The organism is Streptomyces sp. PA03-6a, assembly GCF_033792765.1.
Classification (GTDB): domain Bacteria; phylum Actinomycetota; class Actinomycetes; order Streptomycetales; family Streptomycetaceae; genus Actinacidiphila.
On record NZ_JARAVK010000024.1, the window covers coordinates 1 to 57,456 of the forward strand.

The 57,456-nt window shown below is 72.3% G+C and carries 51 protein-coding genes and 1 tRNA gene; 12 read left to right on the forward strand and 40 right to left on the reverse strand.

The genetic code is table 11. The annotated features are described in order from the left end of the window. Nucleotides 1-117: 117 nt before the first annotated feature. Entirely contained in the window at nt 118-690 is a 573-nt protein-coding gene (pyrR, locus tag PV350_RS08700) for a bifunctional pyr operon transcriptional regulator/uracil phosphoribosyltransferase PyrR (protein WP_499510772.1), read from the reverse strand. Nucleotides 691-988: 298 nt separating this feature from the next. Here pyrR and bldD point away from each other — a divergent pair, with 298 nt between their 5' ends. Further along, on the forward strand, nt 989-1,489 hold the full coding sequence (gene bldD / locus PV350_RS08705) for a transcriptional regulator BldD (RefSeq protein WP_018564185.1): 501 nt from the start codon (nt 989-991) through the stop codon (nt 1,487-1,489). 187 nt (nt 1,490-1,676) lie between these two features. Here the strand turns inward: bldD and nusB are convergent, their stop codons facing one another. From nusB to PV350_RS08770, 13 genes are all read right to left on the reverse strand, one after another. Continuing rightward, on the reverse strand, nt 1,677-2,105 hold the full coding sequence (nusB, locus tag PV350_RS08710; protein WP_499510773.1) for a transcription antitermination factor NusB: 429 nt from the start codon (nt 2,103-2,105) through the stop codon (nt 1,677-1,679). A 2-nt stretch (nt 2,106-2,107) separates the two neighbouring features. Beyond that, entirely contained in the window at nt 2,108-2,674 is a 567-nt protein-coding gene (gene efp, locus PV350_RS08715; protein WP_499510774.1) for an elongation factor P, read from the reverse strand. A 54-nt stretch (nt 2,675-2,728) separates the two neighbouring features. Continuing rightward, nucleotides 2,729-3,838: a M24 family metallopeptidase gene (locus tag PV350_RS08720; protein WP_499510775.1), complete on the reverse strand. Its 1,110-nt coding sequence runs from the start codon at nt 3,836-3,838 to the stop codon at nt 2,729-2,731. Between the two features lie 68 nt (nt 3,839-3,906). Further along, nucleotides 3,907-4,656, reverse strand: coding sequence for an AAA family ATPase (locus tag PV350_RS08725; protein ID WP_499510776.1), 750 nt, complete (start codon nt 4,654-4,656; stop codon nt 3,907-3,909). A 135-nt stretch (nt 4,657-4,791) separates the two neighbouring features. Further along, nucleotides 4,792-5,895 carry a 3-dehydroquinate synthase gene (aroB, locus tag PV350_RS08730; protein WP_499510777.1) on the reverse strand — a complete coding sequence of 368 codons (1,104 nt, stop codon included), beginning with the start codon at nt 5,893-5,895 and terminating at the stop codon, nt 4,792-4,794. Continuing rightward, nucleotides 5,892-6,407, reverse strand: a complete 516-nt coding sequence (locus tag PV350_RS08735) for a shikimate kinase (protein ID WP_499510778.1) — start codon at nt 6,405-6,407, stop codon at nt 5,892-5,894. Before PV350_RS08735 ends, aroB begins: the two co-directional genes overlap by 4 nt. Next, the gene (gene aroC / locus PV350_RS08740) at nt 6,404-7,588 is read right to left on the reverse strand and encodes a chorismate synthase (protein ID WP_499510779.1); all 1,185 of its coding nucleotides are present in this window, start codon (nt 7,586-7,588) and stop codon (nt 6,404-6,406) included. The genes PV350_RS08735 and aroC overlap by 4 nt, the downstream gene beginning before the upstream one ends. Nucleotides 7,589-7,729: 141 nt before the next feature. Then, nucleotides 7,730-8,563 carry a shikimate dehydrogenase gene (locus PV350_RS08745; protein ID WP_500333304.1) on the reverse strand — a complete coding sequence of 278 codons (834 nt, stop codon included), beginning with the start codon at nt 8,561-8,563 and terminating at the stop codon, nt 7,730-7,732. Between the two features lie 203 nt (nt 8,564-8,766). After that, nucleotides 8,767-10,464, reverse strand: a complete 1,698-nt coding sequence (mltG, locus tag PV350_RS08750) for an endolytic transglycosylase MltG (protein WP_500333305.1) — start codon at nt 10,462-10,464, stop codon at nt 8,767-8,769. A 135-nt stretch (nt 10,465-10,599) separates the two neighbouring features. After that, the gene (gene ruvX, locus PV350_RS08755; protein WP_499510782.1) at nt 10,600-11,064 is read right to left on the reverse strand and encodes a Holliday junction resolvase RuvX; all 465 of its coding nucleotides are present in this window, start codon (nt 11,062-11,064) and stop codon (nt 10,600-10,602) included. 8 nt (nt 11,065-11,072) lie between these two features. Continuing rightward, nucleotides 11,073-13,742 carry an alanine--tRNA ligase gene (alaS, locus tag PV350_RS08760; protein ID WP_499510783.1) on the reverse strand — a complete coding sequence of 890 codons (2,670 nt, stop codon included), beginning with the start codon at nt 13,740-13,742 and terminating at the stop codon, nt 11,073-11,075. Further along, on the reverse strand, nt 13,742-14,032 hold the full coding sequence (locus tag PV350_RS08765; protein ID WP_499510784.1) for a DUF6167 family protein: 291 nt from the start codon (nt 14,030-14,032) through the stop codon (nt 13,742-13,744). The genes alaS and PV350_RS08765 overlap by 1 nt, the downstream gene beginning before the upstream one ends. 5 nt (nt 14,033-14,037) lie before the next feature. Further along, nucleotides 14,038-14,460 carry a DUF948 domain-containing protein gene (locus PV350_RS08770; RefSeq protein ID WP_499510785.1) on the reverse strand — a complete coding sequence of 141 codons (423 nt, stop codon included), beginning with the start codon at nt 14,458-14,460 and terminating at the stop codon, nt 14,038-14,040. A 172-nt stretch (nt 14,461-14,632) separates the two neighbouring features. Here PV350_RS08770 and PV350_RS08775 point away from each other — a divergent pair, with 172 nt between their 5' ends. After that, nucleotides 14,633-16,780 (forward strand): ATP-binding protein, encoded by a 2,148-nt coding sequence (locus PV350_RS08775; protein ID WP_500333306.1) that lies wholly within the window; start codon nt 14,633-14,635, stop codon nt 16,778-16,780. Nucleotides 16,781-16,888: 108 nt separating this feature from the next. Here PV350_RS08775 and rpsD read toward each other — a convergent pair whose 3' ends face one another. After that, nucleotides 16,889-17,500 carry a 30S ribosomal protein S4 gene (gene rpsD / locus PV350_RS08780; RefSeq protein ID WP_018564200.1) on the reverse strand — a complete coding sequence of 204 codons (612 nt, stop codon included), beginning with the start codon at nt 17,498-17,500 and terminating at the stop codon, nt 16,889-16,891. A 199-nt stretch (nt 17,501-17,699) separates the two neighbouring features. Between rpsD and PV350_RS08785 the strand changes: the two genes are divergently transcribed. Further along, nucleotides 17,700-18,419 (forward strand): DUF2470 domain-containing protein, encoded by a 720-nt coding sequence (locus tag PV350_RS08785; RefSeq protein ID WP_500333315.1) that lies wholly within the window; start codon nt 17,700-17,702, stop codon nt 18,417-18,419. Between the two features lie 22 nt (nt 18,420-18,441). On the opposite strand, the gene PV350_RS08790 is transcribed toward PV350_RS08785, so the two are convergent. Together PV350_RS08790 and PV350_RS08795 are read right to left on the reverse strand one after the other, a co-directional pair. Further along, nucleotides 18,442-19,791 (reverse strand): replication-associated recombination protein A, encoded by a 1,350-nt coding sequence (locus PV350_RS08790; RefSeq protein WP_499510787.1) that lies wholly within the window; start codon nt 19,789-19,791, stop codon nt 18,442-18,444. Nucleotides 19,792-19,835: 44 nt separating this feature from the next. After that, complete coding sequence (locus PV350_RS08795; RefSeq protein WP_499510788.1) at nt 19,836-20,480, reverse strand: vitamin K epoxide reductase family protein; 645 nt, start codon at nt 20,478-20,480, stop codon at nt 19,836-19,838. Nucleotides 20,481-20,761: 281 nt separating this feature from the next. Between PV350_RS08795 and PV350_RS08800 the strand changes: the two genes are divergently transcribed. Both PV350_RS08800 and PV350_RS08805 read left to right on the forward strand, forming a co-directional pair. Then, nucleotides 20,762-21,571 carry an SAM-dependent methyltransferase gene (locus tag PV350_RS08800; RefSeq protein ID WP_499510789.1) on the forward strand — a complete coding sequence of 270 codons (810 nt, stop codon included), beginning with the start codon at nt 20,762-20,764 and terminating at the stop codon, nt 21,569-21,571. Beyond that, a complete protein-coding gene (locus tag PV350_RS08805; protein ID WP_499510790.1) occupies nt 21,568-23,673 on the forward strand; it encodes a putative bifunctional diguanylate cyclase/phosphodiesterase in 2,106 nt (701 codons plus the stop codon). The genes PV350_RS08800 and PV350_RS08805 overlap by 4 nt, the downstream gene beginning before the upstream one ends. A gap of 94 nt (nt 23,674-23,767) precedes the next feature. On the opposite strand, the gene hisS is transcribed toward PV350_RS08805, so the two are convergent. Both hisS and PV350_RS08815 read right to left on the reverse strand, forming a co-directional pair. Further along, a complete protein-coding gene (gene hisS, locus PV350_RS08810) occupies nt 23,768-25,030 on the reverse strand; it encodes a histidine--tRNA ligase (protein ID WP_499510791.1) in 1,263 nt (420 codons plus the stop codon). Between the two features lie 13 nt (nt 25,031-25,043). Further along, a complete protein-coding gene (locus PV350_RS08815) occupies nt 25,044-25,760 on the reverse strand; it encodes an MBL fold metallo-hydrolase (RefSeq protein WP_500324432.1) in 717 nt (238 codons plus the stop codon). Between the two features lie 191 nt (nt 25,761-25,951). On the opposite strand from PV350_RS08815, the gene PV350_RS08820 reads away from it, so the two are divergent. Both PV350_RS08820 and PV350_RS08825 read left to right on the forward strand, forming a co-directional pair. After that, nucleotides 25,952-26,776: a peptidylprolyl isomerase gene (locus PV350_RS08820; protein WP_500333307.1), complete on the forward strand. Its 825-nt coding sequence runs from the start codon at nt 25,952-25,954 to the stop codon at nt 26,774-26,776. A 220-nt stretch (nt 26,777-26,996) separates the two neighbouring features. Beyond that, nucleotides 26,997-28,226, forward strand: a complete 1,230-nt coding sequence (locus PV350_RS08825; protein WP_500333308.1) for a DUF349 domain-containing protein — start codon at nt 26,997-26,999, stop codon at nt 28,224-28,226. A gap of 113 nt (nt 28,227-28,339) precedes the next feature. Here the strand turns inward: PV350_RS08825 and PV350_RS08830 are convergent, their stop codons facing one another. The 15 genes from PV350_RS08830 to pgsA form a co-directional block, all read right to left on the reverse strand. Next, a complete protein-coding gene (locus tag PV350_RS08830) occupies nt 28,340-30,829 on the reverse strand; it encodes a RelA/SpoT family protein (RefSeq protein ID WP_499510795.1) in 2,490 nt (829 codons plus the stop codon). A 316-nt stretch (nt 30,830-31,145) separates the two neighbouring features. Next, nucleotides 31,146-31,706, reverse strand: a complete 561-nt coding sequence (locus tag PV350_RS08835; protein WP_499510796.1) for an adenine phosphoribosyltransferase — start codon at nt 31,704-31,706, stop codon at nt 31,146-31,148. A gap of 55 nt (nt 31,707-31,761) precedes the next feature. Next, nucleotides 31,762-32,901 carry a protein translocase subunit SecF gene (secF, locus tag PV350_RS08840; protein WP_499510797.1) on the reverse strand — a complete coding sequence of 380 codons (1,140 nt, stop codon included), beginning with the start codon at nt 32,899-32,901 and terminating at the stop codon, nt 31,762-31,764. Continuing rightward, entirely contained in the window at nt 32,901-34,661 is a 1,761-nt protein-coding gene (secD, locus tag PV350_RS08845; RefSeq protein ID WP_499510798.1) for a protein translocase subunit SecD, read from the reverse strand. Before secD ends, secF begins: the two co-directional genes overlap by 1 nt. A 105-nt stretch (nt 34,662-34,766) precedes the next feature. Then, on the reverse strand, nt 34,767-35,192 hold the full coding sequence (gene yajC, locus PV350_RS08850) for a preprotein translocase subunit YajC (RefSeq protein WP_499510799.1): 426 nt from the start codon (nt 35,190-35,192) through the stop codon (nt 34,767-34,769). Nucleotides 35,193-35,353: 161 nt separating this feature from the next. After that, nucleotides 35,354-36,418, reverse strand: a complete 1,065-nt coding sequence (gene ruvB, locus PV350_RS08855; RefSeq protein WP_499510800.1) for a Holliday junction branch migration DNA helicase RuvB — start codon at nt 36,416-36,418, stop codon at nt 35,354-35,356. A gap of 31 nt (nt 36,419-36,449) precedes the next feature. Then, on the reverse strand, nt 36,450-37,064 hold the full coding sequence (gene ruvA, locus PV350_RS08860; protein WP_500324442.1) for a Holliday junction branch migration protein RuvA: 615 nt from the start codon (nt 37,062-37,064) through the stop codon (nt 36,450-36,452). Further along, nucleotides 37,061-37,591 (reverse strand): crossover junction endodeoxyribonuclease RuvC, encoded by a 531-nt coding sequence (gene ruvC / locus PV350_RS08865; RefSeq protein ID WP_499510802.1) that lies wholly within the window; start codon nt 37,589-37,591, stop codon nt 37,061-37,063. Before ruvC ends, ruvA begins: the two co-directional genes overlap by 4 nt. A 136-nt stretch (nt 37,592-37,727) precedes the next feature. Beyond that, nucleotides 37,728-38,480, reverse strand: a complete 753-nt coding sequence (locus PV350_RS08870) for a YebC/PmpR family DNA-binding transcriptional regulator (RefSeq protein ID WP_499510803.1) — start codon at nt 38,478-38,480, stop codon at nt 37,728-37,730. Nucleotides 38,481-38,541: 61 nt separating this feature from the next. Next, nucleotides 38,542-39,141, reverse strand: coding sequence for a pyridoxal 5'-phosphate synthase glutaminase subunit PdxT (pdxT, locus tag PV350_RS08875; protein WP_499510804.1), 600 nt, complete (start codon nt 39,139-39,141; stop codon nt 38,542-38,544). An 85-nt stretch (nt 39,142-39,226) separates the two neighbouring features. Further along, on the reverse strand, nt 39,227-40,141 hold the full coding sequence (gene pdxS / locus PV350_RS08880; protein ID WP_499510805.1) for a pyridoxal 5'-phosphate synthase lyase subunit PdxS: 915 nt from the start codon (nt 40,139-40,141) through the stop codon (nt 39,227-39,229). A gap of 148 nt (nt 40,142-40,289) precedes the next feature. Beyond that, nucleotides 40,290-40,847: a LemA family protein gene (locus tag PV350_RS08885; protein WP_500324448.1), complete on the reverse strand. Its 558-nt coding sequence runs from the start codon at nt 40,845-40,847 to the stop codon at nt 40,290-40,292. Between the two features lie 101 nt (nt 40,848-40,948). After that, nucleotides 40,949-42,136 carry a glycosyltransferase family 4 protein gene (locus PV350_RS08890; protein WP_500333309.1) on the reverse strand — a complete coding sequence of 396 codons (1,188 nt, stop codon included), beginning with the start codon at nt 42,134-42,136 and terminating at the stop codon, nt 40,949-40,951. Further along, nucleotides 42,133-43,116 carry a phosphatidylinositol mannoside acyltransferase gene (locus PV350_RS08895; protein ID WP_499510808.1) on the reverse strand — a complete coding sequence of 328 codons (984 nt, stop codon included), beginning with the start codon at nt 43,114-43,116 and terminating at the stop codon, nt 42,133-42,135. Before PV350_RS08895 ends, PV350_RS08890 begins: the two co-directional genes overlap by 4 nt. Beyond that, the gene (gene pgsA, locus PV350_RS08900) at nt 43,113-43,772 is read right to left on the reverse strand and encodes a phosphatidylinositol phosphate synthase (protein WP_499510809.1); all 660 of its coding nucleotides are present in this window, start codon (nt 43,770-43,772) and stop codon (nt 43,113-43,115) included. The genes PV350_RS08895 and pgsA overlap by 4 nt, the downstream gene beginning before the upstream one ends. Nucleotides 43,773-44,019: 247 nt before the next feature. Between pgsA and PV350_RS08905 the strand changes: the two genes are divergently transcribed. Together PV350_RS08905 and PV350_RS08910 are read left to right on the forward strand one after the other, a co-directional pair. Further along, a complete protein-coding gene (locus PV350_RS08905) occupies nt 44,020-46,224 on the forward strand; it encodes an elongation factor G-like protein EF-G2 (protein WP_500333310.1) in 2,205 nt (734 codons plus the stop codon). A 179-nt stretch (nt 46,225-46,403) separates the two neighbouring features. After that, nucleotides 46,404-48,047, forward strand: coding sequence for an AbeC-like domain-containing protein (locus PV350_RS08910; RefSeq protein WP_499510811.1), 1,644 nt, complete (start codon nt 46,404-46,406; stop codon nt 48,045-48,047). A 73-nt stretch (nt 48,048-48,120) separates the two neighbouring features. On the opposite strand, the gene PV350_RS08915 is transcribed toward PV350_RS08910, so the two are convergent. After that, nucleotides 48,121-48,681: an HIT family protein gene (locus PV350_RS08915; RefSeq protein ID WP_499510812.1), complete on the reverse strand. Its 561-nt coding sequence runs from the start codon at nt 48,679-48,681 to the stop codon at nt 48,121-48,123. A 66-nt stretch (nt 48,682-48,747) separates the two neighbouring features. Between PV350_RS08915 and PV350_RS08920 the strand changes: the two genes are divergently transcribed. Next, on the forward strand, nt 48,748-49,422 hold the full coding sequence (locus tag PV350_RS08920) for a potassium channel family protein (protein ID WP_500333311.1): 675 nt from the start codon (nt 48,748-48,750) through the stop codon (nt 49,420-49,422). A gap of 37 nt (nt 49,423-49,459) precedes the next feature. Here PV350_RS08920 and thrS read toward each other — a convergent pair whose 3' ends face one another. From thrS to PV350_RS08935, 3 genes are all read right to left on the reverse strand, one after another. Then, the gene (gene thrS, locus PV350_RS08925; protein ID WP_499510814.1) at nt 49,460-51,442 is read right to left on the reverse strand and encodes a threonine--tRNA ligase; all 1,983 of its coding nucleotides are present in this window, start codon (nt 51,440-51,442) and stop codon (nt 49,460-49,462) included. 133 nt (nt 51,443-51,575) lie between these two features. After that, nucleotides 51,576-52,763, reverse strand: a complete 1,188-nt coding sequence (locus PV350_RS08930) for a hypothetical protein (RefSeq protein WP_500333312.1) — start codon at nt 52,761-52,763, stop codon at nt 51,576-51,578. Further along, complete coding sequence (locus PV350_RS08935; protein WP_499510816.1) at nt 52,763-53,329, reverse strand: DUF4365 domain-containing protein; 567 nt, start codon at nt 53,327-53,329, stop codon at nt 52,763-52,765. The genes PV350_RS08930 and PV350_RS08935 overlap by 1 nt, the downstream gene beginning before the upstream one ends. A gap of 172 nt (nt 53,330-53,501) precedes the next feature. Here PV350_RS08935 and PV350_RS08940 point away from each other — a divergent pair, with 172 nt between their 5' ends. Continuing rightward, nucleotides 53,502-54,242 (forward strand): exonuclease domain-containing protein, encoded by a 741-nt coding sequence (locus PV350_RS08940; RefSeq protein ID WP_500333313.1) that lies wholly within the window; start codon nt 53,502-53,504, stop codon nt 54,240-54,242. A gap of 47 nt (nt 54,243-54,289) precedes the next feature. Here the strand turns inward: PV350_RS08940 and PV350_RS08945 are convergent. Beyond that, a tRNA-Val gene (locus PV350_RS08945) sits at nt 54,290-54,361 on the reverse strand. A gap of 38 nt (nt 54,362-54,399) precedes the next feature. After that, nucleotides 54,400-54,876 (reverse strand): SRPBCC family protein, encoded by a 477-nt coding sequence (locus PV350_RS08950; protein WP_499510818.1) that lies wholly within the window; start codon nt 54,874-54,876, stop codon nt 54,400-54,402. Between the two features lie 80 nt (nt 54,877-54,956). Between PV350_RS08950 and PV350_RS08955 the strand changes: the two genes are divergently transcribed. Further along, the gene (locus PV350_RS08955) at nt 54,957-57,302 is read left to right on the forward strand and encodes an SCO7613 C-terminal domain-containing membrane protein (protein ID WP_500333314.1); all 2,346 of its coding nucleotides are present in this window, start codon (nt 54,957-54,959) and stop codon (nt 57,300-57,302) included. Nucleotides 57,303-57,456: the final 154 nt, after the last annotated feature.

The following is a 57,456-nucleotide window of genomic DNA, read 5'->3' on the forward strand; positions in this document are numbered from 1 at the left end:
CTTTTTTTGTGGGGGTGTGAATTTTTTTTAAGGGACCGGTCCCGGCCGGGCTTAGCGACGGCCTCCCGGGCGAAGAGGACCCGGGGGCCCGCCCCGGGATCCGGGGCGGGCCCGCGGCTACTCGTCCGCCGGGGAGCCGTCGCGTACGCCGAGCAGGACGCAGTCGCGCCCGTCCTCCTCGGTCAGGTGGACCTTGACGGTCTCGCGCAGCGAGGTGGGGATGTTCTTGCCGACGTAGTCGGCCCTGATGGGCAGCTCGCGGTGGCCGCGGTCGACCAGGACGGCCAGCTGCACGGCGCGGGGGCGGCCGATGTCGCCCAGCGCGTCGAGGGCGGCGCGGATCGTGCGGCCGGAGAAGAGCACGTCGTCGACGAGGACGACCAGCCGGCCGTCCACCCCGTCGGCCGGGATCTCGGTGCGGGCGAGCGCGCGCGCCGGGCCGAGCCGCAGGTCGTCGCGGTACATGGTGATGTCGAGCGAGCCGACCGGGATTTTGCCGCCGGTGATGCCGTCGAGCTTGTCGGCGAGCCTGCGGGCCAGATGGACGCCGCGGGTGGGGATGCCGAGGAGAACCACGTCGTCCGCGCCCTTGGCACGTTCGACGATCTCGTGCGCGATGCGGGTCAGCACCCGCGCGATGTCCGGGGCCTCGAGGACGGGCCGGACCGGATCGGAACCGATGACGGTCATGGAAAGGGGACCTCCTTCCCCGCCTCACTGGACGGGCCTTAAAGGACGCCAAAACGTACGCGTCAACCGTATCAGGCACCCTGGCGTGCTCCCTGGCGGGGCCTGGCGGCCGCCTGGCGCGGCTCTCGGGGCGGGTCCGCCACCCGTACCACGATCGACTGCGGATCCCGGCCGAAAGGCCGGTGACCGGCCATTCCTCGCTCTTCCGGGGGACCGGTGTGGACCATTCGGCTTGACGGATTCCAATTACGCTGCGTAACCTCACAGTGAGTTACTGAGTTTCCGTCCGGGGAGCCATATGTCCAGCGATTACGCCAAGCAGCTCGGAGCGAAGCTCCGCGCCATCCGCACACAGCAGGGACTCTCCCTCCACGGTGTCGAGGAGAAGTCCCAGGGCCGCTGGAAGGCCGTGGTGGTCGGTTCCTACGAGCGCGGCGACCGCGCCGTGACCGTGCAGCGCCTCGCCGAGCTCGCCGACTTCTACGGCGTTCCGGTCCAGGAGCTGCTGCCCGGTTCCGCGCCCGGCGGTGCCGCCGAGCCGCCGCCGAAGCTCGTCCTCGACCTCGAGCGACTGAGCCAGGTGCCGTCCGACAAGGCCGGTCCGCTGCAGCGCTACGCCGCGACCATCCAGAGCCAGCGCGGCGACTACAACGGCAAGGTGCTGTCGATCCGCCAGGACGACCTGCGCACCCTCGCCGTCATCTACGACCAGTCGCCCTCGGTCCTGACCGAGCAGCTGATCAGCTGGGGCGTCCTCGACGCGGACGCACGGCGCGCGGTGCAGCACGAGGAGGGCTGACGCCCTCGGGAAGCAGAAACGTCCCGCCCCTTGGGCGCGGCCGCCAGGCCGCGTCCGAGGGGCGGGAGAGGTTGCGCCCTCCGCCGCTCTCCCCGCCGCCCGCCCCGGCACGGCGCGCCGTGCGCCGGCCGAACACGCCACGGGCCCGGAACGGCGGCGTTCCGGGCCCGGTGGGCGGTGTCGGGGGCTAGTCCTCCCGGAGGCTGGGCTTCAGCTCCTTGAGACGGGCCAGCAGGCCGTTCACGAACGAGGGCGACTCCTCGGTGGAGAACTCCTTGGCCAGCTGCACGGCCTCGTCCAGGACGACGGCGTCGGGGACGTCGTCCTCCCAGATCAGCTCGTAGGCGCCGAGCCGCAGGATGTTCCGGTCGGTCACCGGCATCCGGTCGAGGGTCCAGCCCACGGCGTGCTTCGACAGCAGTTCGTCGATGCGCCTCGCCCGTTCGGCGTAGCCCTCGATGAGCTGCATCGTGTATTCGCTGACCGGCGGCTGCCGGTCGTCGGTCCGGGCGAGCCTGATCCAGTCCGCCATGGCGGTCTTGGGGCTGACACCCCGCTGCTCCGCCTCGAAGAGGATCTGGAAGGCGCGCTTGCGGGCCTTGTTACGAGCAGCCACGGTTAGCTGGTCACCCGGCCGAGGTACTCACCCGAGCGGGTGTCGACCTTGATCTTCTCACCGGTGGTGATGAAGAGCGGGACGCCGATCTCGTAGCCGGTCTCCAGCTTGGCGGGCTTGGTGCCGCCGGTGGAGCGGTCGCCCTGGACGCCGGGCTCGGTGTACTCGATGACCAGCTCGACGGCGGCCGGGAGCTCGATGTAGAGCGGGGAACCCTCGTACATGGCGACGACGGCCTCGAAGCCCTCCAGGAGGAAGTGGGCGGCGTCGCCGACGACCTCGGGGGTGATGTAGATCTGGTCGTACGTGTCCATGTCCATGAACACGAAGCTCTCGCCGTCCTTGTAGGAGAACTGCATCCCGCGCTTGTCGACGTTGGCCGTCTCGACCTTCACGCCGGCGTTGAAGGTCTTGTCGACGACCTTTCCGGAGAGCACGTTCTTGAGCTTCGTACGGACGAAGGCGGGGCCCTTGCCGGGCTTGACGTGCTGGAACTCGACGACGGACCAGAGCTGGCCGCCGTCGAGCTTGAGCACGAGGCCGTTCTTGAGGTCGTTCGTGGTGGCCACGGTTGCGGAATCTCCTGCACTGCTGCTTCGGGGACCCGGAGCCGCGGCCGCCCTCTACAGGGCGAGCAGCTCCTTGGTCGTGATGGTGAGTAGCTCGGGCCCGCCGTCCGTCGGTGGACGCACGACGAGTGTGTCGTCGATGCGGACACCGCCACGGCCCGGGATGTGGACTCCCGGTTCGACGGTGACCGGCACGCAAGCGTCCAGTTTACCCATGGCCGAGGGGGACAACCGCGGGTCCTCGCCGATCTCCAGTCCGACGCCATGTCCGGTGGACTCCCCCAGGGCCTCGCCGTGGCCCCCGGACTCCAGTACGTGGCGTGCGGCGTGGTCCACGTCGCGGCAGGCGGCGCCGGGTGCGAGGGCCTCGCGGCCGGCCCGCTGGGCCGCGAAGACCAGGTCGTACAGCTCGATCTGCCAGTCCGCGGGCGAGGTGCCGATGACGAAGGTGCGCCCCACCTCACAGCGGTAGCCGCGGTAGCAGGCGCCCAGGCACACGGTGAGGAAGTCGCCCTCCTCGACCCGCCGGTCGGTGGGCAGGTGGCGTGCCGCACCCGAATGGGGGCCGGTGCCCACGCAGGTGGGGAAGGCCGGGCCGTCGGCCCCGTGGTCGATGAGGCGGCGCTCCAGCTCCAGGGCGAGGTGGCGTTCGGTGCGGCCCACCAGGATCGACTCCAGGAGCTCGCTGAGCGCCTGGTCGGCGATCTCGGCGGCGATCCGCAGCGCGGAGATCTCCTGCTCGTCCTTGACCAGGCGGAGCTGCTCCACGGCCGAGCCGAGGTCGGACAGGCGCACGCCCGGCGCGGCGCTGCCGACGGCGCGGTGCCGCGCGACGGTGAGGTGGTGCTCCTCGACCGCCAGGGCCTCCGCCTTGCGGTCCGCGGCCAGCGCGGCGGCGGTGACCGCCGGGTCGCCTTCGGGGCCGGACAGGACGACGGCCCGCACGTCGTCCGGGAGCCGGCCCTCGGCCAGGTCGCCGGACGGGTGACGGTGGTGGACCAGCACGTCCTCGGGACCCGGCCCCACGAGCAGCACGGTCCCCGGCGGGGCGCAGCCCGTCAGGTAGCGGACGTTGGCGGGACGCGAGACGAGCGCCGCCGCCGATCCGGCCGCCGCGCAGCGGTCCCGGAGACGTTCCCTGCGGGCAGCGTGCACCTCGGACATGTGGCGAGCGTACGTCGCGGGCCGCCGGTCGGCCTGTCGAGAGCCGCCGGGCGGTGACTACCAGGCGGCTACCAGGCGGGCGGGCCCTGGAGGCTGCGGGTGACGACGCCGTCGAGCGCGGCGGCGGCCGCAGCGACGTCCAGGTGGGAGTTGTCGATGATGGGCAGGCCCGAGCCGTACCAGCCGGCCATGCGGCCGTGGATGCGGGCGACCTCCTCGTCCGACAGGCGCCGGTTGCCGCTGCGCTGGGCGTTGCGGGCCAGCACGACGTCGAGGCCGGGGAGGAGCACGACGGGCAGCAGACCGGGCCCCACGTGCCGCTTCCAGCCGCCGAGGCCGACGACCGGGCGGTCGGGGAAGACCGCGTCGTCGATGATGCAGGAGATGCCGTTCGCCAGGAAGTTGCGGGCCGCGAAGCCGCAGGTGCGGCGGGCGAGGCGGTACTGCGCCTCGGAGTGGTCGTTCCAGCCGGACTGCGGGTCGGCGAAGCCGGAGCGGACCCACTCGCGGACGTCGTCCAGGCTGATGTGGGCGGTCGGTACGCCCCGGTGGTCGGCCCAGTGCCGGGCGATGGTCGTCTTGCCCGCGCCGGCCGCGCCGATCAGCAGGACCGCGACGGGGCCGTGCGTGGAGCCCGTGAACGGCGCGCCGCCGCCGGCCGCGGGCTGCGGGGGCGGCTGGACCGGGTGCTGGACGGGGGCTCCCTGGGCCATCGGGAAGTGGCCGGTGGTGCCCGGGGGCTGCGGCGGCGGCCCTGGCTGCCCGGCCTGCTGCCCACCGTGCGGCGGTGGCAGCGGCGCACCCACGGCATGCTGCATCGACGCCACTCCGTCCGTACAAGAGCTTTCAGGTTCGACCGAACGGTACCGTCAACGGCCGCAGTTGTGTGAACGGCCGGGCAGCCCACGGGGTGCCCGGCCGTTCGGGATCCGCCGTCCCGTGCGTGTGCGGGCCTACTTGGAGATCTCCGCGTAGGCGGCGAGGAGCACCCCGGGGTCGGGGGCCTCCAGGACGGTCGGCTTGGCGAGGCCGTCCAGCACGATGAAGCGCAGCCGGTCGGCGCGCGACTTCTTGTCCACCTTCATCGTCTCCAGCAGCCGCGGCCACTGGTCGCCGCGGTAGGTCAGCGGCAGGCCGACGGACTCCAGCACGGAGCGGTGGCGGTCGGCGGTGGCGTCGTCCAGACGGCCGGCCAGGCGGCCGAGTTCGGCGGCGAACACCATGCCGATGGAGACGGCCGCGCCGTGCCGCCAGTTGTAGCGCTCGTTCTTCTCGATGGCGTGGCCGAGGGTGTGGCCGTAGTTGAGGATCTCGCGCAGGCCCGACTCCTTGAGGTCCGCGGAGACCACCACGGCCTTGACGCGGATGGCACGCTCGAGGAGCTCGGCGGTGTGCGGGCCGTCGGGGCCGCGGGCGGCGGCCGGGTCCTGCTCGATCAGGTCCAGGATCACGGGGTCGGCGATGAAGCCGGCCTTGATGATCTCGGCGAGGCCGCTGACGTAGTCGTTGACCGGCAGCGACTCCAGCGCCGCGAGGTCGCACAGCACCCCGGCGGGCGGGTGGAAGGCGCCGACGAGGTTCTTGCCCTCGGCGGTGTTGATGCCGGTCTTGCCGCCGACCGCGGCGTCCACCATCCCGAGCACGGTGGTCGGCACCGCGACCCAGCGGACCCCGCGCAGCCACGTCGCCGCGACGAACCCGGCGAGGTCGGTGGTGGCACCGCCGCCGACGCCGACGATGACATCCGTACGGGTGAATCCCGACTGCCCGAGCGCCCGCCAGCAGTACGCCGCGACCTCGGTGGTCTTGGCCTCCTCGGCGTTGGGCACCTGGATGGCGACGGCCTCGTAGCCCTGCTCCGCCAGGTCCTCGCGCAGCGCCTGGCCGGTGGCCTCCAGGGCCTCGGGGTGGATGACGGCGACCCGCACCGCCTTGTCGCCGATCAGGCCCGGCAGCTCGCCGAGCAGCTGCCGGCCGACCAGCACCTCGTACGGCTCGGTGCCCGCACTGCCCCCGACCTGGATGCGGATGGGGGCGTGGGCGGCGTGCTCCGTCATGCGTTCTTCAGCTCCAGTGCGTCCAGGACGGCGTCCGCGACGTCCTCGGGGGTCCGGCCCTCCGTGCTGACCACGGCGCGGGCGACCTCGGTGTACAGCGGGCGGCGGGCCTCCATCAGCTCGCGCCACTGCCGCCGCGGGTTGACGGCGAGCAGGGGGCGGGCGGTGTCGAGGCCGACGCGCTTGACCGCTTCGGCGACGTCCATGTCGAGGAAGACCACGGGCAGCCCGGCGAGCAGCTTGCGGGTCTCCTCGTCGAGGATCGAGCCGCCGCCGAGCGCGAGCACGCCCTGGTGCTCGGCGAGCGCGACGCGGACGGCCCCGGCCTCCAGCGCGCGGAAGTGCTCCTCGCCGTCCTCGACGAAGATGTCCGCGATCGGCCGGCCCTCGGCCTCGACGATGTCGGCGTCGGTGTCGCGGCAGGTCGTGCCCAGCCGCAGGGCGAGCAGCTCGCCGACGGTGCTCTTGCCGACCCCCATCGGGCCGACCAGGACGACGACCGGGCCGCTCATCGGATCACCAGGTTGTCGAGGTAGCCGCGCACGTTGCGGCGGGTCTCGGTGACGCTGTCGCCGCCGAACTTCTCCGCGACCGCGTCGGCCAGGACCAGGGCGACCATCGCCTCGGCGACGATGCCCGCGGCCGGGACGGCGCAGACGTCGGAACGCTGGTGGTGGGCCTGGGTGGCCTCGCCGGTGGTCACGTCCACGGTGGCCAGGGCACGCGGCACGGTGGCGATGGGCTTCATCGCGGCCCGCACCCGCAGCAGCTCGCCGGTGCTCAGGCCGCCCTCGGTGCCGCCGGAACGGCCCGTGGAGCGGCGGATGCCGTCCTGGGTGGCGACGATCTCGTCGTGCGCCTTGGAGCCGGGGACGCGGGCGAGCTCGAAGCCGTCGCCGACCTCGACGCCCTTGATGGCCTGGATGCCCATGAGGGCGGCGGCCAGCCGGGCGTCCAGCCGGCGGTCCCAGTGCACGTGACTGCCGAGGCCGACGGGCACGCCGTAGGCGAGCACCTCGACGACGCCGCCGAGCGTGTCGCCGTCCTTGTGGGCCTGGTCGATCTCGGCGACCATCCGCTTGCTCGCGTCGGCGTCCAGGCAGCGCACGGGGTCGGCGTCGAGCCTGTCGACGTCGGCGGGGGTGGGGTACACACCGTACGGGGCCTTGGCCGAGGCGAGCTCCACCACGTGGGAGACGATCTCGATGCCCGCCGTCTCCTTGAGGTAGGAGCGGGCCACGGCGCCGAGTGCGACTCGGGCCGCGGTCTCGCGGGCGGAGGCGCGCTCCAGGATCGGCCGGGCCTCGTCGAAGCCGTACTTCTGCATGCCGGCGAGGTCGGCGTGGCCGGGGCGGGGCCGGGTCAGCGGGGCGTTGCGGGCGAGCCCGCCGAGGACCTCGGGGTCGACCGGGTCGGCCGCCATGACCTGCTCCCACTTGGGCCACTCGGTGTTCCCCACCATGACCGCGACCGGGGAGCCCAGGGTGAGCCCGTGGCGCACGCCGCCGAGGAAGGTGACCTGGTCCTGCTCGAACTTCATCCGGGCACCGCGGCCGTAGCCGAGCCGCCGCCGGGCGAGGTGGTCCGCCACCATCTCGGTGGTGATCGGCACACCGGAGGGCAGACCCTCCAGCGTCGCGACGAGTGCGGGGCCGTGCGACTCCCCCGCGGTCAGCCAGCGCAACCTGCTCAACGGTGCTCGCTCCTTCATCATCGCCCGGACCGCGGCGAGGCGGACCGGACCATCCGTGCGTAAACCGATCCTTTCACGTCCCGCGGCGAAGGCGGGGCGCGGTCCGCTGGGCGGACAGCGGCGTGGACACCTGCGGACCGGTCAGGGGCGGTGCAGCGCCGCCTCGCCGGCCGCCCGCATGGCCGCCAGGGGGGCCGGCTTGCACCCGGTCATCAGCTCCACCTGCAGCACCGCCTGGTGCACCAGCAGGTCGAGTCCGCCGACGACGGCCCCGCCCCGCTCCGCCCAGGCCGACGCCAAGGTGGTGGGCCAGGGGTCGTACAGCACGTCGAAGAGCGTGCCGGGCCGCTCGGGCACGGCGGCGGCGAGCACGTCGGCGGTGCCGGCCGGCGTCGTGGAGATCACCAGGGGCGCGGTCAGGGCCTGCTCGGCGTCCTCCCAGGGGGCCGTCCGCACGGTCACGCCGAGCCGCTCGCCCCACTGCCGCATCTCGCCGGCGCGGGTGTCGCTGCGCACGTACGCGGTGACCTCGCCGTCGCAGATCTGCGCCAGCGCGGCCAGCGCGGACGACGCGGTGGCCCCGGCGCCGAGCACGGCGGCGGAGCCGACACGTCCGACGCCCCGCTCGTGCAGGGCCGCCACCATCCCGGGGATGTCGGTGTTGTCGCCCCGCCGGCGTCCGTCCTCGGTGAGCACCAGCGTGTTGACGGCCTCGACGGCCGAGGCGGTGTCGCTGACCTCGTCCAGCAGCGGGATGACCGCCCGCTTGAGCGGCATGGTCAGCGACAGCCCGGCCCAGCGTCCGCCGCCTGGCAGTTCGCCCAGCCGGGCCAGGAAGCCGGGCAGCGCGGCCTCGTCGACCTCGAAGCGGTCGTACGTCCAGTCGGCCAGCCCCAGTTCCGCGTAGGCGGCGCGGTGCAGCACCGGGGAGAGGGAGTGCGTGATCGGCGATCCGAGGACCGCTGCCCTAGGCACGCGCGGCCCCCCGCGGGCTCTTCGTCATGGGCTGGTCCCCTCGGCTGCGTGGTGTCCGTCGATCCCGGCCGCCCCCGTCCGGCCGGCGGAGGGGACGCCCGGTCGAGTCTAGGGCCTCAAGATCCGCCCGGTCCGGGCGGCGCTCGGGACGGCAGCGGGGCGCCGCGGGGGGGACGTTCCCCGCGCGGCGCCCCGGCGGCGGCTCAGCCGTTGTGCTTCTTGTCGAACTCCTTGGCCAGCTTGTCGTGCTCCGCGAGCGTCTCCGTGAACTTGGTCGTGTGCCCGTCGAGGGAGATGAAGTAGTACCACTTGCCCGGTTCGGGATCCATGGCCGCGGCCAGCGCCTTCGCGCCGGGGTTGCCGATCGGCCCCGGCGGGAGCCCCCGGTAGTAGTACGTGTTGTAGGCGTCGTCGTAGGTACGGAGCTCCTTGAGCGAGAGGTTGATCTCGCTCTGGTTCTTCAGGTAGTTGTACGTCGAGTCGAACTCGAGCTTGCCGTTGGTCTCGGTGTTGGTCGGCTTGAGGCGGTTGTAGACGACCCGCGACATCTTCCGGAAGTCCTCGTCCGACTTGCCCTCGGCCTGCACCAGGCTGGCCAGGGTGACGACCTGCAGCGGCGACTCCAGCCCCAGTTTCTCGGCCTTCGCCTCCACGTCGTACTTGGTGTACTGCTTCTTGGCGTTGGTGACCATGCTGCGCAGCAGGTCGGCGGCCTTGGTGTCCTTGCCGACGCTGTAGCGGCTCGGCCAGAGGAAGCCCTCCAGCGGATCCTTGATGTCCTTGTTGTCGTCGGCCCAGTCGGGCAGCCCGAGCTTGCCGACCTGGTCCTCGGCGACCTTGGCGGTGGCGCCCTTGTCGAGCCCCAGTTTGGCGTCGATGATCGCGTAGATCTGCACGTCGCGCAGGCCCTCGGCGATGACCAGGACGTTCTGCGACTTCGGGTCGAGCATCATCGTGACGGCGCTGGAGGCGGCCATCTCCTTGTGCAGGACGTAGACGCCCGCCTGGATGGAGTTGCCGTCGGGGTCCTTGCTGACGGCCGCGGTGAAGGCGTCGACGCTCTTGACCACGCCGGCCTTCTTGAGGATGTTGCCGATCTGGATGCCGCTCGCGCCCTGCGGTACCTCGACCTGGACCTCGCCGCTGCCCTGCCCGGCGAAGTCCGGGGGCGGGCCGAAGTTGCTCTGGTAGTAGCGGTAGCCGAACCAGCCGGCACCGGCGATGCCGCCGCCGAGGACGACCAGCACGACCAGGCACGCCATGCCGGAGCGGCGCTTCTTGCCGCCCTGCCCGGTCTTGCCGCCCCTGCCCGCGCGGCCGCGCCGGTCGTTGCGGCCCTGCTGCGGCTCGTCGTCCTCGTCGTCGTCCGCCCCGGAGAAGAAGGAGTGGTCGTCGGCTGCGCCCACCTCGTCGTCCCAGAGCGGGGCTTCCTGCTCGGCCGCCCGGGGGCGCTGCGGCCGCTGCGGTTGCTGCTGAGGCTGCGGCTGCTGTTGCGGAGGCTGCTGCTGGTACTGGGGCTGCTGCTCCGGGTACCGCTGGTCGGGCCGCTGCGGGGGCGGGTAGCCGCCCTGTCCGTAGTAGTCGGGCTGCTGCTGGCCGCCGTACCCGTCCTGGCCGTAGCCGGCCGGGGCGCCCCAGGAGTCGTACTGCTGCTGCGGGTCGTACGGGTACTGCTGCTGCTGACCGGTGTCGCCGTAGGGGTCCCAGCCGCCCTGCTGCGGGTACTGAGGGTGCTGCTGCTGGTTCTGCGGGTGCTGATGTTGCTGCTGGTACTGGGAATACTGCTGTTGCTGCTGGTGCTGGTGTTGCTGCGGGTGCTGCTGCTGTCCCCATTGGTCACCGAAGAGAGGGTCTTCGGGGTGCCATGCTTCGGAGCCCGGGCTCCGGCCATAGTCAGTCATCGATCCCCTACGGTTCGGTTCGCGAGGCGGCAGCCGGCCGGCGCTTGTGGCGCGGGCGGGAGGGTCCCGACCCGTCGGCACCCACGGATCGAACTGTGGAGCCGCCGTGCTGCGCGGAACGTTACCGTACCGCGATCAGATAAACGGTTCGACGCTCTCGCCCGGCTCTTTACCAGACACCCGTTCGGTCTCGAGGGCGCTCTGGAGGATGACCACGGCCGCCGCCTGGTCGACGACGGAACGTCCCTTCTTGGCCTTGACGCCCGATGCGCGCAGGCCCTGGGTGGCCGTGACGGTGGTCATCCGCTCGTCAACGAGGCGCACCGGAACAGGGGAGATGATCTTCGCCACATCCTGGGCGAACTCGCGGGCCTTGGCCGCGGCCGGCCCTTCCCGCCCGCTGAGCGAGCGGGGCAGGCCGACCAGGACCTCGATCGGCTCGTACTCCTCGATGATCTGCGCGATGCGACGGCGCGCGGCCGGGACGTCCCGGCCGGGCACCGTCTCGACGGGTGTGGCGATCAGCCCGTCGGGGTCGCACGAGGCGACCCCGATGCGGGCGTCCCCGACGTCGATCGCGATCCTGCGACCCCTGCGCATCGACGACCTCAGGCAGTCTCGGCGACGAGGCGCTGCACGGCGGCGATGGCCTCGCCGACCGCGTCCGCGTTCTGGCCGCCGCCCTGGGCGACGTCCGGCTTGCCGCCACCGCCGCCGCCGAGGGTCTTGGCGGCGGTGCGGACCAGCTCGCCGGCCTTCAGGCCGCGCTCACGGGCCGCCTCGTTGGTGGCGATGACGGTCAGCGGGCGGTCGCCCGCGACGGTGAACAGGGCCACGACGGCGGCGCGGCCTCCGCTGATCCGCTGGCGGACGTCGAGGACGAGCTTGCGCAGGTCGTCGGCGCCGGTGCCGTCCGGCACCTGGCCGGTGACCAGGGCCACACCCTTGACGTCCTGGGCGGAGGCGGCGAGCCCGGCGGCGGCCTGCAGGACCTTCTCGGCGCGGAAGCGCTCGATCTCCTTCTCCGCCTCCTTGAGCTTGGCGAGCATGCCGGAGATCTTCTCCGGGAGCTCCTCCGGACGGCCCTTGACCAGCTGCTGGAGCTGGGCCACGACCGTGTGCTCGCGGGCGAGGAAGTTGTACGCGTCCACGCCGACCAGGGCCTCGACCCGGCGCACGCCGGAGCCGATCGAGGACTCGCCGAGCAGCTTCACCAGGCCCAGCTGGGCGGTGTTGTGGACGTGCGTGCCGCCGCAGAGCTCCTTGGAGTAGTCGCCGATGGTCACGACGCGCACCCGCTCGCCGTACTTCTCGCCGAACTCGGCGATGGCGCCGGCCTTCTTGGCCTCGTCGATGCTCATGATCTCTGCGGTGACGTCGAGTTCGCGGGAGAGCACGGCGTTGATCTTCTGCTCGACGTCGGTCAGCACACTGCCCGGCACGGCGGCCGGCGAGCCGAAGTCGAAGCGGAAGCGGCCCGGGGAGTTCTCCGAACCGGCCTGGGCGGCGGTGGGGCCGAGCGCGTCGCGCAGCGCCTGGTGGGTGAGGTGGGTGGCGCTGTGGGCGCGGGCGATGGCGCGGCGGCGGCCGAGGTCGATCTTGCCGAACGCGGCGGAGCCGACGGTCACCTCGCCGACCTGGACGCTGCCCTTGTGCACGGTGACGCCGGGCACGGGCTGCTGCACGTCGCGCACCTCGATGACGGCGCCCGAGTCGGTGCGGATGCGGCCGGTGTCGGCGAGCTGGCCGCCGCCCTCGGCGTAGAAGGGGGTGCGGTCGAGGATGACCTCGACCTCGTCGCCCTCGTTGGCGGCCGCCGAGGGCACGCCGTCGACCAGCAGGCCGACGACACTGGCCTCGCCCTCGTTGTCGGTGTACCCGGTGAAGACGGTGCTCCCGGCCGTGTCGGCGATGGAGCGGTACGCCGACATGTCGACATGGCCGCTCTTCTTCACCAGGGCGTCGGCCTTGGCACGGTCCCGCTGCTCCTTCATCAGGCGGCGGAAGCCGTCCTCGTCCACCGACAGGCCCTGCTCGGCGGCCATTTCGAGGGTGAGGTCGATCGGGAAGCCCCAGGTGTCGTGGAGCAGGAAGGCCTTGTCGCCGGAGAGCACACCGGAACCGGCGGACTTGGCCTCGGTGACGGCGGTGTCCAGCACATTGGTGCCGGCCTTCAGCGTCTTGAGGAAGCGGGTCTCCTCGGCGAGGGCGACCGTCTCGATGCGCTTGCGGTCCTCGACGAGCTCCGGGTACTGCTGGCCCATCGTCTTGATGACGGTGTCGACGAGTTCGCCGACGACGGCGTCCGTGGCGCCGAGCAGCCGCATGTTGCGGATGGCGCGGCGCATGATGCGGCGCAGCACGTAGCCGCGGCCCTCGTTGCCGGGGGTGACGCCGTCGCCGATCAGCATGACGGAGGTGCGCATGTGGTCGGCGACCACGCGCAGCGAGACGTCGGAGTCGTGCGCGGCGCCGTAGGCGACGCCGGTGAGCTCGGTGGCCTTGTCGATGACCGCGCGCAGGGTGTCGGTCTCGTACATGTTCTGCACGTCCTGCAGGATCATGGCGAGACGCTCGAGACCGAGACCGGTGTCGATGTTCTGGGCAGGCAGGTCGCCGAGGATCGGGAACTCCTCCTTGCCGGTCCCCTCCCCGCGCTCGTACTGCATGAAGACCAGGTTCCAGATCTCCACGTACCGCTCGTCGTTGACGGCCGGGCCGCCCTCGACGCCGAACTCGGGGCCGCGGTCGTAGTTGATCTCGGAGCACGGGCCGCAGGGGCCGGGGACGCCCATGGACCAGAAGTTGTCCTTCATGCCCAGGCGCTGGATGCGCTCGGCAGGCACGCCCACGACCTCGCGCCAGATCTGCTCGGCCTCGTCGTCGTCCTTGTAGACGGTGATCCACAGCCGCTCGGGGTCGAGACCGTAACCGCCGTCCGCCACGGGAGAGGTGAGCAGCTCCCAGGCGAACTTGATGGCGCCTTCCTTGAAGTAGTCGCCGAAGGAGAAGTTGCCGCACATCTGGAAGAAGGTGCCGTGGCGGGTGGTCTTGCCGACCTCTTCGATGTCGGGCGTGCGGACGCACTTCTGCACGCTGGTGGCGCGCGGGAAGGGCGGCTTGACCTCACCCAGGAAGTAGGGCTTGAACGGGACCATGCCCGCGGGCACCAGAAGGAGCGTGGGGTCGTCGGCGATGAGCGACGCCGACGGCACGACCGTGTGCCCGCGCTCTTCGAAGAAACGCAGCCAGCGGCGGCGGATTTCTGCCGACTCCATCAGTGTTCGTCCTTCCGGTGGTGGTACGCGATCTCCGGCCGCTGGGCCGGCATGTCGAGGTCGGGGGCCGTACGGCCCAGTTGGTCGTTGAGCTGTTCCTCGCGCTCGGTCATCCCGGCGCGGACGTCCTGCGCGAAGGTGCGCAGTCGGTCCCCGGCCTCGAGGGCCTTGTCGGCCGCCTTCGCCGCGAGGCTCTCAGGGCTCAGGCTGCGGATCTTGCGATGGACCTTGTTGGTGGCCCACACCCCGGCGGCGGCACCGGCGGTGAACCAGAAGGCACGGCGGAACATGCAGGTCAGCCCCTTGACTTACGGCTGCGGGCGGACGGAAGCGTCCGGCCGACGACCACGGTGCGCTTCTTGCCGGCGCCCTTGGCCTGGAGGGTGACCGCGCGCCGCACGCCGTAGCCGAAGGCCGCGACCTTCACGAGGGGTCCTCCGAAGGTGGAGGCGACGGTCGTGGACAGGGCGGAGGCGTTCGCGGTCACCTCGGCGACGTCGGAGGTGATGGTGTCCACGCGGGCCAGCTGGGCGTGTGCGGAACGGACCGCCTCGGAGGCCTCGCCGAGCAGCGGCACGGCCTGGTCGGTCACCTCCGCGACGAGGCGGGTGGCCTGACGGAGCGCCTGCGCGAGCCGCACGAGTGCCACGGCGAGGAACGACACCAGGATCGCCCAGAAGACGGCCACGATGAGGCCGGCCACCTCTCCACCGGACACGCTGCCACTCCCTCGGATCCACCGCGCCAACCAGGTACCGATCAGATACCGACCTTATCGCGACGGGCAGCACGCTCCGTACCGCATTGCGGGCCGGCGCCGCCCGCCACCGGCCCGGGCGAGGGGGCCCGGACTGTACGTTCCGCTTATTTGACGATACCCTCCGTGACCCATGCGCCATGAGACGACGCCCGGCAACCTGCCGTGCGAGCTGAACCACTTCGTCGGCCGGCGGCGCGAGCTCGACGACGTGGCCCGCCTGCTGGAGCGGGCCCGGATGGTGACGGTGACCGGCGTGGGCGGGGTCGGCAAGACCCGGCTCGCGCTGCGCGCGGCGGCCGGGCTGCGCGCCGGGTTCGCCGACGGGGTCTGGCTGGCCGAGCTGGGGGCCGTACGGGATCCGGGGCTGGTGGACCTCGCCGTGGCGGACGCGCTCGGCCTCACCGACCACACCACGCGCGGTCCCCGGGCCGCGCTCGGTGCTTTCCTGGCCCGCCGCGAGCTGCTGCTCGTCCTGGACTGCTGCGAACCGCAGGTGGAGGCGGCGGCGGAGCTGGCCGAGGCGATGCTGCGGCGGGCACCGGGACTGCGGTTGCTGGCCACCAGCCGGCAGCCGCTGGGGGTGGCCGGCGAGCACATCGTGGCGCTGGAGCCGCTGGGCGACGCCGACGAGGCGGTGGAGCTGTTCGCCGACCGGGCGGCCGCGGTGCTGCCGGGCTTCACCGTGGACGCGGGCAACCGGGCCGAGGTGGAGGAGCTCTGCCGCCACCTGGACGGCATCCCGCTGGCGCTGGAACTGGCGGCGGGCCGCGTGCGGGCGCTGTCGGTGCGGCAGATCACCGGGCGGCTGGACGACCGCTTCCGGCTGCTCACCCGGCGCGGCGGCACGGGCGGTCCCGAACGGCACCGCGCGCTGCGCACCACGATCGGGTGGAGCCACGAGCTGTGCACCCCGCGCGAACGGCTGCTGTGGGCACGGCTGTCGGTGTTCGCAGGGGACTTCGACCTCGACGCGGCCGAGTACGTGTGCGCGGGCGGCGAGGTGACCGCCGACGCGATGGTGGACCTGCTGGCGGACCTGGTGGACAAGTCCGTGGTGCTGCGCCGCGAGGACGCGGGCGTGGTGCGCTACCTGCTGCTGGACACCGTGCGCGAGTACGGGCTGGGCTGGCTGCGCGAGCTGGGCGAGGAACGGCGGCTGCGGACCCGGCACCGCGACTGGTACCTGGGGTTCGCCACCTGGGGCGAGATGGAGTGGTTCGGCGCGCGGCAGGCGGAGATCTCGGCCGGCACCGAGCGGGAGATGGCCAACCTGCGGGCCGCGCTGGAGTTCTCCCTGGAGGTCCCCGAGGAGCTGCGGACCGGGCAGTACCTGGCGGCGAGCCTGTGGTTCTTCTGGGTCGGCTGCGGCCGGCTCGCCGAGGGCAGGTACTGGCTGGAGCGCGCGCTGGCGGCCGACCACGAGCCCACGGGTCAGCGCGCCAAGGCGCTGTGGGTGTGCGGTTACGTCTCGATCCTCCAGGGCGACGGCACCGCGGCGCTGGGCATGCTGTACGAGTGCCGGGAGCAGGCACTGGCCACCGGCGACGCGACGGCGGTGGCGTACGCGGTCCACCGCATGGGGTGCGGGGCGCTGCTCAGCGACGACCTGCCGCGCGCCAGGGCGCTGTTCGAGGAGGCGCTGGGGCACTACCGGACGCTGGGCGAGCTCAACAGCAACGTCATCATGGCCGAGGTCGAGCTGGCGATGGCGGTGGCCTTCGAGGGGGACCTGGAGGGCGGGATCGAGCTCTGCGAGCACATCCGCGAGGTCTGCGAGGACCACGGGGAGCGCTGGGCGCTGGCGTACGCGCTCTACACGCGGGCGGTCATCGCCTGCTGGCAGGACGACCCCGTGCTCGCCGCCGAGCTGGCGGCCGAGTGCGTGCGGATCAACCACGCCTTCCGCGACCTGGTGGGCATCGTGCTCGGCATCGAGCTGCTCGCGCTGCTGCGGGTCCCGGGGGACGCCCGGGAGGCGGCGGTGCTGCAGGGTGCGGCGGGCGGCATCTGGCGGCTCGTCGGGCTGCCGGTGTTCGGCTCGCGCCACTTCGGCATCCCCCACCAGCGCTGCGAGGAACTGGCCCGCGCCGAGCTGGGCCGGGTCGGCTACGAGGGGGCGTACGCCGAGGGGGGCGTCCTCGACCTCGACGCGGCCGTCGCCCGGGCCCTGACCGGGCTGCCCCCGACACGCACCGGCCCGCGTCCGCCCCGCGGTCCCGTGCCACCCGCCGATTCGCTGCCCGCGGGCGCGCCGCTCGGCCGGTCCGCCCAGGACTGACCGGGACCGACCGGGGCGGGCGGGGTCACCCCGGGCACGCGAAAGCCCCGGCGCCCCGCCGGAAGGGCGGGGCGCCGGGGCTGACGTGCGTGCCGGGTGGGGCAGGCGTCAGCGAGCGTAGTACTCGACGACGAGCTGCTCGTCGCAGATCACGGGGACCTCACGACGGTTCGGCAGACGGTCCAGGCGGAAGGCCAGCGCCTGCAGGTTGACCTGCAGGTACTTCGGGGTCTCGCCCTCGCCGGCCCAGCCGCCCTCACGGGCGACCTGGAACGGGGTCTTGGCGCGGGAGCGCTCGCGGACCATCACGACGTCGTCGGGGGTGACGCGGAACGACGGCTTGTCGACCTTGTGGCCGTTGACCTCGATGTGGCCGTGGACGACCATCTGGCGGGCCTGGTAGATCGTGCGGGCCAGGCCGGCGCGCAGGACGAGGGCGTCCAGGCGGCGCTCGAGCTCGACGATCAGGGCCTCGCCGGTCTTGCCGCTGACCTTGCGGGCGCGGTCGTAGGCACGGGCCATCTGGCGCTCGGAGATGTCGTACTGCGCGCGCAGCCGCTGCTTCTCCAGCAGTCGGACCTTGTAGTCACTGTTCTGCTTGCGGCCACGGCCGTGCTCGCCCGGCGGGTAGGGACGGGCCTCGAAGTACTTGACGGCCTTCGGCGTCAGGGCGATGCCGAGGGCACGCGACTTCTTGACCTTGGGACGCGACTGGTTCACGTTTCCCAGACCTCCATGTAAGTTAGGTAAGGCTTACCTTAGCGAAGGAGATCGTATGTCTCGCCCTGGGAACACCACGCGCATCACGGACGGAATGGACGCCACGCAGGGCGCCGCCGACGCCACGGCGGGCGCCGACTTGACGGGGGTCCGATCAGCTCATGGTCAGCCGCGTCCCAGCGGGCATGAAATCGCCCGACTGCCGTCAGCAGCCGAGCGCACACGAACTCTCGTACAGAGTACCGCCTCCGCCATCCTGGTGATTCCCGGCCTGGTGCCCGACCTCCCCGAGCTCATGGTCCCGGACGAGCGGATCGTGGGCACCGACGGCGACCTGTTCCTGCTGTTCCCCGCGGAATCGCCCGCCGTACGGGCCGCCACGCACGCCGAGGACGACGACCTCACGGCTGTGCTCGACATCACTGACGTCGCCCCGGTCGCGGTGCCCGGACGCATCCGCGGCCGCGCCTGGATCGCGGGCTGGCTCACCGTCGCGCGCGACCTGCCGGCCCCGGCCGGAAAAGTGCGGCTGCGGCTGGAGGTCGGCGAGGCCTCGCTGGACGACCTGTGGGGCGCGGAGCAGGTGGAGCCGGACGAGTTCGCCGCGGCCCGCCCCGACCCGCTGGTCGAGCACGAGGCGGAGCTGCTGCAGCACCTGGCGGCCGCCCACGCCGACCAGGTGGGCTGGCTGTGCGCGCTCGCCGGCGGCACCGGCGCCTGCCGCAGCACGCCGGCCACCGCGGTGCCGCTCGCCCTGGACCGCTTCGGGCTGCGGGTGCGCTTCACCGGCGAGGACGGCACCTTCGACGCCCGCTTCGAGTTCCTGGAGCCCGTACGGGGCCACGCCGACCTGCACCGGGCCATGCACGCGCTCTTCGACGCCGCGCAGGAGGCCGCGGCCGCACAGGAGGAGCACTGACCCGGCCCCACCGGGCGTGGCGCTACTCTCCCGCCAGCCGCTCCCTGACCCGTTCCAGGACGTCGGCGTAGCGGGCTTCCGCGCCGTAGCGCGTCGGCTCGTAGTAGCGCCGGCCGTGGATCTCGTCCGGCGCGTACTGCTGGGCGGCGATGGCACCGGGCAGATCGTGCGGGTACTGGTAGCCCTGGCCGTGCCCGAGTTTCGCGGCACCCTTGTAGTGGCTGTCGCGCAGGTGCGCGGGGACCGGGCCCGCCTTGCCCGCGCGTACGTCGGCGAGCGCGGCCCCGATGGCCGTCGTCGCCGCGTTGGACTTGGGGGCCAGGGCGAGCGCGATCGTGGCGTGGCTGAGGGTCAGCGCGGCCTCCGGGAAGCCGATCATCGCCACCGCCTGGGCCGCGGCGACCGCCGTGGGCAGCGCGGTCGGGTCGGCCAGGCCGATGTCCTCGCTCGCGGAGATCATCAGCCGGCGGGCGATGAACCGCGGGTCCTCCCCCGCCTCGATCATGCGGGCCAGGTAGTGCAGGGCGGCGTCCACGTCCGAGCCGCGGATGGACTTGATCAGGGCGCTGGCCACGTCGTAGTGCTGGTCGCCGTCGCGGTCGTACTTCACGGCGGCGCGGTCGACGGTCTCCTCGAGGGTGCTCAGGGAGATCTCCGGCTCGCCCTTCGCCAGGGCGGCGCCCGCGCCGGCCTCCAGGGCGGTCAGCGCGCGGCGGGCGTCCCCGCCGGCGATCCGCAGCAGGTGCTCCTCGGTGTCCTCGGGCAGGGCGACCGCGCCCTTCAGCCCGCGCTCGTCGGCGAGCGCCCGGCGCAGCAGGCCCCGCAGGTCGTCGTCGGTCAGCGGCTCCAGGGTGAGCAGCAGGGACCGGGACAGCAGCGGGGAGATGATCGAGAAGTACGGGTTCTCGGTGGTGGCGGCGATCAGGGTGACCCAGCGGTTCTCGACGGCGGGGAGCAGGGAGTCCTGCTGGGCCTTGCTGAACCGGTGGATCTCGTCCAGGAAGAGCACGGTGTCCCGCCCGTAGCCGCCGGACTCGCGCTTGGCGCTCTCGATGACCGCGCGGACCTCCTTGACGCCCGCGGTGATCGCCGACAGCTCGACGAAGCGCTTGTTGGTGGCGTGGCTGACGACGTAGGCGAGGGTCGTCTTGCCGATGCCCGGCGGACCCCAGAGGATCACCGACGACGGTCCCGCCGGTCCGCCGCCGCCCTCGCCGACCAGGCGCCGCAGCGGCGACCCGGGCCTGAGCAGATGGCCCTGCCCCACGACCTCGTCGAGGGTGCGCGGGCGCATCCGTACGGCCAGGGGGCTGCCTCCGGGCTCCCTCGACTGGCGTTCCTCTGCGGCGGCGGTGAACAGGTCGGGCTCCACGGCAAGGAAGCCTATGTCACGGCACCGACACCGCGGCCCCGCCGTCAGATCAGGGTGCTCCAGTACGTCCACCAGCGGGTCAGGATCGCCACCGCGATCGCGCCGTACCAGAGGACGGGGACGACCCAGTGGAACTCCAGCACCAGGTCCCGGACGCGGGCGGGCGCCGGGATGATCTCGTGCTTGAGGTTGTGGACGAGGGTGTACCAGAACAGCGCGATGGTGACGACCCACGCCAGCGAGCACCACAGGCACAGCGAGCCGATGTTGTACAGCGACTGGTACTGCAGCCATGTGACGAAGCCGACGCCGAAGAGCGTCCCGGCCTGCAGTCCGAGCCAGAACCAGCGACGGTAGCGGGCGCCGGCGAGCATTCCCACGGCGAGGGCGATGACGACCGGGTAGGCGACCATGCCGATCATCGGGTTGGGGAAGCCGAAGGCGTGCGCCTGCTCGCTCTTCATGATGTTGCCGCAGGAGATGATCGGGTTCAGGCTGCAGCCGGGGACGAAGTTCGGGTCCTCCAGCAGCTTGAACTTGTCGATCGTGATGACCCACGAGGCGAGCAGGCCGAGCGCACCGCAGACCACGAGCAGCCAGGTGAAGGCCCTGCCCGCGCCGACGAGCCCGTCCGTGGACTCCTCGCTCCCGCTGTCGGTGCGAGCCGTGTCAACCACCGTAGTCACCATGTCGCCGTTTCCGTGGGTCGGGGATGTGCCGCACTGCCCAACGCGTCGAACCTGCCGGAAGTGCCGGGTCCCATGGTGCCGTGTCACCCGCGCGAGCGACAACGGCCGGGCGTGAGGGCGGAATTCTGCTGCGCTTCGTGTGGCAGCCGTCGCGCCGTGTTAACAGCCGCCGCGCAGGTGCGATGACCCACACCCTCCGAAAATGCGCAGAAATGAGACATATAGGATTCTCAGAGGACCCGGAGATCCGAGGATCCACTTCGACGGGGAGAGGTGCCCCCATGCGTCGACCCGAGTGGGTGCCCGCAGGGACGGACGTCGAGACGCCGAACGCCGCCCGGGTCTACGACTACTACCTGGGCGGATCCCACAACTTCGAAGCCGACCGCGACATGGCGCGGCAGGCCATGGCGCTGTGGCCCGACCTGCCGGTGATCATGCGTGCCAACCGCGCCTTCCTGCGCCGCGCGGTCCAGCACCTCGCCGGCCTGGGCATCACCCGCTTCCTGGACATCGGCTCCGGGATCCCGACCTTCGGCGCCGTGCACGAGGTCGCGCGGGCCGTCCACCCGGAAGCACGCGTGGTGTACGTCGATCTGGACCCGATCGCGGTGGCCCACAGCCGCCTGCTGCTCCAGGACGACCCGCTGAGCGCCATGGTGATGGCCGACATGACCGACACCGGAGACCTGCTCTCCCGGCCCGAGGTCACCGCCCTGCTGGCACCCGGGGAACCGGTGGCGGTGCTGCTCGTTGCGATGCTCCACTTCGTCACCGACGCCGAGGACCCCGCCAAGATCGTGGGCGCGCTGCGCGACGCCGTACCGCCCGGCAGCCATCTGGTGCTCACCCACGCCTCCCGGGACAGCCGCCCCGAGCAGGCGGACTCGCTGGCGGAGCTGTACGCCCGGCGCACCACGACGCCGCTGGTCATGCGGACCAGGAAGGACGTGACGGCGTTCTTCGACGGCTGGGACCTCCTGCCACCGGGCCTGGTGTGGCTGCCCGAGTGGCGCCCGGACGACCCCGAGTCGGTGGGGCCGCATCCCGAGTGGATGTCGGGCCTGGCCGGTGTGGGGCGGCGGCCGTGAGCCAGTCGCCGTCCCCCCTCGCGGGACCCGCCCCGGACTTCGCGGACGCCTGGTCGCGCCTGCTGCGTTCCGGCCCGGGGCTCGCCCTGCCCCCGCTGACCCTGCACCGGGTGGCGGACACGACCGCGGAGCTGCTCGGGCGGGCGCTGGGCGACCCCACGTGCGACACCGCGCCGGCGGAACAGGCCGGCACGCTGCTGGTGGAGGCCCACTTCACCGACCCGGAGATCCTGGCGGCCGCCGTGGCGCTGCTGCAGATCCAGCCGGCCGCTCCGGACCGGGTACCGGCGGTGGCCGGCGCCTTCGCCTCCGGCTGGGCGGCGGCGCTGCGCGAGCGGACGCTGCGCGAGCAGGAGGCGATCCAGCGCGCCGCCTTCCGGGCCCGTGAGGACGCCGAGCGGGCCCGGCGCGCCTCTGAGGCCCGTTTCCGCGCCTTGTTCGAGCACGCCGCCATCGGCATCGGCATCGCGGACGTGGACGGCACGATCGTGCAGTTCAACCAGGCGCTCCGGGATCTGCTCGGGGCCCGCCCGGAGGACCTGCGGGGCCGCAGGGTCACCGAGCTGGTGCACCCCGAGGACGCCCCGGGGGTGTGGGAGGCGTACGACGACCTGGTCAACGGCCGCCGCGAGCGGTTCCAGTGCGACAAGCCGTACTACCGGCGCGACGGCGAGGTGGTGTGGACCCACCTGACCGTCTCGCTGATCCGCGACGAACACGGCGAGCCCCGCTACCAGGTGGCGATGGTCGAGGACATCACCGACCGGTACCGGCTGCAGGAGCGGCTGCGTCACCAGGCCACCCACGACCCGCTGACCGGGCTGCCCAACCGCACGGCGTTCTTCGAGCGGCTGGAGGGCCTCTTCGAGCAGCCGCAACCCGGCGCCCGCTTCGGCCTGTGCTACGTGGACCTCGACGGGTTCAAGGTCGTCAACGACAGCCTCGGTCACGGGACCGGGGACCAGTTGCTGACGGCCGTGGCCGAGCGGCTGGACGCCGCGCTCGCCCCGCTGGGGCACCTGGTGGCACGGCTGGGCGGGGACGAGTTCGTGGTGCTGCTGGAGGAGTGCCGCGGCGACCAGGAGGCGGTGGCGGTCGCCAAGCTCGTCCTGACCACGCTCGCGCGGCCCTTCCTCGTGGGCGACCAGCAGCTGACGATCGGCGCGAGCGTCGGGGTGCTGGCGCAGCGGATCGCCGCCACGACCCCGGGGGCGGCGGTGCGGGCGGCGGATCTGACGCTGTACCGCTCCAAGGAGGCCGGACGGGGCCGCTGGACGCTCTTCGACCCCCAGCACAACGCGCGCGCCGTGAGCCGGTACGCCATCTCCGTACGGCTGCCGGTGGCGCTGGACCGCGGGGAGTTCTTCATCGACTACCAGCCGCTGTGCTCGCTCGCCGACGGTTCCCTGGCGGCGGTGGAGGCGCTGGTGCGGTGGCGTCACCCGCAGTTCGGGGTGCTGGGGCCGGACGAGTTCGTGGGGACGGCGGAGGAGACCGGGCTGATCATGCCCCTGGGCCGGTGGATCCTCGAGCGCGCGGTCGGGCAGGCGGCCGCCTGGGTGCGGCGCTACGGGGAGGCGGCCCCGCAGATCAACGTCAACCTGGCGGTCCGTCAGATCCGCAACCCCGGCCTGGTGCACGACGTCACGTCGATCCTGGAGAGCACCGGGCTCGAACCCGGGCGCCTGGAGCTGGAGATCACCGAGAGCGCGGTGATCGGGCCCGAGGACGAGTCGCTGCGCGCCTTGCAGGCGATCGCCGACGCCGGGGTCTCGCTGGCCGTCGACGACTTCGGCACCGGCTGGTCGAACCTCGCCTACCTGAGGGACCTTCCGGTGTCCGGGCTGAAGATCGCCGGCGCGTTCGTCACCGACCCCCACCGCGCCGGGACGGACGACCCGGTCGGCTGGCGGATCGTCGGCGGGCTGGTGTCGCTGGCGCACGCGCTCGGCCTCACGGTCACGGCCGAGGGCGTGGAGAGTTCCCAGCACGCCCGGCGGCTGCGCTCACTGGGCTGCGACTGGGGCCAGGGCTGGTACTTCGGGCGGCCGATGCGGCCGGAGCGGATCGCCCGGTGGATCGAGCGGGGACGGCCGGAGTGACCCGCGGCCGGGAGGCCGGTGGCCGATGGCCGGTGCGCGCGCACGGCGCGGCCGGCCGGTGGGGACACCGGCCGGCCGCGTGACCGCCGGACGGTCAGGCGAGCCGCTCGCGCACGGCGGCGACGACGCCGTCGAGCGGCACCGCGCTCTGCTCGCCGCTCTCCAGGTCCTTCACCTGCACGACGCCCTCGGCGAGGTCGCGCTCGCCGGCGACGATCGCCAGGCGCGCTCCCGAACGGTTGGCGGACTTCATCGCGTTCTTCAGCCCCTTGCCGCCGAAGGCGAAGTCCGTGGCGACGCCCGCCCGGCGCAGCTCGGTGACCACCGCGAACAGCACCCGGCGCGCTTCCTCGCCCATCGGCACCGCGAACACCTGCGTGGCAGCGGGCAGTTCGAGCTCGATGCCCTCGGCCTCCAGGGCCAGCACCGTACGGTCCACGCCCAGCGCCCAGCCCACCGAGGGCAGCGCGGGGCCGCCGATCATCTCGGACAGGCCGTCGTAGCGGCCGCCGCCGCCGACCGCGGACTGCGAGCCGAGGCCGTCGTGCACGAACTCGAAGGTGGTGCGGGTGTAGTAGTCCAGACCGCGCACCAGCTTCGGGTCGTCCTCGTAGGCCACGCCCGCGGCCGTCAGCAGCTCGCGCACCTGCTCGTGGTAGGCCTTGCAGGCCTCGCACAGGTGGTCTCGCATCATCGGCGCCCCGACGAGCTGCTTCTGCACGCTGTCGCGCTTGTCGTCCAGGACGCGCAGCGGGTTGATCTCGATCCGCCGGCGGGTGTCCTCGTCGAGGTCGAGGCCGCGCAGGAAGTCCTGGAGGGCGGCCCGGTAGACCGGACGGCACTCGCGGTCGCCCAGCGAGTTGAGCAGCAGGCGGAAGTCACGCAGCCCCAGGGAGCGGTAGGCATCCACGGCCAGGATGATCAACTCGGCGTCCAGCGCCGGGTCCTCGGCGCCGATCGCCTCGGCGCCCACCTGGGAGAAGTGGCGGTAACGCCCGGCCTGCGGCCGCTCGTAGCGGTAGTACGAGCCGGAGTACCAGAGCTTGACCGGCAGGTTGCCGGCCTTGTGCAGGTTGGCCTCCAGCGCGGCGCGCAGCACGGAGGCGGTGCCCTCGGGGCGCAGGGCGAGGTTCGTGCCGCCCTTGGTGGTGAGGGTGTACATCTCCTTGGTCACGATGTCGGTGGACTCGCCGACGCCGCGGGAGAAGAGCTCGACCTGCTCGAAGCCGGGGGTCTCGACGTAGCCGTAGCCGGCCCGCCGCAGCGGCGCGGACAGCGCCTCGCGGACCGCCAGGAACACGGCGGAATCGGGCGGCAGGAGGTCATAGGTGCCCTTGGGGGCCTGGAAGGTGCTCACAGGAGGTCTCTCGTCACATTCCTCGTCGCGGAGGGGCGGGGTGGTCGTCCCCTCCGAGGCCGCGGGCCACCTCCGCCAGGTACGGGTTGGTGGCGCGCTCACGGCCGATGGTCGTCTGGGGTCCGTGGCCGGACAGCACCACGGTCGAGTCGTCGAGCGGCAGGCACACACGGGCCAGCGACACGAACAGCTCGTCCATGGAACCGCCGGGCAGATCGGTGCGGCCGACGGAGCCGGCGAACAGCAGGTCGCCCGAGAAGAACACCGAGGGGATCTCGGCGGTCTCGGGGAGCCTGAAGGTCACCGACCCCTCGGTATGGCCGGGCGCGTGCGCCACGGACAGCTCGAGACCGGCGAGCTCCAGCGTGCTGCCGTCGGTGAGCTCCTTCAGGTCGTCGGGCTCGCCGATGGTCAGTTCGCCGAGCAGCTGCGCGCCGATCGAGCGGCCGAGGGCCTTCTCCGGGTCGTTCAGCATGTAGCGGTCCCGGGGGTGGATCCAGGCCGGGACGCCATGGGCCCCGCAGACCGGGACGACCGAGGCCGTGTGGTCGAGATGGCCGTGGGTGAGGATGACGGCGACGGGCTTGAGACGGTGTTTGGCGAGCGTGTCCTCGACACCCTGGGCCGCTTCGTGGCCCGGGTCGATGATCACGCACTCCTCACCGGCGGCGGGGGCGACCACGTAGCAGTTGGTGCCCCAGGCCCCGGCGGGGAACCCGGCAATGAGCACGTTCGTCCTTCTGTCGGCAGTCGTTCTCGGCAGGTCGTACCGCACGACGGCGGTCCCACGAGCCTACCGGCGCCGACGCGGCCATCGCGAACCAGTAACGTCGCTGGACTGCGGGGCGCGCCGGGCGCGAAGATCGGCGGCGAACGTTTGTCACATTCGGACGCGAGCAGAAGGCATCGGGAGACGGCTCAGTGGTCACCAAGGATCAGCGGCGGCGCCAGCTCGCCCGGGAGAAGTTCGAGCGGCAGCACGACCGCCGTGTGCAGGCCCACCGGAAGACCGTACGGCGCAACGCGGTGGTCGCCGCCGTGCTCGCCGTGGTCCTGGCGGCGGGCGCCACGGCCTGGGCGGCCGGCGCCTTCGGTTCGGACCCCAAGAAGGACGACGCCGCCGCCGCGGGCGCCTCCCCCACCCCCGCGGAGACGAGCAAGGCGCCCGACCCGTGCGCCAAGCCCGCCGCGGGCAGCCCCGGCACGGAGCAGTGGAAGAAGGAGCCCGCGGTCACCGTCGACACCGCGGCGAAGTACGCCTTCGCGCTGCAGACGACCTGCGGCGACATCGCGCTGGACCTCGACGCGAAGAACGCCCCGCACACGGTCAACTCCTTCGCGTTCCTGGCCGGCAAGGGCTACTTCGACCACACGAAGTGCCACCGGCTCACCACCAGCGGCATCTACGTGCTGCAGTGCGGCGATCCGACGGCCCAGGGCAGCGGCGGCCCCGGCTACACCATCCCGGACGAGAACCTGAAGGCGAAGGAGATCGCCGGGGGCACGTACCCGGCGGGCACGGTCGCCATGGCCAACACCGGCCAGGCGCACACCGGCGGCAGCCAGTTCTTCCTGGTCTACAAGGACAGCCCGCTGCCGCCGAACTACACCCCGTTCGGGACGATCAGCGCGGCCGGCATGAAGGTGCTGGACAAGATCGCGGCCGCGGGCGAGTCGACCGGTGCCGGTGACGGCGCCCCGAACGCCACCGTGGTGATCAACAAGGCGACGGTCGCGAAGTCCTGACCGCCGCGTCCCGCACCCGCAGGTGAATTTCGCGGGTGCGGGATGCGGACAGCCGGGGCACCCGTCGCCTATGTTGGCGTTGTGTAGGGTGCCTGCTCCGACGGCTGCACCATGGATGTGAGCGGACCGTCGGACCGGTCAGGGCACGGCCCGGCCGAATGGAACTGTGGACGATGCCCGCGAGCCGTACGGCGGCCGGGCATCACGTGGAGGAGGCGCTGTGAGCAGCGACCCGTGGGGCCGCGTCGACGAGACGGGGACCGTGTACGTGCGTACGGCCGATGGCGAGCGTGAAGTCGGCTCGTGGCAGGCAGGCTCCCCTGAGGAGGCGCTCGCCTACTTCGAGCGGAAATACGAGGGCCTCGTCGTCGAGATCGGCCTCCTCGAACGCCGGGTGAAGACCACCGACCTGTCCCCCAAGGACGCGTTGACCGCCATCGATCACCTGCGCGCCACGGTGACCGAGGCCCACGCCGTGGGAGACCTGGAAGCCCTCGTCAAGCGGCTGGACGCGCTGACCGACCAGGTCGACGCACGCCGCGAGGAGCGCAAGGTCGCCAAGGCCAAGGCCTCCGAGGAGGCCAAGACGGCCAAGGAGGACCTGGTCACCGAGGCCGAGCAGCTGGCGCAGAGCGAGCAGTGGCGCGCCGCCGGTGAGCGGCTGCGCGCCCTGGTCGACACCTGGAAGGGCCTGCCCCGGCTGGACCGCAAGACCGACGACGAGCTGTGGCACCGCTTCAGCCACGCCCGTTCGGTCTTCTCCAAGCGGCGCAAGGCCCACTTCGCGGCGCTCGACTCGCAGCGCGAGGACGCCCGCCGGCGCAAGGAGAAGCTGGTGGAGGAGGCGCAGGCGCTGTCCGGCTCCACCGACTGGGGTCCCACGGCGGCGCGCTACCGCGAGCTGATGACCGACTGGAAGGCCGCCGGCCGCGCCCAGCGCGAGGCGGAGGAGGACCTGTGGAACCGCTTCCGCGGCGCCCAGGACGTCTTCTTCGCGGCCCGCTCCGAGGTCTTCGCCGAGCGCGACACCGAGCAGCGCGAGAACCTCACGCTGAAGGAGGAGCTGGCCATCGAGGCCGAGAAGCTGCTCCCGGTCACCGACCTGAAGGCGGCGCGTGCCGCCTTCCGCGGCATCAACGAGCGCTGGGAGGCGATCGGCCACGTGCCGCGCGACGCCCGGCCGCGCATCGAGGGCCGCATGCACGCGGTGGAGCGCTCCATCCAGGAGGCCGAGGAGGCCGAGTGGCGCCGCACCAACCCCGAGGCGCGGGCGCGTGCCGCGGGCCTGACCGGGGCGCTCCAGACGGCCGTCGACAAGCTGCGCGAGCAGATCGAGGCGGCGCGGGCGGCGGGGAACACCTCCAAGGCCGACAAGCTGCAGCGGGAACTGGACGGGCGGCAGGCGCTGCTCGACCAGGCGCTCAAGTCCCTGGACGAGTTCGGCGGCTGAGGCTCGGCTGATGCTGGGCTGATGCTCGGCTGAGGCATCGAGGCACAGGCAGGACGACGAAGGGCCCGTACGCGAGGCGTACGGGCCCTTCTGCGTGCTCGTCCGCGGCCGTGTCAGCGCTGGCGCGCCGACGTCACCCGGTACACGTCGTAGACGCCCTCGACGCCACGCACGGCCTTCAGGACGTGCCCGAGGTGCTTGGGGTCGCCCATCTCGAAGGTGAAGCGCGAGGTGGCCACCCGGTCGCGGGAGGTCTGGACGGCGGCGGACAGGATGTTGACGTGCTGGTCGGACAGGACGCGCGTGACATCCGACAGCAGACGGGACCGGTCCAGCGCCTCGACCTGGATGGCGACCAGGAAGACCGAGGACTGGGTCGGCGCCCACTCGACGTCGATGATCCGCTCGGGCTGCTGCGAGAGCGACTCGACGTTCACGCAGTCGGCCCGGTGCACGGAGACGCCGTTGCCGCGGGTGACGAAGCCGATGATCGGGTCGCCCGGCACCGGGGTGCAGCAGCGGGACAGCTTGACCCAGACGTCCTTCTCGCCCTTGACGATGACACCCGGGTCGGCCGCCGAGCGGCGCTTGGTGCGGCTGCGCGACGGGGTCGTGACCTCGGCGATGTCCTCGGTCGCGCCCTCCTCACCGCCCAGGGCCTCGACGAGCTTGTGCACGACGGACTGCGCGGTGATGTGCCCCTCGCCGATCGCCGCGTAGAGCGCGGAGATGTCGGGGTAGCGCATCTCGTGGGCGAGCGTGACGAGCGAGTCGCCGGTGAGCACCCGCTGGATCGGCAGGTTCTGCTTGCGCATCGCACGCGCGATGGCTTCCTTGCCCTGCTCGACGGCCTCCTCGCGGCGCTCCTTGGAGAACCAGGCGCGGATCTTGTTGCGGGCGCGCGGGGACTTGACGAAGCCGAGCCAGTCGCGGGACGGGCCGGCGCCCGCCGCCTTGGAGGTGAAGACCTCCACGGTGTCGCCGTTGTCGAGGGTCGACTCCAGCGGCACCAGGCGGCCGTTGACCCGCGCCCCTATCGTGCGGTGGCCGACCTCGGTGTGGACGGCGTACGCGAAGTCGACGGGGGTCGCGCCGGCGGGCAGCGCGATGACGTCACCCTTGGGGGTGAAGACGAAGACCTCGTTGCGGGACAGGTCGAAGCGCAGCGACTCCAGGAACTCGCCCGGGTCCTCCGTCTCCTTCTGCCAGTCGAGCAACTGCCGCAGCCACGCCATGTCGTTGACGGCGTCGTCCTTCTTGGCGGACTTCGGGCTGTCGGTTCGCACCTTGGAGGCGCCGGCGACGGCCTCCTGCTTGTACTTCCAGTGCGCCGCGATGCCGTACTCGGCGCGGCGGTGCATGTCGAAGGTGCGGATCTGGATCTCGACCGGCTTGCCGCTGGGCCCGATGACCGTCGTGTGGAGCGACTGGTACATGTTGAACTTGGGCATCGCGATGTAGTCCTTGAACCGCCCCGGCACCGGGTTCCACCGCGCGTGGATGGTGCCCAGCGCCGCGTAGCAGTCGCGGACGGTGTCGACGAGGACGCGGATGCCCACCAGGTCGTAGATCTCGGCGAAGTCCCGGCCCCGCACGATCATCTTCTGGTAGACGCTGTAGTAGTGCTTGGGGCGGCCGGTGACGGTCGCCTTGATGCGGGCGGCGCGCAGGTCCTGCTGCACCTGGTCGGTGACGACCGCCAGGTACTCGTCCCGCTTGGGGGCGCGCTCCGCGACCAGCCGGACGATCTCGTCGTACATCTTGGGGTAGAGGATCGCGAACGCGAGGTCCTCCAGCTCCCACTTGATGGTGTTCATGCCCAGCCGGTGCGCCAGCGGGGCGTAGATCTCCAGCGTCTCGCGGGCCTTCTTCTCCTGCTTCTCCCGCTTGAGGTAACGCATGGTGCGCATGTTGTGCAGGCGGTCGGCGAGCTTGATGACCAGCACACGCGGGTCCTTCGCCATGGCGACGACCATCTTGCGCACCGTCTCGGCCTGCGCGGCCTCGCCGAACTTGACCTTGTCCAGCTTGGTGACGCCGTCCACCAGCAGCGCGACGGAGTCGCCGAAGTCGCGGCGCAGCGCGTCCAGGCCGTACTCGGTGTCCTCGACGGTGTCGTGCAGCAGCCCGGCCATCAGCGTCGCCGGGTCCATGCCCAGCTCGGCCAGGATCGTCGTGACCGCGAGCGGGTGCGTGATGTACGGGTCGCCGCTCTTGCGCTTCTGGCCGCGGTGCCAGCGTTCGGCGACCTGGTAGGCGCGCTCGATCTGGCGCAGCTGCGACGTGTCGCCCTTGGGGTCGTTGCTGCGGACTATGCGCAGCAGGGGCTCCAGGACCGGGTTGTACGGGCTGGAACGCTGGACGCCGAGCCGGGCGAGACGGGCGCGGACACGGTTGGAGGAGGTGGCGGGCCGGTTCGGGGCCACGCTCCCGGGAGTGCGTACGGGCCGGGCGGCGGGCGTCGCCGGGGCGGCGGGAGCGGGCCCGGCAACCTTGCTCTCCGCGGGTGCGGCGGGCGCGACGGGAGGAGCCGCGGAGAGGGAAGCCGCTTGCTTCCCGTCTGCGGTCGTCGTCGGCTGAGCCTGCCTGGCCTCTTCTTGCAAGGGCACTCCTTATGGTCCCCTCCCGGCCGGAGACGGGCGAGGAGGGAGGTTCCGAGACACCATGGTAGCGATCTGACCGGGTGGACCGCGTCCCGTCCGCCCCGTGGACCCCCCGCAACGCCCGGAGGAGTGCCCCGCACCGCTTCCGGGCCGGGAGCCCGCCTCCTGCCGTCGAGCCGCCGACGGGCTGGTCAGGCCCTCGGCGTCCGCGGTCGTCCCGGGATCCCGGCACCCCCACATCCCCGCGTCCCCGCATCCCGGACATGCGTGTGGCGCCGGAGCCGGAACTCTGGCGCCACACGTCGCAAAAGGGTGCTCAGACCGCGATCAGTGCCTCCAGGGGGGCACCGCCCAGGGACCGGGCGAGGCGGGCGCGCCCGCCGAGGAAGCCCAGTTCCAGGAGGACCGCGACACCGGCGACGTCGGCGCCGGTGCGGCGGATCAGCTCCAGGGACGCCTCCGCCGTGCCGCCGGTGGCGAGCACGTCGTCGATGACCAGGACCCGGTCACCGGCCGAGAAGGCGTCCTGGTGGACCTCGATCTCGGCGGTGCCGTACTCCAGCTCGTACGCCTGGCCCAGCGTCGCCCCGGGCAGCTTGCCCGCCTTGCGCACGGGCACGAACCCGAGCCCGGCGCGGGCGGCTGCCGGGGCGGCGAGGATGAACCCGCGCGCCTCGAGGCCGACGACCTTGTCGGCGCCGTGCCGGGCGCAGAGCCCGGCCAGGGCGTCGATCAGCGCGTTGAACGCCGCGGGGTCGGCCAGCAGCGGGGTGATGTCCTTGAACGTCACGCCCGGCTTCGGGTGGTCGGGCACGTCCCGGATGCGGCTGAGCAGCAGGCTGCGCAGCCCTTCCGGGGTGGCGTCCGCGATGGTCATCGGTGGTGTTCCTCGGTCCTTCGTCGCTGCGACTCGTCGAACGTCCGCCGCGTCCTCAGTGGCGCTTGCCGGAGGGACGGTTGCGGCTGCGGTTGCGGGCCGGCTGGTTGCGCTGGCCGCCGACGACGGCGGCACCCGCGTGGGTGTCGTCCTCCGCCGGTCCGCCGTCCCCGTCCACGGGGGCCCCGTCCTGCGGCTCGTCCACGCCGTCCTCGCCGCGGCGGGCGTCGGCGGCGCGCTTGGCGAGCACGCGCTTGCGCAGCGCCTTCATCTCCGGGGCGCGCTCCTTGAGGTCCGCGACCAGCGGGGTCGCAATAAAGATCGAGGAGTACGCACCGGCGGTGAGGCCGACGAAGAGCGACAGGGCGATGTCGTTGAGCATGCCCGCGCCGAGCAGACCGCCGCCGACGAAGAGCAGGCCCGCCACCGGGAGCAGCGCCACGACCGTGGTGTTGATCGAACGCACCAAGGTCTGGTTGAGGCTGCGGTTGGCCAGCTCGCTGTACGTGTGGCGGTTCTGCTTGGTGATGTCCTTGGTGGACTCCTTCAGACCGTCGAAGACGACGACGGTGTCGTAGAGGGAGTAACCGAGGACGGTCAGCAGACCGATCACGGTGCCCGGGGTGACCTCGAAGCCCACGATGGCGTAGACGCCGATGGTGATCGTGAGGTCGTGGATCAGGGCGATCAGCGCGGCCACGGCCTTGCGCCACTCGAAGGCGATCGCCAGGTAGATCGTCACCAGGACCATGAAGATCACCAGGCCCTGGAAGGCCTTCTTGGAGATCTCGTCGCCCCAGCTCGGACCGATGATCTGCGGGTCGATGTCGGCCGACTTGACGTTCAGGTCCTCGGCGATCTCGCCCTGGATCTTCTTCGCCTCGGTGAGCGAGATGTCGCTGATCTGGACGCGGACGGCGCCCGTGCCGAGCTTCTGCACGATGGCCTGGTGACCACCGGTGTTGCCGGCGATCTTGTCCTGGACCTGGCTGACCGACATCTCGGTCTTCGGGGTCGTGAAGACCGCGCCGCCGGAGAACTCGATGCCGAGCTTGAGGCCGTTGACGGCGAGACCGACGATCGCCGCGATGGTGATCAGGATCGAGACGCCGTACCAGAGCTTGCGCTTGCCGACGAAGTCGTAGGCGATCTCGCCTCGGTGCAGGCGGTGCCCGAGGTTGCCGAGCCGGGACATCAGGCCTCCTTGACGTCGGTACGGGCCGCGGGGCGGCGAGTGCGGCGCAGCGGGGGGTTGACGCCCAGGGCACGCGGGTCGAGCCCGGACCAGGGGTGTCCGCTGGCGTAGAACTTCTTGCGGGCCAGGATCGTCATCAGCGGCTTGGTGAAGAGGAACACCACGGCCACGTCGAGCAGCGTCGTCAGACCCAGGGTGAAGGCGAAGCCCTGCACCTTGCCGACCGAGACGACGAAGAGCACGGCGGCCGACAGGAACGACACGAAGTCCGAGACGAGGATCGTGCGGCGGGCGCGCGGCCAGCCACGGGCCACGGCCGGCTGCAGGGAGCGGCCCTCGCGCAGCTCGTCACGGATGCGTTCGAAGAAGACGATGAACGAGTCCGCGGTGATGCCGATGGCCACGATGGCGCCGCACACCGCCGGCAGGTTCAGTGCGAAGCCGATGGCCGGGCCGAGCAGCGTCATGATCTCGTAGGTGAGGATCGCCGAGACGATGAGGCTCAGGATCGCCACGAAGCTCAGGCCGCGGTAGTAGGCGACCAGGTAGAGCACGACCAGGGCGAGGCCGACGCCGCCGGCGATGAGGCCGCCGTGCAGCTGCTCGCCGCCGACCGCGGCCGAGACCTTGGTGACGTCCGACTTGTCGAAGGTGAGCGGCAGGGAGCCGTAGGACAGGACGTTCGCCAGGTCCTGGGAGCTCTCCTGGGTGAAGCTGCCGTAGATCTCGGCGCTTCCGCTCAGGGTCTGGTTCACCGAGGGGGCGGAGACGACCTCGTTGTCCAGCACGATCGCGAACTGGTTGTTCGGCGGCTGCTGCTGCGACAGCTGCGAGGTGATCTTCGAGAAGGCCTTGGAGCCGGTGCCGTCGAAGTTCAGGGTGACGACCCAGCCGTTGCCGCCCTGGGTGTCGAACTGCGCGGCGGCCTTGCTGACGTTCTTGCCGTCGACCGCGGCGGGACCGAGGGCGTACTTGGCGCCGCCGTCCTGGCTGCACGCGACGATCTTGTCGGTCGGCTTGGCCTTGAGGTTCAGGTTGGCGCGCGTCTTCGCGTCGGAGCAGTCCAGCGCGGCGAGCTTCGCCTGCAGGTCCTCCGGGATGGAGGTGTCCAGCGTGCTGCCGGGGGCCGCGGCGCTCGCCGAAGGCGTCGGGGTCGGCGAGGGCGAGCCCGAAGCGGGGGCGGACGGCGTCGACGAGGCCTTCAGCGCGTCGGTGACGGCGCGGCCCTGCGTCGAGGCGCTCGCGGACGGGGAGCCGGAGACCTTGGCGCCGGTGGAGGCGCTCGCGGACGGCGAGGCCGGGGCCGAGGGCGAGCCCGAGGGGCTGGCGCCGGGCGATTCCGACGCCGCCGGGGCGTTGGCCACCTCGGCGAGCACCGGGCGGAAGTAGAGCTGGGCCGTGGTGCCGACCTGCTGCTCGGCCTGCGCGGCGTTGGTGCCCTTGGGGATGTTGACGATGATGTTCCGGTCGCCCTGGATCTGGCTTTCGGCTTCCGAGACACCAAGACCGTTGACACGCCGGTCGATGATCGCCTTGGCGGTGTCCATGTTGGTCTTGTTGATCGCGCCGGCCTGGTCGCTCTTGGCCGTCAGCGTGATGCTCGTACCGCCGGCGAGGTCGATGCCCAGCCGGGGGGTGGTGTGGCCGGAGAGGAACATCCCTCCGGTAAGCGCCACGATGGCCAGCAGGATCACTGCCAGCGCCCGCCCGGGGTATCCCTGGCTCCCCGAGGGCTTACGGCCCCTCTTCGGTGCTGCCACCTTCTCGATTCTCCCTGTCCAACCGCCCTGCGGACCTGCGCGCGCAGCAGGGCGGCACGATGAGTAGTACGGACTTGCCGAACCTGAAACGTACCGGCCGGGCCGTTACTTCTTGTCGGTGCCGTCCGTCTTGGCGGCGTCCTCGGTCGCGCCCTCGTCGGCGGTCTTGCTCAGGTCGACGTGCTCGTCGGCCTTCTCGACGTCCTCGACGTCCTCGGCGTCGTGCGCCTCGAGCTCGGGCTCCGGGTCGATGCCGTGGACGACGCGGTCGTACTCGGCCTGGTCGAGGACGGCGGCGATGGCGTTCTTCGCGAAGTGCGCGTGGACGCCGTCGGCCAGCTCCAGCAGGACCGTATCCTCGTTGACCTCCTTGACCACGGCGTACATGCCGCCGATCGTCCGGACGCCCGAGCCGGGGGACATCTGGTCACGCATCTGCGTGGCCTGGCGCTGACGGTTCTTCGCGGAGCGGGTCATCAGCAGCATGACACCGATGATCAGGACGAAAGGCAGGATTTGAACCAGATTCATGGTGTCTTGACGATCCTTCGCACGGCCGTTGGGGCCTGGTCTACGGGATTGTGGGTGTCGGTCCCGGAGGCACGACGTCGGCGGAGTCTAAGCGTTCGTTCGCCGGTGGAACAACGCCAAGCATTACACCGAGGTTCCTGCGGCGGCGAGTCTCCCCGCCGTCAAGGGCCGAACAGCCCGTCTTGCCCGGGTCCGCCGCCCTGTGGCGGCACGAGTCCAAGGTGTGCCCAGGCGGCGGGAGTGGCGACGCGGCCACGGGGTGTGCGCGCCAGGAGCCCCTCGCGCACCAGGAACGGTTCGGCCACCTCCTCCACCGTCTCCCGCTCCTCCCCCACGGCCACCGCCAGTGTCGACAGCCCCACCGGGCCGCCGCCGAAGAGCCCCAGCAGGGCCTGCAGCACGGCGCGGTCCAGCCGGTCCAGGCCGCGGCCGTCGACCTCGTACACGTGCAGTGCCCGGGCGGCGACCTCGCGCGTGATCACGCCGTCGACCTTCACCTGCGCGAAGTCCCGTACGCGGCGCAGGAGTCGGTTGGCGATGCGCGGGGTGCCGCGGGAGCGGCCGGCGATCTCCGCGGCGCCCTCGGGCTCGATCTCGACGTCCAGCAGGCGCGCGGAGCGGTGGATGACCCGCTCCAGCTCGGCCGGGGCGTAGAACTCCATGTGGCCGGTGAAGCCGAAGCGGTCGCGCAGCGGCGGCGGCAGCAGGCCGGCCCGGGTCGTGGCGCCGACCAGGGTGAACGGCGGCAGCTCGAGGGGGATGGCGGTGGCGCCGGGTCCCTTGCCGACGATGACGTCGACCCGGAAGTCCTCCATCGCCATGTAGAGCATCTCCTCGGCGGGCCGGGACATCCGGTGGATCTCGTCGAGGAAGAGCACCTCGCCCTCGGCGAGGGAGGAGAGGATCGCCGCGAGGTCCCCGGCGTGCTGGATGGCGGGGCCGGAGGTGATGCGGATCGGGGCGCCCATCTCGGCTGCGATGATCATCGACAGGGTCGTCTTGCCGAGCCCGGGGGCGCCGGAGAGCAGCACGTGGTCCGCGGTGCCGCCCCGCTGGCGCGCGGCCTTCAGCACCAGGTCGAGCTGTTCGCGGACCCGCTCCTGGCCGACGAACTCCTCCAGCGCCTTGGGCCGCAGCGCCGCCTCGACGGCCTGGTCCTCGCCGTCTGCGGCGGCGCCGACGAGACGGTCGGCGGTGGTCGGTACGGACTCGTCGTCCCAGTTCACTTCGGTGCGCCTTACGCTCGGCGGGCTACGGTCAGCGGGCTCGGTTCAGGGTCTGCAGGGCGGCCCGCAGGAGGGCCCCGACCTGCGGCTCGGCGCTCGCCTCCGCCTGCGGCGTCACCGCGGCCACGGCCTCCTCCGCCTCGCGCGGTTGGTAGCCCAGGCCGATCAGCGCGGCGTGCAGCTGCTCGCGCCAGGAGGCGGGCCCTGCGGCCACCGCGGGGCGTGCGACGCCCGCCGCGCCCACGGGGGCGCCGAGGCGGTCCCTGAGCTCCAGCAGCAGCCGCTGGGCGCCCTTCTTGCCGATGCCCGGGACGGCGGTCAGGGCCTTCTCGTCGCCGGTGGCGACGGCCGTGCGCAGCGCGTCGGGGCTGTGCACCGCGAGCATGGCCTGGGCGAGCCGGGGACCGACGCCGCTGGCGGTCTGCAGCAGTTCGAAGACCTGGCGTTCGTCGTCGTCGGCGAAGCCGTAGAGGGTGAGGGAGTCCTCGCGGACGACGAGGGAGGTGGCGAGCCGGGCCTGCTCCCCCAGGCGGAGCGACGCCAGGGTGCCCGGGGAGCACTGGACGGCCATGCCGATGCCGCCGACCTCGATCACCGCGATGTCCGGGGCGAGGGCGGCGACGGGCCCGCTGACGAAGGCGATCATGTGCTGGGCTCCTGGGTTCGTGCTCGGGCGACGGCCTGCTGGAGGCGGTTGGTCGCGGTGCCGCGCCAGATGTGACAGATGGCGAGTGCCAGCGCGTCGGCGGCGTCGGCGGGCTTCGGCGGGGCGTCGAGCCGCAGCAGCCGGGTGACCATGGCACCGACCTGCGCCTTGTCGGCCCGGCCGCTGCCGGTGACGGCGGCCTTGACCTCGCTGGGGGTGTGCAGATGGACGGGCAGGCCGCGGCGGGATGCGCACAGCATGGCGACGGCGCTGGCTTGGGCCGTGCCCATCACGGTGCGCACGTTGTGCTGGCTGAACACCCGTTCCACGGCGACGGCTTGGGGCGCGTACTCGTCCAGCCAGGCCTCTATGCCGCGCTCGATCAGCACGAGGCGATGGCCGATGTCGGCCTCCGCCGGGGTGCGGACGACCCCGACGCCGGCCATGCGCAGCGGCTTGCCGGGGGCACCGTCCACCACGCCCACGCCGCAGCGGGTCAGCCCCGGGTCCACGCCCAGCACACGCACCCCGCCCCTCCCTCCCTCGGACAGCCGTTCAAGCGGTCCCTGGAGGTTATCGGGTGCCACCGACAACGACGGCGGCCCGGTGGGGGTGTGTCCTCCCCACGGGCCGCCGTCCTGCCGTACGTCCTGCCGGACCGGATCAGGCCTCGACCTTCTCCATGATCTCGTCGGAGACGTCGAAGTTGGCGAAGACGTTCTGCACGTCGTCGCTGTCCTCGAGCGCGTCGATGAGCTTGAAGATCTTGCGCGCGCCCTCCTCGTCCAACTCCACCTGCATGGTGGGGACGAAGTTGGCCTCGGCGGAGTCGTAGTCGATGCCCGCGTCCTGGAGCGCCGAGCGCACCGCGACGAGGTCGGTCGCCTCGCTGAGCACCTCGAAGGACTCACCGAGGTCGTTGACCTCCTCGGCGCCCGCGTCCAGGACCGCGCCGAGCACGTCGTCCTCGTTGAGCTCGCCCTTGGGGACGATCACGACGCCCTTGCGGTTGAACAGGTAGGACACCGAGCCGGGGTCGGCCATGGAGCCGCCGTTGCGGGTCATGGCGACGCGCACGTCGGAGGCGGCGCGGTTGCGGTTGTCGGTGAGGCACTCGATGAGCACCGCGACACCGTTGGGGCCGTAGCCCTCGTACATGATCGTCTCGTAGTCGGCGCCGCCCGCCTCGAGACCGGCTCCGCGCTTGACCGCACTGTCGATGTTCTTGTTGGGCACCGAGCTCTTCTTCGCCTTCTGGATGGCGTCGAAGAGGGTCGGGTTACCGGAGATGTCGGCGCCGCCCGCGCGGGCGGCGACCTCGATGTTCTTGATCAGCTTCGCGAAGAGCTTGCCGCGCTTGGCGTCGATCACGGCCTTCTTGTGCTTCGTCGTAGCCCATTTAGAGTGGCCGGACATCAGCCTGTCTCCTTCACGTCACCGATTGCTTCACCAACACTGCGATCCTACCGGGATCACCTCACCGGGCGGCGCGCACCATGTCGACGAAGTACCGGTGCACCCGGTGGTCCCCGGTCAGTTCGGGGTGGAACGAGGTGGCCAGGAGGTTGCCCTGGCGCACGGCGACGATCGTTCCGTCGTCGAGCCGGGCCAGCGTGGCGACCCCGCTGCCGGTGGACTCGACCCAGGGTGCGCGGATGAAGACGCCCTCGACCGGGCCGCCTTCCACGCCCTCGACCTCGACCGCGGTCTCGAAGGACTCGTTCTGCCGGCCGAAGGCGTTGCGGCGCACGATCATGTCGATCCCGCCGAAGGTCTCCTGGTCGTCCCTGCCGTCCAGGATCTTTTCGGCGAGCATGATCATCCCGGCGCAGGTGCCGTAGACCGGAAGCCCGTCCCGGATGCGGTCGCGCAGCGGTTCCATCATGCCGAAGAGCGTGGCGAGCTTGGACATCGTGGTCGACTCGCCGCCCGGGACCACCAGACCGTCCACCTCGGCCAGTTCCTCGGGCCGCCGCACGGGGCGGGCCAGGGCGTCGGCCTCGGCGAGCGCGACCAGGTGCTCGCGGACGTCGCCCTGCAGGGCGAGGACTCCGATGGTCGGGGGGCTGCTGGACACGGGGTGGGACCTTCCGGAACGTCGGGTGGGGCAACGGACGATGGGCAGGCCGTCGCCGGCCTGCCCATCGCGGGGCGTGGGGCGCCTACCAGCCGCGGTTGGCGTAGCGCTCGGCCTCGGGCAGGGTGTCGCAGTTGATGCCGACCATGGCCTCGCCCAGGTTGCGGGAGGCATCCGCGATGATCTTGGGGTCGTCGTAGAAGGTGGTGGCCTTCACGATGGCGGCGGCCCGCTTGGCGGGGTCGCCGGACTTGAAGATGCCGGAGCCGACGAAGACGCCCTCGGCGCCGAGCTGGCGCATCAGCGCCGCGTCGGCAGGGGTGGCGACACCACCCGCGGAGAACAGCACGACCGGCAGCTTGCCGAGCTCGGCGACCTCCTTGACGAGCTCGTACGGGGCGCGCAGCTCCTTGGCGGCGGCGTACAGCTCGTGGTTGTCGTAGCCGCGCAGGCGGGCGATCTCGTTCTTGATCTGGCGCAGGTGACGGACGGCCTCGACCACGTTGCCGGTGCCGGCCTCGCCCTTGGAGCGGATCATGGCCGCTCCCTCGGCGATGCGGCGCAGGGCCTCGCCCAGGTTGGTGGCGCCGCAGACGAAGGGCGTGGTGAAGGCCCACTTGTCGGAGTGGTTGACCTCGTCGGCCGGGGTGAGCACCTCGGACTCGTCGATGTAGTCGACGCCGAGCGACTGCAGGACCTGCGCCTCGACGAAGTGGCCGATGCGGGACTTGGCCATCACCGGGATCGAGACGGCGTCGATGATGCCCTCGATCATGTCCGGGTCGGACATGCGGGCCACGCCGCCGTCCTTGCGGATGTCGGCGGGGACCCGCTCCAGCGCCATGACGGCGACGGCACCCGCGTCCTCGGCGATCTTGGCCTGCTCGGGGGTGACGACATCCATGATCACGCCGCCCTTGAGCTGCTCGGCCATGCCGCGCTTGACGCGGGCGGTGCCGGTCTCGGGGGACTCGGGGTTGCTGGGAAGCGTGGTGGACACGGGGACCTCACTCGGAGACTCAACTGCAGGGTCACGGCAGCCCGCGGAGTCTGCGGGCCTCCTCACGGACGGCCGGCGGAACACCGATGGTTGCTCTGTGTTTCATGGTGGACCGCACGAAGTGGACCGCAAAAGGGCCAATCGCTCCTCAGTGGCCTGCCACGCCCTCCGCGGTCAGGACGACCGGGGGCTCGTCGTCCATCTCGAACGTCACCGGCTGCGCCGCGTGCCCGGCGAGCCGGAACCAGCGCACCTTGCGGTGCTCGCGCAGCGCCCTGGCGGCGCGCACGGCGTCGTTGTGGAAGCGCCGCGCCATCGGCACCCGGCGCACCGCCTGGGTGAGCTCGCGGGCGGCCTCGTCGCCGCCGGGGGCGGCCCGGACGGCGTCGACCGCGTCGGACTCGGCGAAGACCGCGCGCAGTGCCTGGCTCAGTTCGCTCTCGGCCACCTCGCGCTGTTCGTCCAGGGCCTGCCGGGCGGAGTGCGCGGCCTCGTAGAGCACGATGCTCGCCGCCGGGTCCAGCACCCCCGCGGTGGCCAGCTCCTGGGCCACGGAGGCCCTGCGCAGCAGCTGCGCGTCCAGCGCGGCGCGGGCGGCGTCGATACGGGCGTGCAGGCGGTCCAGCCGGCCCGCGGTCCAGCTCAGGTAGAGGCCGACGGCGACCAGCGCCACGGCGACCCAGATGAAGGTGGTCACGGGCCGCAAGGCTACCGGTGCGCCCGGTGCGGCCCACCGGGCGGCGGACCGCCGGGGCGCCGGCGGCGGGCTTCGGTCGCGGGCTTCGGCCGCGGGTGGCGGTTCCGGGGTCAGTCGCGGGCGAAGCCCAAGCGGGCCCGCAGGCCCACCCGCTCGTCGGCGGCGACCGCCACGGCGCCGGCGGTGACGGTCTCGTACACCGCGAGGATGTCGGCGGCCACGACTGACCAGTCGAAGCGCCGGACGTGCCGGGAGCCCAGCTCGCGCAGCTGCGCACGCCGCTCGGCGTCGCCCAGGAGCCGTACGGCGGAGGCGGCCAGCGCGTCCGGGTCCTCGTTGGGGAAGAGCTCGCCGGCCGCGCCCCCGTCGAGCACCTGGCGGAAGGCGTCCAGGTCGCTGGCGAGCACCGGCGCCCCGGCCGACATGGCCTCGACCAGGATGATGCCGAAGCTCTCGCCGCCGGTGTTGGGCGCCACGTACAGGTCGACGCTGCGCAGCAGCCGCGCCTTGTCCTCGTCGCTGACCATGCCGAGGAACTCGACCTGGTCGCGCATCTCCTTGGGCAGGCTCTCCACGGCCTCGGCCTCGTCGCCGCGCCCGGCGACCAGCAGCCGGGTGCCCGGCCGCTCGGCGAGGATCTTCGGCAGGGCCTTCATCAGCACGGGCAGGCCCTTGCGGGGCTCGTCGATCCGCCCGATGAAGCCGATGGTCCTCCCCCCGTCCTCGCCGGGGAGACCTCCGCCCTGCCACTCCGTCTTGGGCTCGGCGTCGGCGAAGAAGCCCACGTCGACGCCGTTGGGGATGACGACGGCGTCCCCGCCCAGGTGCTCGACCAGGGTGCGCCGGGCGTACTCGCTGACCGCGATGCGGGCGCTGATCTTCTCCAGCGCCGCCTGCAGGATCGGGTAGGCGGCGATCATCGCCCGGGAGCGCGGGTTGGAGGTGTGGAAGGTGGCCACGATCGGCCCCTGCGCCGCCCAGCAGGTCAGCAGGCCGAGGGAGGGCGAGGAGGGCTCGTGGACGTGGATGACGTCGAAGGCGCCCTCGTGGAGCCAGCGGCGCACCCGCGCGGCCGACAGGAAGCCGAAGTTCAGCCGCGCGACCGAGCCGTTGTACGGCACGGGCACGGCACGGCCGGAGGAGGTGACGTACGGCGGCAGCGGGGTGTCGTCGTCGGCCGGCGCCAGGACGGAGACCTCGTGGCCGAGCGCGATGAGGTGCTCGGCGAGGTCGCGGATGTGGAACTGGACGCCGCCTGGGACGTCCCACGAGTACGGGCTGACGATCCCGATCCTCAAGGCTTCTCCGTTCCGGAGCGGTCGGTGGGGTCGCCGGACACCGGGGAGGACGCCGCGTCGCGCCCTGCCGGTTGCCCGGCCGGCGCGTCCGCCCGCGGTTCGAGGTCGGCGAGCCACAGCCGCTGCAGCATGTGCCAGTCCTCGGGGTGCTCGGCGATGCCGGCGGCGAAAACGTCCGCCAGGCGCTGCGTCATGACGGCGGTCCGCTCCGCCCGCGTGCCCTCCTCCGGCACCTCGATCGGTGCGTGGACCTGGCCCTGGAGGTTGGGCGACTCGTCGTACCACAAGGTGACCGGCAGCAGCAGCGCCCCGGTCTGCTGGGCGAGGAGCGCGGGGCCCGCGGGCATGCGGGTGGCCTCGCCGAAGAAGTCCACCTCGACGCCGGAGGAGGACAGGTCGCGGTCGGCGACCAGGCACACCAGGCCACCGCCGCGCAGCCGCCGGGCCAGCGCGCCGAAGGCGGCGCCGCCGGTGTGCGGCAGCACCTCCATGCCCAGGCCCTCGCGGTAGGCGACGAAGCGGTCGTACAGGCTCTCGGGCTTGAGCCGCTCGGCGACGGTGGCGAAGGGCACCCCGAGCCGGGTGGTGACCCAGGCGCCCGCGAGGTCCCAGTTGGCCATGTGCGGCAGGGCGAGGACGACGCCGCGGCCGGAGGCCAGGCCGTCCTCGAGGTGGTGCAGGTCCTTGCAGTCGAACGCGGAGCCGATGCGTTCCTTGCTCCAGGCCGGCAGCCGGAAGGACTCCATCCAGTAGCGCAGGTACGAGCGCATGCCGGCCTTCGACAGCTCCCGCAGCCGCGCCTCGTCGGCGTCGGGCACGACCCTGGCCAGGTTGGACTCCAGGCGCTGCACGCCCTTGCCGCGGCGGTTCCAGGCCAGGTCGGCGACGGACCGGCCGAGCCGCGCCGCGGCGGGTTCCGGCAGCCGTTTGACCGCGCCCCAGCCCAGCCCGTACAACGCGTCGGTCAGCCCGTCCTTCACGCCCGCCCGCTCCCTTCGTGCGCCGCGGCGTCGGCCTCGAAGGCCTCGCGGCGCACGGTGATCACCCGCTGCACCAGCGTCACCAGGCTGCCGACGGCCACGATCCACAGGGCGATCGGCAGCAGCCACTGGATGCCGGGGACGCCGAACTTGTGGAGCCCCGCGAAACCGCAGGCCACCAGTGAGATCACCAGTCGCTCGGCCCGTTCGACCAGGCCGTTGACCGCGACCGGCAGTCCGATGCTCTCACCGCGCGCCTTGGTGTACGAGACCACCTGGCCGCTGGCGAGGCAGAAGATCGTCACCGCGCACAGCACGAGGTCGTCCCCGCCCCCGGCGTACCAGAGCGCCAGCCCGCCGAAGATGGCCGCGTCGGCCACCCGGTCCAGGGTGGAGTCCAGGAAGGCGCCCCAGCGGCTGGAGACGCCCGCCTGTCGGGCCATGTTGCCGTCCACCAGGTCCGAGAAGACGAACAGGGTGATGACGACCGTGCCCCAGAAGAACTCGCCCCTGGGGTAGAAGACCAGCGCTCCCGCGACCACGCCTCCCGTGCCGATCAGCGTGACCGTGTCCGGGCTGACGCCCCGGCGGAGCAGAAACGCGGCGAACGGTGTGAGGACACGCGTGAAGAAAGCACGCGCGTACTTGTTCAGCATGGCCTTCCCGGAGGTTCGTGGGGTGCACCGGCACGACCCCGTCGGCCGTCCGGCTGGCCCATCGTAGCCAGGCGCGTTCCGCGGCAGGTCCGTGGCTCCCGTCCTACCGCGGCACGTACGACGTATGGACGCACCGTGACGGGCGTGGGAAGGTCGAATTACCGCGGGCGTCACTGCAGACCGCCCTGGGCGGGTGGTCTCCCGTGGCGCCAGTCCCCATGCCGTGACGGACCGGGAGGCGAGGCACATGGGCGACAGGAGAGACGCAGGTCCGGGAGCCGCCGGAAGGGCATTGGCGGCCGGCCGGCCCGAGGATGTACGCAACGTGGTGCTGGTCGGCCACAGTGGCTCCGGGAAGACGACGCTGGTCGAGGCGCTCGCCCTGGCGACAGGGGCGGTGAACCGCGCCGGGCACGTGGCCGACGGCGGGACCGTCTCCGACCACGACGAGATCGAACACCGTCAGCAACGCTCGGTACAGCTCTCGCTGGTACCGGTGGAGTGGGACGGAATCAAGATCAATCTGTTGGACACCCCCGGGTACGCCGACTTCGTGGGGGAACTCAGGGCCGGTCTGCGGGCAGCGGACGCGGCCCTCTTCGTCGTCTCGGCGGCCGACGGCGTCGACGGCGCCACCCGGATGGTCTGGGAGGAGTGCGCGGCGGTCGGCATGCCGCGTGCGGTCGTCGTCACACACCTGGAAGCGGCACGGGCCGACTTCGAGGAGATGACCGAGACGTGCCGTGAGGCCTTCGGGGGCGACTCCCCCGACTCGGTGCTGCCGCTGTACCTCCCGCTCCACGGGGAGGAGACCGCGGACGGCCACACACCCGTGACCGGGCTCATCGGCCTGCTGTCGCAGCGCGTCTACGACTACTCCTCCGGCAAGCGCGAGGAGCGCCCGCCGGACGAGGCGCAGCTGCCCGCGATGGACGACGCACGTGCCCGGCTCATCGAGGGGATCATCGCCGAGAGCGAGGACGAGACCCTCATGGACCGCTACCTGGGCGGCGAGGAGCTCGACCTCAAGACACTGGTCCAGGACCTGGAACGGGCCGTGGCGCGCGGCTCCTTCCACCCCGTGCTGGCCGCCGCGCCGGCCGCGGAGGGCTGCAAGCAGGGCATCGGCACCGTGGAGCTGCTGGAACTGGTCACCGGCGGCTTCCCGACGCCGCTGGAACGTGAGGTCCCCCAGGTCAGCACCCCCCAGGGGACGTCGCACGCGCAGCTCACCTGCGATCCCGACGGACCGCTGGCCGCCGAGGTCGTGAAGACCTCCTCCGACCCGTACGTGGGGCGGATCAGCCTCGTGCGGGTGTTCTCCGGCACCCTGCGCCCCGACGAGACCGTCCACGTCTCCGGCCACGGCCTGGAGGACCGCGGCCACGAGGACCACGACGTCGACGAGCGCGTCGGCGCCCTGTCCTCGCCCTTCGGCAAACAGCAGCGGACGGTGCCGCACTGCGTGGCCGGCGACCTGGCCTGCGTCGCCAAACTGACCCGCGCGGAGACCGGCGACACGCTCTCCGCCAAGGACGACCCGCTGCTCATGGAGCCCTGGCTGATGCCGGACCCCCTGCTGCCGGTCGCGATCCAGGCGCACAGCAAGGCCGACGAGGACAAGCTCTCCGTCGGCCTGTCCCGGCTCGTCGCCGAGGACCCCACGATGCGGCTGGAACAGAACCCCGACACCCGGCAGGTCGTGCTGTGGTGCCTGGGCGAGGCCCACATGGACGTGGCGCTGGAGCGGCTGCGCACGCGTTACGGCGTGCAGGTCGACGCCGTGCCGCACAAGGTGGCGCTCCGCGAGACCTTCGGCGAGAAGTCGACGGCGCGCGGACGGCACGTCAAGCAGTCCGGCGGGCACGGCCAGTACGCCATCTGCGACATCGAGGTCGAACCGCTGCCGGTCGGCTCCGGCATCCAGTTCGTCGACAAGGTCGTCGGAGGCGCGGTACCGCGGCAGTTCATCCCCTCGGTGGAGAAGGGCGTCCGCGCCCAGGCCGCCAAGGGCGTGGCCCTCGGCTTCCCGGTCGAGGACATCCGCATCACCCTGGTCGACGGCAAGGCGCACTCGGTGGACTCCTCCGACGCCGCCTTCCAGACCGCGGGCGCGCTCGCCCTGCGCGAGGCGGCCACGCAGTGCCGCATCCACCTGCTGGAACCGGTCAGCGAGATCCGCGTCATGGTGCCGGACGAGTACGTCGGGCCGGTGATGAGCGACCTGTCCGGGCGCCGCGGACGGGTGCTGGGCACCGAACCGGTCGGCCTGGGACGCACCTTGGTGCGGGCCGAGGTACCGGAGATCGAGATCGGGCGCTACGCGGTCGACCTGCGGTCGCTGTCGCACGGCACCGGACGGTACGGCCGCAGCTACGCCCGGCACGAGCCGATGCCGCCCCAGCTGGCGCAGAAGCTGAGGGAGCAGCACGCCCAGGAGTCCGGCAAGTAACCCCCGTACGGGGGACGTTGACGGCCCGGCGGAACGATCTTCTTCCGTCGGGCCGATGACGCACGTCACACCCCCCGTATACGCTGGGTGGGCGGCGTCGCAGGTGTGCCGGTGCCGCGACCGGGGAAAGGGCCGTGCGGGTTCACGTCCGCGCGGGCGGGGACCAGAAGGGGGCGGCAGTGACCGACGGTTTCGACTTCCTGAGCCCGGGCGCGCAGATACCGCTGAGCGGTGTCGACGGGCAGACGGGTGCCACCCAGGCCCTCGCGTCGGCCGCGTACCGTGACAGTCCCATGGATGCCCTCTCCACGGCCGACGCGGGCAAGTCGTCGGTCAAGGAGGCGAAGGTCAAGCTGCTGCAGGCGAACCTGGGCGAGGCCTTCGCCCGCGCCGTGCAGAACCGGATGCTGGGCGCCTCCCGCAACGAGCTGGTGCAGTCCTTCGGCGCGGAGCCGCAGACCGTCGTCGAGCACTGCCTGGCCGCCAACCGGATCCGCCAGGAGCGCGACAACAAGCTGACGGCCGTGATGGCCGTGTTCGGCCTGCTCTTCCTGCCCGGGATGCTGGTCTGGCTGGGCGCCTTCCAACTCCGCGCCCTCGTACGGAGGTCCGAGGGCTCCCGGGCAGGGCTGCTCGGCTCGGTGGTGCTGCTCGTGGTCGGCTTCTTCGCGGTCCTCTTCGTCGTCAACCCGCCGCTCACCGGCTTCTGGTCGCAGTACCTGAGGGTGATGATGGTGGCCCCGGTCCTCGGCTGGTTCTGGGCGAAGCGGCTCTGCGAGCAGACCGCCAAGGACCTGCGCGAACGCTGGGCGGGGCTGGTCTCGGGCAGCGGCGTCGGCGCGAAGATCCCCGAGGCCGTGCCGCGCAACCCCAACCAGACCCGGGCCGAGAAGCTGCGCCAGAGCCTGGCCAAGCTCTCCGCCGAGCAGCAGAGCAACGTGGTCTTCTACCAAGGCTCCAAGGGCGTGCTCGGCATGGGCGCCCGGTGGGGCGCCTGGCACATGGCCGAGGAACTGACGCCCCGCGAAGGGCTGAGCGAGATCCACCCCTTCCGCAGCTGGGACGTGATCAAGGTGATCCACGGCAAGTTGCGCGGCCTGCAGCGAGGCCCGCTGCACACCGGTGGTTTCCCCAAGCCGCTGATACAGCACTGGGTCGTCTCCCACGTCGGCGAGGGCGCCAAGAAGATCACCCGGCCCACCGGCTCCGACGTCGACGGCTACACCGTCCGCGACTTCGAGATCCAGCGGATCTGCAACGAGCAGCAGTTCGACAAGGGCAACCGGCACTACCTGGGTCTGCAGTTCGTGGTCTGGGACGGTCAGCTGGTGATCACCATGATGGTCACCGTGACCGTGCTGGCGAGCACCCTGCGGATCGAGGTGACCGGGCACGCGCTCGGACCGGTGCACTCCCTCTTCACGACGGCACCGGAGGCCAAGGAGAAGGAGATAGCCCACCCGGTCAAGTTCTGGGAGACGAAGAAGGTGCAGCTGCCGCTCGTGACGAGCGACGAGGTGGTGCGGCTGGCCGCCCGCGCCCCCCTGACCCGTTTCCCCCAGGTGCTCGACCACCTCGGCGGCAAGATCGTCCTGCCCGAGCCCTTCGGTCTGCGGCACAGCTGGGCCTCACAGCCCTGGAACCACCGTTTCATGGCCGACGACGCGCTGCGCGCCGCCACCCCCGTGCTGCGGGCGGTGCACTCCGCGGCCATCACCGTCATGGAGGAGAACGGGGTGGACGTCTCGAAGTTCAACAACCGCTCGGGCATATTGAGCAACATGGTGCAGGACGCCTCGCCCAGCGAGGCCGACGTCTACTGACGGGCCCCGGGTGACGGGCCCCGGGCCGGACGGCTCGCGCGCGGCCCCGGCCCGGTCGGCGGGACGGACCGGGTCAGCCGGCCGGCCAGGCGTCGGCGAGCATCTTGCGGGTGTCGGCGAGGAGCTGCGGCAGCACCTTGGTGTGACCGACCACCGGCATGAAGTTGGTGTCGCCGCCCCAGCGCGGCACCACGTGCTGGTGCAGGTGCGCGGCGATCCCGGCGCCCGCCACGGTGCCCTGGTTCATGCCGATGTTGAAGCCGTGCGCGCCCGAGGCCGAGCGCAGCGCGACCATGGCGCGCTTGGTGAACTCGGCGAGCTCGATGGTCTCCGGCCCGTCGAGGTCGGTGTAGTCCGCGACGTGACGGTAGGGCACCACCATCAGGTGGCCGCCGTTGTACGGGTAGAGGTTGAGGACCGCGTAGACGGCGTCGCCGCGCGCGATGACGAGCCCGTCCTCGTCGCTCATCTCCGGAATCGCACAGAAGGGGCAGCCGTCGCCGGCACCTGGGCCGGTCGGCTTGTTCTCGCCCTGGATGTACGCCATGCGGTGCGGCGTCCACAGGCGCTGGAACGCGTCCTGCGTCCCGACTCCGTTCTGCAGTTCCGGCTCACTCGTCATGCCTTGCAGCATATGGCGTCGTCCCGGCCCTGCGTGTCGCCGGGGGCGCTCCCGCATGCGGGGCACGATGCTGGCCCCATGCCCATGGATGACGAGCGGCGGCTGCGGGAGTGGGAGCGTCGGGGCAGTGTGCCGCTGTCCATCGCGTCCCTGGTGTTCCTCGTCACGTACGCGGTGCGCGTGCTCGTCCCGGACCTGCCGCCCGAATGGTCCGACCTGCTGCTGACGATCACCATCGTGACCTGGGGACTCTTCGTGCTGGACTACCTGGTCCGGGTGGCCGTCGCGCCGCACCGCTGGAGTTACGTCCGCCGACGCTGGCTCGACCTGGTCGTGGTCGTCCTGCCGCTGCTGCGCCCGCTGCGTCTGCTGCAGATCTACGGGAGGGTCCAGGACCTCCACAAGCAGCCGCGGTTCTCCCTGGAGGCCCGGGTGATGGGGTACGCGGGGCTCAGCGCGCTGCTCCTCGGCTTCGCGGCGAGCCTGCAGGTGTACGCGGACGAGCACGACGCGCCCGGCGCGCAGATCCGCACCTACGGCCAGTCGGTGTGGTGGCTGTGCTCCACGATCACCACGACCGGGTACGGCGACCTCGTGCCGGTGACGGTGCGCGGACGGGTGATCGCGGTGGGGGTGATGTTCCTGGGCGTCGTCCTGATCGGCGCGGTCGTCGGGTCGTTCTCGGCCTGGCTCACCCAGAGCTTCCGCCGTGCCGACGAGCGGCCGGACGCGGGCGGGCCCCCGGAGGGCTGACCTCCGGGGGCCCGTCGCCGTGCATCGTGCCGGCGGCTCAGACCTGGACGCGGTCCTCGACGGCCTTGGCGATCTCGGCGATCGCCTCGTCACGCGGGATGCCGTTCTTCTGCGAGCCGTCCCGGTAGCGGAAGGAGACCGAGCCCGCCGCCATGTCCTCGTCGCCGACGATGACCATGAACGGCACCTTGCTGCGCTGCGCGTTGCGGATCTTCTTCTGCATCCGGTCGGCGGAGGCGTCCACCTCGACGCGCAGGCCCTTCCGCTTCGCCTCGGCGGCGAACTCCTGCAGGTAGGACACGTGCGCGTCGCCGATCGGGATGCCGACCGCCTGGACGGGGGCCAGCCACGCCGGGAAGGCGCCCGCGTAGTGCTCGAGCAGCACCGCGAAGAAGCGCTCGATGGAACCGAAGAGCGCGCGGTGGATCATGACCGGGCGCTGCTTGGTGCCGTCGGCCGCCGTGTACTCCAGGTCGAAGCGCTCGGGCAGGTTGAAGTCGAGCTGCACGGTCGACATCTGCCAGGTGCGGCCGATGGCGTCCTTGGCCTGGACGGAGATCTTCGGACCGTAGAACGCGGCGCCGCCCGGGTCCGGGACGAGCGGGAGGCCCTGCTTCTCGGCCACCTGCCGCAGCGTCTCGGTGGCCTCCTCCCAGATCTCGTCGGAGCCGACGAACTTCTCCGGGTCCTTGGTCGACAGCTCCAGGTAGAAGTCGGTCAGGCCGTAGTCGCGCAGCAGGTTGAGGACGAAGGTGAGCGTCTTGTCCAGCTCGTCCGCCATCTGCTCCTTGGTGCAGTAGATGTGCGCGTCGTCCTGGGTGAAGCCGCGGGCACGGGTGAGGCCGTGCACGACACCCGACTTCTCGTACCGGTACACGGTGCCGAACTCGAAAAGGCGCAGCGGCAGTTCACGGTACGAGCGGCCGCGCGCGTCGAAGATCAGGTTGTGCATCGGGCAGTTCATGGGCTTGAGGTAGTAGTCCACGCCCTCGTCGAGCTGCATGGGCGGGTACATGCCGTCGGCGTACCAGTCCAGGTGGCCCGAGGTCTCGAAGAGCTTCCCCTTGGTGGCGTGCGGGGTGTAGACGAACTCGTACCCCTCCTCCTCGTGCCGGCGGCGCGAGTAGTCCTCCATGACCCGGCGGACGATGCCGCCCTTGGGGTGGAAGACCGCCAGGCCCGAGCCGATCTGCTCCGGGATGGAGAACAGGTCGAGCTCGGAACCGAGCTTGCGGTGGTCGCGCTTCTCGGCCTCGACGAGGAAGTCCAGGTACTCCTTGAGCTCGTCCTTGGACGGCCAGGCGGTGCCGTAGATGCGCTGCAGCTGCTTGTTCTTCTCGCTGCCGCGCCAGTAGGCGGCGGCCGAGCGCATCAGCTTGAACGCCGGGACGAACCTGGTGCTGGGCAGGTGCGGACCGCGGCAGAGGTCCTTCCAGCACAGCTCGCCGGTCTTGGCGTCCAGGTTGTCGTAGATGGTCAGCTCGCCGGCGCCGACCTCCGCGGAGGCGCCCTCGGCGGCCTCGGCCGCGGAGCCCTTGAGGCCGATCAGCTCCAGCTTGTAGGGCTCGTCGGCGAGTTCCTCGCGGGCGGCGTCGTCGCCGACGGCACGGCGGGAGAAGCGCTGGCCGCGCTTGACGATCTCCTGCATCTTCTTCTCGATGCGCTTGAGGTCGTCGGGGTGGAAGGGCTTCTCGACGTCGAAGTCGTAGTAGAAGCCGTCCTTGATCGGCGGGCCGATGCCGAGCTTGGCCTCCGGGAAGAGCTCCTGCACTGCCTGGGCCATCACGTGCGCGGTGGAGTGGCGCAGGATGTTGAGGCCGTCCTCGCTGGCGATCCCGACGGGCTCGACCTCGTCGCCGTCGGCGACCTCGTAGGCGAGGTCCTTCAGCTGGCCCCCGACCCGCGCGGCGACGACGGTGCGGTCGCCGTCGAAGAGCTCGGCGGCCGTCGTGCCCGTCGTGACCAGCCGCTCTTCCTGCTCATCGGAATCGCGCTTGATGATCACACGGACGTCTGACACCGGTCTCTCCTGACGTATGTCCCACTGGGTCCGGCAGCGGAAAGCTGCACCGGTGAATCCTACCGAGCCGGGCGGGTGCCCCGCGAAGCGATGGCCCCCGGCGTCGGGGGCCGTCGCCCGGTGCGCCCCCCGGTCAGCCGCCGAAGGAGTCCTCGAAGGTGTCGACGCCGCCGTGCAGGGCCTTCATCAGCCGGTCGCGGTCGGCCTCGTCGACGTGGACGGGGGTCAGCGCCGACGGGTGGGTGAGGTGGCGGAAGCCGGTACGCCGCTCCAGCCGCCCGGAGAGCCGGACCGGCAGCCCGACCAGGTGCGCCTGGGCCGCGATGCGGTACCCCTCCTCGGACAGGCGGATGCGTACGTGGCGGACGTCCGCGCCGGCCAGGACGCGCAGCCGGATGCTGCCGCCCCCGGAGGGGCGCGGCCGGCGCAGCCGGGTGACGGTGCCGGTGACGCGTACGTCGACCGAGGGTTCCTCGCGCACGTAACGCTCACTGGCGGCCTCCAGCGCGGGGAGGTCGCCGGGGGAGAACTCGACCGGCTCCGGCACCCTGGCGAACCCCACGGGCGGCCCGGCCGCCGGGGCCCAGGCGAGGGTGACCACCACGCCCTCGGTGCCGCGCACCATCCGGATCAGGGAGTCGGCCAGTTCGTGGCAGACGCCGAGGCCCACCGCCGCGTCGAAGGCCTCCATGCCGCCGGTGGTCCGCTGGTAGTCCACGGCGTCCCGGGCCGCCTGCAGCGCGCGCAGCAGCGTGGTCACGGTGCGGCGGCCCTCGGGGACCGGCGCGTACGCGGTGAGCTGGTGCCCCGGCGCGGCACCGACCAGCACCTGCTCAAGGAAGGCGTTGGCGTGCCCGGTGTGGCGCGCGCCGAAGTAGCCGAAGCGGTCCCGCTCGGCGCGGGCGGCGGACATGAGCATGGCGCGGGCGGCCGCGCGCAGATGCTCCCCCGCCGTCCACGGCACGGCCGCGCCGGCGGCCGGCGGCAGCTCGCGGTGCCAGTGGATCTCGTCGCCGGGGACGGCGAGCGCGGTCAGCACCTCGCGCGCCGACGGCTCGCCGCAGCGGGCGAGGGCGTCGAGGGCCTCGCCCAGCAGCTCGGCGTGGTCGGCGTAGCGGGCGCCTGCGGTACGCCGCTCGGGCACCAGGAGGCTGGTCCGTGCGGCGGACTCCGGCTCGCCCGGGGGCGTCCAGCGCGTGTAGCGGCCCGGGGCACCGCCACGCCGCCGCCAGCCGTGGCGGGCGAGCAGCGCGACGAGGACGCCGGGGTCGACCCGCTCGGGGTCGGGCGGGACGAGTGCGTCGTCTGCCGTCCGGCTCATCAGGGCCTCCCTCCCGCCCCGACCCGCGTCATGATCTCGCACAGGGCCCGGTCGTCGAAGATCCGCGCGGTGGGTATCCGCACGGTCGTCTTGCGCTTGCCGGTCGCGGCGTGACCGGCGAGGTTCGTCCAGTAGCAGCAGTGCCGCAGCTCCAGCCGGTCGTGGCCGGCGCGCAGCCATTCCTCCTGGGTGCGCGGCACGAGCATCACCACGAGGATCTTGTGCACCGAGACCGGGGTCCGGGCCAGCTTCACCAGGTGCTCGTTCTCCAGGGTGAAGCCGAAGGTCGGACCGGGAGGCCGCGGGGCGACCTGGTAGGTGCACTTGAGCTGCACCTTGATCGTGACCTCGTCGTCCACACCGTGGCCGTGCGAACTGTGGCTTATGTGCCAGTCGATGCCGTTGTCCGGGAAGGGCTGGGCGAGCGAACAACCGGCGGCCGCCGCCACCGCATGCAGATAACCCACTTGGAGGGTTTCCATGCAGCTGGTGGTGGCGAGTCCGCCGCGCAGCGGTGCGTTCGGTTCGGACAGCAGCCCACCCGGGCCGGGCTGCTCGAGCGCCATCGCTCTCCGTGCCTTTCCGGGCGCGGGAATCTTAGTGATCCCCGTTGCCCTCTTCATCCCCACCAGCGACAAGTCGCAAACCGTTGCGGTTCGGTGACGTGCGGTCACGGGTACGTACCGTAAGGGCGGCCGCCGGCCGCCCGCATCCTGCGATCCGCACGGGAGGTGCGCCATGCCGCACTGGTACGACGGCCCGCTGGCCGCCTTCGACACGGAGACCACGGGGGTCGACGTGGAACACGACCGGGTCGTCTCGGCCGCGTTGGTGGTCGAGGACGCCCCCGGCATACCGGCCAGGACGACCCGCTGGCTGGTGGACCCGGGGGTCCCGGTGCCCGAAGGGGCCCGCGCGGTGCACGGGCTGGACGACGACTACCTCCGGGCGAACGGACGCCGTCCCGGCCCGGTGATGGAGGAACTGGCACGCGCGCTGGCCGACCAGGCCGCGGCCGGCGTGCCGCTCGTGGTGATGAACGCACCCTTCGACCTGACGCTGCTCGACCGGGAGTTGAAGCGCCACCGTGGCATGGCGCTCGACGCCTACCTGGTCCGCGGCCCGCTGCGCGTCCTCGACCCCCGGGTCCTGGACAAGCACCTCGACCGCTACCGCAAGGGCCGCCGCACCCTCACCGACCTGTGCGCGCACTACGGCGTGGTGCTGACCGACGCCCACGACGCCGCGGCGGACGCCCTCGCCGCGCTCGCGCTCGTACGGGTGCTGGGCCACCGCTTCTCCACCCGGATCGGCGGGGTGCCGCCCGCCGAACTCCACGCCCGCCAGGCCCTCTGGCACGCCGGCCAGGCCCGCGGGCTGCAGGCGTGGTTTACCCGCAGCGGCACGAACGACCGGGTCGACCCGGCCTGGCCGCTGCGGCCGACGCCCGCGCGGACCCCCGAGGAGCCGGCGGCCTAGGCACACGACAAAGGGCCGGTCCGTGATGGACCGGCCCTTCGCGACGGTGGGCGATACTGGGATCGAACCAGTGACCCCTTCGGTGTGAACGAAGTGCTCTCCCGCTGAGCTAATCGCCCGGGACGACCTGAACAATACAGGGCGCGGGCGGCTGCGTTCAAACGGCTTCCCGGCCCGGTGCCCCCTCCGCGCGCAGCCGGGCGGACAGGCCCCGTCGCCCCTGCCGCATCATCAGGGCGTGGTTCGCCCGGAACAGCGGCCGGCACGGGACGGCCAGCCGCCGCATCAGCGGCTTGTTGACGATCACGTCCTCCTCGAAGAGCAGCCGGGTGCCGCCGCCCGCCCCGTCCGCGCCGACCGTCCAGCGCACCCACCCCTCCAGGTCCCCGTACATCGCCACCTCCAGGACCCCCGCGCGCGGGTCGCGGCGGGTCTGGTGCGCGGTGACGAACAGGTCGTACGGCAGGACCGAGCGGAAGCGCAGGGTGCCGGCGGTCTCGCCGGTCTGCCGCACCTCGCGGACCTGGGGCCACCACACCGGGTACTCGTGCGGGCGCTCCAGGAGGCCGTACACGGCCTCGGGCGGGGCGGCGATCCGCCACAGGCTGCGGAAGCGGTAACGGCTCCAGTCCATGGAGCCAGTGTGCGTACTCAGCGCGGATCTGAGTACCAGCGCGCATGCCCGCTCACGTGGGCCGCGCCACACTCCGAGCCATGGAGACGATGCCCCCGCCGCACGACCGCTGTCCCGCGTGCGGCACCTACCTGCCCGCGACGGCGCCGCCCGCGTGCCCGCGCTGCGCGCTGCCCCTGGTCGGGCCGGTAGCAGAGGAACTGCGCGAGACCGACCGCGCCCTCCTGCGGCTGGACGCCGAACGCGGCCGCCTCATCGCGCGCCGCGGGCAGTTGCTGGCGCAACTGCGGCCGCCGTACCCGCCGGCGCCGTGGGGCACGCCGTGGGGTGCCCCGCCGCGCCGCGAGACCTCGCCCCGCGCGGTGCAGAACCTGCTGCTCGCCCTGGGCGGTGTGCTGCTGGCGGTCGCCGCGATCGCGTTCACCGTCATCAGCTGGGGCCACCTCGGCATCGGCGGGCGTGCCGCCGTCCTGGGCGCGCTGACCCTCGCGGCGACGGGCGTCCCCGTACTGCTGCTGCGCCGCACGCTGGCCGCCACGGCCGAGGTCGTCGCCTGCCTCGGCCTCGTCCTGCTGCTGCTCGACGCGTACGCGCTGCACCGCGTGGCGTTCCCCGGCGCCGACGGGCTGCGCTTCGCGGCGGTGTCCCTGGCCGTCGTCGCCGCGCTCTGGGCCGGGTACGGGAAGGCCCTCGGGCGGCTCGTGCTGCCGGTGCCCTTCGCCGTGGTGACCGGTCAACTCCCCCTGGTGCTGTGGGCGTCGGCCGCGGAGTCGGCGTACTGGCTCGCGGCCGCCCTGCTCGTCACGGCCGCGCTGGACGCGGCGGTCGCCCTCCTCACCGGCGGGCGCGGGACGCGGATCACCGCCGCCGTCGCCGGGACGGCCGTCGGTCTGGGCGCGCTGCTCACCGCGGGCGGGCTCTCCGTCTCGGCCGACGACGGCGGAGCGGCACTGCGCGCGGGCGTGCTGCTGCTGGGCGCCGCCGCGGTGGCGCTCACCGGCGCGCTGCGGCCCGCGGTGCCCGCCACCGTGTCGGGGATCCTGTCCGGGGTCGCGGCGCTCGCGGTCGTGGGCGCGGCCGGCGGGATCGTCCGGCCGGGCGTGCCCGGCGGCTGGATCGTGCCGGGCTACCTGGCGTGCGCCGCGGTCGTGCTCGGCGCGGCGGCCCTCGCCGTCCCGGCCCGCCTCCGCCCGGTGGCCGGCGGTCTCGCGGCCGGCGCCGCCGCGGTGCACGCCCTGGCCCTGCTGTGGGCGCTGCCCTCGCTGGTCGTGGGCGTGGTCACGCCCGACGCGTGGGAGGGCCCGTACGGCGCGGTCGCTGTGGCCGGGCTGCTCGCGGCGGAACTGGCCACGGCGGCGCGGCTGCACCGCGCCACCCCGTACGCCCCGCTCGCCGCCTCCGGCGCCCTGGTGGCGGCCGCGGTCGCCGTGTGCGTGCCCGGTCCGCTGCCCGTACGGCTCGTCGTCGTGGCCGCCCTGCTCGCGCTGTCTGCCCGGGCGCTCACGTGGACCGCCCTGGTGAGCGCGTGCGGGCTCGCCGTGACGGCCGTCGCGTGGGCCCACCCGGAGCGCACGGCGACGCTCACCGTGCTCGCCGTGCTGCTGGCCTGCTTCGGCGCGCTGTACGCCGTGGCCCCGCGCACCCGCGTGGTGAGCGGCGCCGCCGTGGTCGCCTGCGCGGCGGGCCTCGCCTGGACCGGACTGCCCGCCCACGCGGCCGCGTTCACCCTCCTCGCGATCGCCACGGCCGCCCAGGCTGCCGCCCTCCGCGCCCCCGGACGCCCCTTCGAGCACCCCGGCCACGCCGCGGCCCTCCTCGCGGTCGGCCTCGTCGCCGACGACCCCGCACTCCTCGCCCTGGCCCTCGCCCTCACGGGCGTCCTCGCCGCGGCCGTCGCGGCGCTGCGGGCCGACCGGCGGTGGCTCGGCTACGTCGCGACCTGCCTGATGATCGCGGCGAGTTGGGTACGCCTCGCGGCGTCCGACGTCCACGTCCCGGAGGCGTACACCCTCCCCGTCACGGTCGCCGCCCTGGCCGTCGGTGCCCTGCGGCGGCGCCGCGACCCCGCGTCCTCGTCCTGGGCCGCCTACGCCCCCGGGCTCTGCGCGACCCTCCTGCCCAGCCTCGCCGCCGCCTGGGGCGACCCCGGCTGGGTCCGCCCCCTGACCCTGGGCGCGGCCTCGCTCGCCGTGATGCTCCTCGGTGCCCGCCACCGGTTGGCGGCGCCGCTCCTGCTGGGGGCGGGCGTGCTCGCGCTCGACGCGCTGCACGAACTCGCCCCCTACATCGCCCAGGCCCTCGGCGCGGTCCCCCGCTGGGTGCCGCTCGCCCTGGCGGGCGTCCTCCTGCTCGGGGTCGGGGCGACGTACGAGCGCCGTCTGCGCGACGTCCGGCGCGTGCGGGACGCACTGGGGCGCCTCCGCTAAGAATGTGCCGGTGGGTTGTGGTTGCGGCCCGGTGGTTGTGTGCGGGTGCGTTGCGCCTGCGGCGGGCATCCCCCGCCCTCCCGCCCTCCCCCAGCCTTCGGCCGGGGGGACCCCCATCCGGCGCGGTCAGTGCGGGCTTCGCGCGGTTCGTGGA

Coding starts and splice junctions, on each gene's coding strand:
- pyrR (WP_499510772.1), bottom strand. CDS start 690: ATGACCGTCATCGGTTCCGATCCGGTCCGGCCCGTCCTCGAGGCCCCG.
- bldD (WP_018564185.1), top strand. CDS start 989: ATGTCCAGCGATTACGCCAAGCAGCTCGGAGCGAAGCTCCGCGCCATC.
- PV350_RS08720 (WP_499510775.1), bottom strand. CDS start 3,838: ATGTCCGAGGTGCACGCTGCCCGCAGGGAACGTCTCCGGGACCGCTGC.
- PV350_RS08725 (WP_499510776.1), bottom strand. CDS start 4,656: ATGCAGCATGCCGTGGGTGCGCCGCTGCCACCGCCGCACGGTGGGCAG.
- aroB (WP_499510777.1), bottom strand. CDS start 5,895: ATGACGGAGCACGCCGCCCACGCCCCCATCCGCATCCAGGTCGGGGGC.
- PV350_RS08735 (WP_499510778.1), bottom strand. CDS start 6,407: ATGAGCGGCCCGGTCGTCGTCCTGGTCGGCCCGATGGGGGTCGGCAAG.
- mltG (WP_500333305.1), bottom strand. CDS start 10,464: ATGACTGACTATGGCCGGAGCCCGGGCTCCGAAGCATGGCACCCCGAA.
- ruvX (WP_499510782.1), bottom strand. CDS start 11,064: ATGCGCAGGGGTCGCAGGATCGCGATCGACGTCGGGGACGCCCGCATC.
- alaS (WP_499510783.1), bottom strand. CDS start 13,742: ATGGAGTCGGCAGAAATCCGCCGCCGCTGGCTGCGTTTCTTCGAAGAG.
- PV350_RS08765 (WP_499510784.1), bottom strand. CDS start 14,032: ATGTTCCGCCGTGCCTTCTGGTTCACCGCCGGTGCCGCCGCCGGGGTG.
- PV350_RS08775 (WP_500333306.1), top strand. CDS start 14,633: ATGCGCCATGAGACGACGCCCGGCAACCTGCCGTGCGAGCTGAACCAC.
- PV350_RS08795 (WP_499510788.1), bottom strand. CDS start 20,480: ATGGTGACTACGGTGGTTGACACGGCTCGCACCGACAGCGGGAGCGAG.
- PV350_RS08800 (WP_499510789.1), top strand. CDS start 20,762: ATGCGTCGACCCGAGTGGGTGCCCGCAGGGACGGACGTCGAGACGCCG.
- PV350_RS08835 (WP_499510796.1), bottom strand. CDS start 31,706: ATGACCATCGCGGACGCCACCCCGGAAGGGCTGCGCAGCCTGCTGCTC.
- secF (WP_499510797.1), bottom strand. CDS start 32,901: ATGTCCCGGCTCGGCAACCTCGGGCACCGCCTGCACCGAGGCGAGATC.
- yajC (WP_499510799.1), bottom strand. CDS start 35,192: ATGAATCTGGTTCAAATCCTGCCTTTCGTCCTGATCATCGGTGTCATG.
- ruvA (WP_500324442.1), bottom strand. CDS start 37,064: ATGATCGCCTTCGTCAGCGGGCCCGTCGCCGCCCTCGCCCCGGACATC.
- PV350_RS08870 (WP_499510803.1), bottom strand. CDS start 38,480: ATGTCCGGCCACTCTAAATGGGCTACGACGAAGCACAAGAAGGCCGTG.
- pgsA (WP_499510809.1), bottom strand. CDS start 43,772: ATGCTGAACAAGTACGCGCGTGCTTTCTTCACGCGTGTCCTCACACCG.
- PV350_RS08905 (WP_500333310.1), top strand. CDS start 44,020: ATGGGCGACAGGAGAGACGCAGGTCCGGGAGCCGCCGGAAGGGCATTG.
- PV350_RS08915 (WP_499510812.1), bottom strand. CDS start 48,681: ATGCTGCAAGGCATGACGAGTGAGCCGGAACTGCAGAACGGAGTCGGG.
- PV350_RS08920 (WP_500333311.1), top strand. CDS start 48,748: ATGCCCATGGATGACGAGCGGCGGCTGCGGGAGTGGGAGCGTCGGGGC.
- PV350_RS08930 (WP_500333312.1), bottom strand. CDS start 52,763: ATGAGCCGGACGGCAGACGACGCACTCGTCCCGCCCGACCCCGAGCGG.
- PV350_RS08935 (WP_499510816.1), bottom strand. CDS start 53,329: ATGGCGCTCGAGCAGCCCGGCCCGGGTGGGCTGCTGTCCGAACCGAAC.
- PV350_RS08940 (WP_500333313.1), top strand. CDS start 53,502: ATGCCGCACTGGTACGACGGCCCGCTGGCCGCCTTCGACACGGAGACC.
- PV350_RS08950 (WP_499510818.1), bottom strand. CDS start 54,876: ATGGACTGGAGCCGTTACCGCTTCCGCAGCCTGTGGCGGATCGCCGCC.
- PV350_RS08955 (WP_500333314.1), top strand. CDS start 54,957: ATGGAGACGATGCCCCCGCCGCACGACCGCTGTCCCGCGTGCGGCACC.